The sequence below is a fragment of the Citrobacter telavivensis genome, assembly GCF_041807075.1.
In the GTDB taxonomy this organism is placed as follows: Bacteria; Pseudomonadota; Gammaproteobacteria; order Enterobacterales; family Enterobacteriaceae; genus Citrobacter_A; species Citrobacter_A telavivensis.
Genome location: NZ_JBGUBF010000003.1, coordinates 1 through 57,671 on the forward strand (window position 1 = coordinate 1; position 57,671 = coordinate 57,671).

The 57,671-nt window shown below is 51.9% G+C and carries 52 protein-coding genes and 1 pseudogene (1 of these 53 running past the window's edge); 30 read left to right on the plus strand and 23 right to left on the minus strand.

What is annotated here, in order from left to right; genetic code table 11:
* Window positions 1-372: 372 nt before the first annotated feature.
* Window positions 373-1,092 (plus strand): FadR/GntR family transcriptional regulator, encoded by a 720-nt coding sequence (locus ACERJC_RS14755; RefSeq protein ID WP_152400869.1) that lies wholly within the window; start codon window positions 373-375, stop codon window positions 1,090-1,092.
* Window positions 1,089-2,516, plus strand: a complete 1,428-nt coding sequence (gene mdtD, locus ACERJC_RS14760) for a multidrug transporter subunit MdtD (protein WP_373671976.1) — start codon at window positions 1,089-1,091, stop codon at window positions 2,514-2,516. The genes ACERJC_RS14755 and mdtD overlap by 4 nt, the downstream gene beginning before the upstream one ends.
* Here mdtD and rbsR read toward each other — a convergent pair.
* The 7 genes from rbsR to kup all read right to left on the minus strand — a co-directional run bounded on the left by rbsR (window position 2,482) and on the right by kup (window position 10,440).
* Entirely contained in the window at window positions 2,482-3,480 is a 999-nt protein-coding gene (rbsR, locus tag ACERJC_RS14765; RefSeq protein ID WP_373671977.1) for a ribose operon transcriptional repressor RbsR, read from the minus strand. The two genes, mdtD and rbsR, sit on opposite strands and share 35 nt — an antisense overlap.
* Before the next feature lie 3 nt (window positions 3,481-3,483).
* Window positions 3,484-4,413, minus strand: coding sequence for a ribokinase (gene rbsK / locus ACERJC_RS14770; protein WP_373672124.1), 930 nt, complete (start codon window positions 4,411-4,413; stop codon window positions 3,484-3,486).
* Between the two features lie 111 nt (window positions 4,414-4,524).
* On the minus strand, window positions 4,525-5,415 hold the full coding sequence (gene rbsB, locus ACERJC_RS14775) for a ribose ABC transporter substrate-binding protein RbsB (RefSeq protein ID WP_042998766.1): 891 nt from the start codon (window positions 5,413-5,415) through the stop codon (window positions 4,525-4,527).
* A 24-nt stretch (window positions 5,416-5,439) separates the two neighbouring features.
* A complete protein-coding gene (rbsC, locus tag ACERJC_RS14780; RefSeq protein ID WP_042998765.1) occupies window positions 5,440-6,405 on the minus strand; it encodes a ribose ABC transporter permease in 966 nt (321 codons plus the stop codon).
* A gap of 5 nt (window positions 6,406-6,410) precedes the next feature.
* Entirely contained in the window at window positions 6,411-7,916 is a 1,506-nt protein-coding gene (gene rbsA, locus ACERJC_RS14785; RefSeq protein WP_152406225.1) for a ribose ABC transporter ATP-binding protein RbsA, read from the minus strand.
* Window positions 7,917-7,923: 7 nt separating this feature from the next.
* Window positions 7,924-8,343 carry a D-ribose pyranase gene (rbsD, locus tag ACERJC_RS14790; RefSeq protein ID WP_152400862.1) on the minus strand — a complete coding sequence of 140 codons (420 nt, stop codon included), beginning with the start codon at window positions 8,341-8,343 and terminating at the stop codon, window positions 7,924-7,926.
* 228 nt (window positions 8,344-8,571) lie between these two features.
* Complete coding sequence (gene kup, locus ACERJC_RS14795) at window positions 8,572-10,440, minus strand: low affinity potassium transporter Kup (protein ID WP_152400861.1); 1,869 nt, start codon at window positions 10,438-10,440, stop codon at window positions 8,572-8,574.
* A gap of 220 nt (window positions 10,441-10,660) precedes the next feature.
* Between kup and ravA the strand changes: the two genes are divergently transcribed.
* On the plus strand, window positions 10,661-12,157 hold the full coding sequence (gene ravA, locus ACERJC_RS14800) for an ATPase RavA (RefSeq protein WP_152400859.1): 1,497 nt from the start codon (window positions 10,661-10,663) through the stop codon (window positions 12,155-12,157).
* Entirely contained in the window at window positions 12,151-13,602 is a 1,452-nt protein-coding gene (viaA, locus tag ACERJC_RS14805) for an ATPase RavA stimulator ViaA (RefSeq protein WP_373671978.1), read from the plus strand. The genes ravA and viaA overlap by 7 nt, the downstream gene beginning before the upstream one ends.
* Window positions 13,603-13,604: 2 nt before the next feature.
* On the opposite strand, the gene asnA is transcribed toward viaA, so the two are convergent.
* Entirely contained in the window at window positions 13,605-14,597 is a 993-nt protein-coding gene (gene asnA / locus ACERJC_RS14810) for an aspartate--ammonia ligase (RefSeq protein ID WP_178827102.1), read from the minus strand.
* 151 nt (window positions 14,598-14,748) lie between these two features.
* Here asnA and asnC point away from each other — a divergent pair, with 151 nt between their 5' ends.
* The 20 genes from asnC (at window position 14,749) to phoU (ending at window position 35,005) form a co-directional block, all read left to right on the plus strand.
* On the plus strand, window positions 14,749-15,207 hold the full coding sequence (gene asnC, locus ACERJC_RS14815; protein ID WP_152400853.1) for a transcriptional regulator AsnC: 459 nt from the start codon (window positions 14,749-14,751) through the stop codon (window positions 15,205-15,207).
* Window positions 15,208-15,439: 232 nt separating this feature from the next.
* The gene (mioC, locus tag ACERJC_RS14820) at window positions 15,440-15,883 is read left to right on the plus strand and encodes an FMN-binding protein MioC (protein ID WP_152400850.1); all 444 of its coding nucleotides are present in this window, start codon (window positions 15,440-15,442) and stop codon (window positions 15,881-15,883) included.
* Between the two features lie 379 nt (window positions 15,884-16,262).
* The gene (gene mnmG / locus ACERJC_RS14825) at window positions 16,263-18,152 is read left to right on the plus strand and encodes a tRNA uridine-5-carboxymethylaminomethyl(34) synthesis enzyme MnmG (protein WP_152400848.1); all 1,890 of its coding nucleotides are present in this window, start codon (window positions 16,263-16,265) and stop codon (window positions 18,150-18,152) included.
* Between the two features lie 64 nt (window positions 18,153-18,216).
* Window positions 18,217-18,840: a 16S rRNA (guanine(527)-N(7))-methyltransferase RsmG gene (gene rsmG, locus ACERJC_RS14830; RefSeq protein ID WP_286632049.1), complete on the plus strand. Its 624-nt coding sequence runs from the start codon at window positions 18,217-18,219 to the stop codon at window positions 18,838-18,840.
* 616 nt (window positions 18,841-19,456) lie between these two features.
* Window positions 19,457-19,837: a F0F1 ATP synthase subunit I gene (gene atpI / locus ACERJC_RS14835; RefSeq protein WP_152400844.1), complete on the plus strand. Its 381-nt coding sequence runs from the start codon at window positions 19,457-19,459 to the stop codon at window positions 19,835-19,837.
* Window positions 19,838-19,845: 8 nt separating this feature from the next.
* Window positions 19,846-20,661 (plus strand): F0F1 ATP synthase subunit A, encoded by an 816-nt coding sequence (atpB, locus tag ACERJC_RS14840; protein ID WP_152400842.1) that lies wholly within the window; start codon window positions 19,846-19,848, stop codon window positions 20,659-20,661.
* A 46-nt stretch (window positions 20,662-20,707) separates the two neighbouring features.
* Window positions 20,708-20,947 carry a F0F1 ATP synthase subunit C gene (gene atpE / locus ACERJC_RS14845; protein ID WP_000429386.1) on the plus strand — a complete coding sequence of 80 codons (240 nt, stop codon included), beginning with the start codon at window positions 20,708-20,710 and terminating at the stop codon, window positions 20,945-20,947.
* 59 nt (window positions 20,948-21,006) lie between these two features.
* Window positions 21,007-21,477, plus strand: a complete 471-nt coding sequence (gene atpF / locus ACERJC_RS14850; RefSeq protein WP_003827022.1) for a F0F1 ATP synthase subunit B — start codon at window positions 21,007-21,009, stop codon at window positions 21,475-21,477.
* A 14-nt stretch (window positions 21,478-21,491) separates the two neighbouring features.
* The gene (gene atpH, locus ACERJC_RS14855) at window positions 21,492-22,025 is read left to right on the plus strand and encodes a F0F1 ATP synthase subunit delta (protein ID WP_152400840.1); all 534 of its coding nucleotides are present in this window, start codon (window positions 21,492-21,494) and stop codon (window positions 22,023-22,025) included.
* Window positions 22,026-22,037: 12 nt separating this feature from the next.
* A complete protein-coding gene (atpA, locus tag ACERJC_RS14860) occupies window positions 22,038-23,579 on the plus strand; it encodes a F0F1 ATP synthase subunit alpha (RefSeq protein ID WP_042323559.1) in 1,542 nt (513 codons plus the stop codon).
* A gap of 50 nt (window positions 23,580-23,629) precedes the next feature.
* The gene (gene atpG, locus ACERJC_RS14865; RefSeq protein WP_005121458.1) at window positions 23,630-24,493 is read left to right on the plus strand and encodes a F0F1 ATP synthase subunit gamma; all 864 of its coding nucleotides are present in this window, start codon (window positions 23,630-23,632) and stop codon (window positions 24,491-24,493) included.
* Between the two features lie 26 nt (window positions 24,494-24,519).
* Complete coding sequence (gene atpD / locus ACERJC_RS14870; RefSeq protein WP_003023806.1) at window positions 24,520-25,902, plus strand: F0F1 ATP synthase subunit beta; 1,383 nt, start codon at window positions 24,520-24,522, stop codon at window positions 25,900-25,902.
* Between the two features lie 20 nt (window positions 25,903-25,922).
* Entirely contained in the window at window positions 25,923-26,342 is a 420-nt protein-coding gene (locus ACERJC_RS14875; RefSeq protein WP_003023809.1) for a F0F1 ATP synthase subunit epsilon, read from the plus strand.
* A 311-nt stretch (window positions 26,343-26,653) separates the two neighbouring features.
* The gene (gene glmU, locus ACERJC_RS14880) at window positions 26,654-28,024 is read left to right on the plus strand and encodes a bifunctional UDP-N-acetylglucosamine diphosphorylase/glucosamine-1-phosphate N-acetyltransferase GlmU (RefSeq protein WP_373671979.1); all 1,371 of its coding nucleotides are present in this window, start codon (window positions 26,654-26,656) and stop codon (window positions 28,022-28,024) included.
* A 228-nt stretch (window positions 28,025-28,252) separates the two neighbouring features.
* On the plus strand, window positions 28,253-30,082 hold the full coding sequence (gene glmS, locus ACERJC_RS14885; protein WP_373671980.1) for a glutamine--fructose-6-phosphate transaminase (isomerizing): 1,830 nt from the start codon (window positions 28,253-28,255) through the stop codon (window positions 30,080-30,082).
* A 317-nt stretch (window positions 30,083-30,399) separates the two neighbouring features.
* Entirely contained in the window at window positions 30,400-31,440 is a 1,041-nt protein-coding gene (gene pstS / locus ACERJC_RS14890; protein WP_152400835.1) for a phosphate ABC transporter substrate-binding protein PstS, read from the plus strand.
* Window positions 31,441-31,584: 144 nt separating this feature from the next.
* On the plus strand, window positions 31,585-32,544 hold the full coding sequence (gene pstC / locus ACERJC_RS14895) for a phosphate ABC transporter permease PstC (protein WP_042323550.1): 960 nt from the start codon (window positions 31,585-31,587) through the stop codon (window positions 32,542-32,544).
* Window positions 32,544-33,434: a phosphate ABC transporter permease PstA gene (gene pstA, locus ACERJC_RS14900; protein ID WP_373671981.1), complete on the plus strand. Its 891-nt coding sequence runs from the start codon at window positions 32,544-32,546 to the stop codon at window positions 33,432-33,434. The genes pstC and pstA overlap by 1 nt, the downstream gene beginning before the upstream one ends.
* 47 nt (window positions 33,435-33,481) lie before the next feature.
* Window positions 33,482-34,255: a phosphate ABC transporter ATP-binding protein PstB gene (pstB, locus tag ACERJC_RS14905; protein ID WP_042998747.1), complete on the plus strand. Its 774-nt coding sequence runs from the start codon at window positions 33,482-33,484 to the stop codon at window positions 34,253-34,255.
* 24 nt (window positions 34,256-34,279) lie between these two features.
* The gene (gene phoU, locus ACERJC_RS14910) at window positions 34,280-35,005 is read left to right on the plus strand and encodes a phosphate signaling complex protein PhoU (RefSeq protein ID WP_042998746.1); all 726 of its coding nucleotides are present in this window, start codon (window positions 34,280-34,282) and stop codon (window positions 35,003-35,005) included.
* A 90-nt stretch (window positions 35,006-35,095) separates the two neighbouring features.
* Here phoU and yieH read toward each other — a convergent pair whose 3' ends face one another.
* Window positions 35,096-35,761, minus strand: coding sequence for a 6-phosphogluconate phosphatase (yieH, locus tag ACERJC_RS14915; RefSeq protein ID WP_373671982.1), 666 nt, complete (start codon window positions 35,759-35,761; stop codon window positions 35,096-35,098).
* Between the two features lie 166 nt (window positions 35,762-35,927).
* On the opposite strand from yieH, the gene adeP reads away from it, so the two are divergent.
* The gene (adeP, locus tag ACERJC_RS14920) at window positions 35,928-37,265 is read left to right on the plus strand and encodes an adenine permease AdeP (protein WP_373671983.1); all 1,338 of its coding nucleotides are present in this window, start codon (window positions 35,928-35,930) and stop codon (window positions 37,263-37,265) included.
* 176 nt (window positions 37,266-37,441) lie between these two features.
* On the opposite strand, the gene ACERJC_RS14925 is transcribed toward adeP, so the two are convergent.
* From ACERJC_RS14925 to ACERJC_RS25530, 14 genes and pseudogenes are all read right to left on the minus strand, one after another.
* Entirely contained in the window at window positions 37,442-38,008 is a 567-nt protein-coding gene (locus ACERJC_RS14925; RefSeq protein ID WP_152400829.1) for an NADPH-dependent FMN reductase, read from the minus strand.
* A 10-nt stretch (window positions 38,009-38,018) separates the two neighbouring features.
* A complete protein-coding gene (locus ACERJC_RS14930) occupies window positions 38,019-38,768 on the minus strand; it encodes a 4'-phosphopantetheinyl transferase family protein (RefSeq protein ID WP_178828375.1) in 750 nt (249 codons plus the stop codon).
* 889 nt (window positions 38,769-39,657) lie between these two features.
* Entirely contained in the window at window positions 39,658-40,290 is a 633-nt protein-coding gene (locus ACERJC_RS14935; protein WP_373671984.1) for a helix-turn-helix domain-containing protein, read from the minus strand.
* A gap of 1,494 nt (window positions 40,291-41,784) precedes the next feature.
* Window positions 41,785-42,042 (minus strand): annotated as a pseudogene (locus ACERJC_RS14940) (multidrug transporter subunit MdtL); the annotation flags it as partial.
* Window positions 42,043-42,148: 106 nt separating this feature from the next.
* A complete protein-coding gene (gene tnaB / locus ACERJC_RS14945; protein WP_152400827.1) occupies window positions 42,149-43,399 on the minus strand; it encodes a low affinity tryptophan permease TnaB in 1,251 nt (416 codons plus the stop codon).
* A gap of 113 nt (window positions 43,400-43,512) precedes the next feature.
* Entirely contained in the window at window positions 43,513-44,928 is a 1,416-nt protein-coding gene (gene tnaA / locus ACERJC_RS14950; protein WP_373671985.1) for a tryptophanase, read from the minus strand.
* Between the two features lie 243 nt (window positions 44,929-45,171).
* On the minus strand, window positions 45,172-45,246 hold the full coding sequence (gene tnaC, locus ACERJC_RS14955) for a tryptophanase leader peptide (protein WP_152406224.1): 75 nt from the start codon (window positions 45,244-45,246) through the stop codon (window positions 45,172-45,174).
* 150 nt (window positions 45,247-45,396) lie between these two features.
* On the minus strand, window positions 45,397-46,326 hold the full coding sequence (locus tag ACERJC_RS14960) for a DUF7916 family protein (RefSeq protein ID WP_373671986.1): 930 nt from the start codon (window positions 46,324-46,326) through the stop codon (window positions 45,397-45,399).
* Window positions 46,327-46,393: 67 nt separating this feature from the next.
* Window positions 46,394-47,758, minus strand: a complete 1,365-nt coding sequence (mnmE, locus tag ACERJC_RS14965) for a tRNA uridine-5-carboxymethylaminomethyl(34) synthesis GTPase MnmE (protein ID WP_286632038.1) — start codon at window positions 47,756-47,758, stop codon at window positions 46,394-46,396.
* A 102-nt stretch (window positions 47,759-47,860) separates the two neighbouring features.
* On the minus strand, window positions 47,861-49,507 hold the full coding sequence (gene yidC, locus ACERJC_RS14970) for a membrane protein insertase YidC (protein WP_152400817.1): 1,647 nt from the start codon (window positions 49,505-49,507) through the stop codon (window positions 47,861-47,863).
* Window positions 49,508-49,509: 2 nt separating this feature from the next.
* Window positions 49,510-49,767, minus strand: coding sequence for a membrane protein insertion efficiency factor YidD (gene yidD / locus ACERJC_RS14975; protein ID WP_001307474.1), 258 nt, complete (start codon window positions 49,765-49,767; stop codon window positions 49,510-49,512).
* Complete coding sequence (rnpA, locus tag ACERJC_RS14980) at window positions 49,731-50,090, minus strand: ribonuclease P protein component (protein WP_042287256.1); 360 nt, start codon at window positions 50,088-50,090, stop codon at window positions 49,731-49,733. Before rnpA ends, yidD begins: the two co-directional genes overlap by 37 nt.
* A 16-nt stretch (window positions 50,091-50,106) precedes the next feature.
* Window positions 50,107-50,247 (minus strand): 50S ribosomal protein L34, encoded by a 141-nt coding sequence (gene rpmH, locus ACERJC_RS14985; protein WP_000831330.1) that lies wholly within the window; start codon window positions 50,245-50,247, stop codon window positions 50,107-50,109.
* Between the two features lie 228 nt (window positions 50,248-50,475).
* A complete protein-coding gene (locus tag ACERJC_RS25530; protein WP_419762346.1) occupies window positions 50,476-50,556 on the minus strand; it encodes a hypothetical protein in 81 nt (26 codons plus the stop codon).
* 298 nt (window positions 50,557-50,854) lie between these two features.
* Between ACERJC_RS25530 and dnaA the strand changes: the two genes are divergently transcribed.
* The 5 genes from dnaA to yidA all read left to right on the plus strand — a co-directional run.
* Entirely contained in the window at window positions 50,855-52,264 is a 1,410-nt protein-coding gene (gene dnaA / locus ACERJC_RS14990; protein WP_152400815.1) for a chromosomal replication initiator protein DnaA, read from the plus strand.
* Between the two features lie 4 nt (window positions 52,265-52,268).
* A complete protein-coding gene (dnaN, locus tag ACERJC_RS14995) occupies window positions 52,269-53,369 on the plus strand; it encodes a DNA polymerase III subunit beta (RefSeq protein WP_046492409.1) in 1,101 nt (366 codons plus the stop codon).
* Between the two features lie 129 nt (window positions 53,370-53,498).
* Window positions 53,499-54,572: a DNA replication/repair protein RecF gene (gene recF / locus ACERJC_RS15000; RefSeq protein ID WP_152400811.1), complete on the plus strand. Its 1,074-nt coding sequence runs from the start codon at window positions 53,499-53,501 to the stop codon at window positions 54,570-54,572.
* Between the two features lie 28 nt (window positions 54,573-54,600).
* Window positions 54,601-57,015 carry a DNA topoisomerase (ATP-hydrolyzing) subunit B gene (gyrB, locus tag ACERJC_RS15005; RefSeq protein ID WP_152400808.1) on the plus strand — a complete coding sequence of 805 codons (2,415 nt, stop codon included), beginning with the start codon at window positions 54,601-54,603 and terminating at the stop codon, window positions 57,013-57,015.
* A 212-nt stretch (window positions 57,016-57,227) separates the two neighbouring features.
* Window positions 57,228-57,671, plus strand: partial view of a sugar-phosphatase gene (gene yidA, locus ACERJC_RS15010; RefSeq protein WP_152400806.1) — the 5' portion only. Its footprint extends 369 nt past the window's final position; 444 of the gene's 813 nt are visible here — the first part of the coding sequence; the start codon lies at window positions 57,228-57,230; the stop codon falls past the right edge of the window.

Consider the following 57,671-nt stretch of genomic DNA (forward strand, 5'->3'; position numbering starts at 1 on the left):
GCCCACACAGATTGTCTGATAAATTGTTAAAGAGCAGTGCCGCTTCGCTTTTTCTCAGCGGCGCGGGGTGTGCATAATACGCTTTCCCGCTTCAGAGTCAAGCATTTATTTCGCTTTTCTCTGTGGGCGTTCATCTCTGAACCCCGCTGACCCGGCGGCTTGCGTGCCGTTGTTCCGTGTCAGTGGAGGCGCATTATAGGGAGTTATTTCAGGCTGACAAGGGGAAATTTAAAATAATTTTCCGAGTGCGTAATATTTATCCAAAACGGGTATTAACGTGCCATAAAATAAGCGTTTTGCTGTTTTTGCAACCGCAATCACACTTCCTGGTGGCATACTAATGAGTAAGAAAAAGATAAAGGACAAAGCGTAATGTCTTTAAGCGCACAGCAGCTGGCTGCACAAAAAAACCTTTCCTATGTTCTGGCTGAGAAGCTCGCGCAGCAGATCCTCAAAGGTGAATATGCCCCTGGCACTATTCTCCCTGGCGAAATAGAACTGGGCGAACAGTTTGGTGTAAGCCGGACCGCCGTTCGGGAAGCAGTCAAAACATTAACTGCCAAAGGGATGGTGTTGCCGCGCCCTCGTATTGGCACCCGCGTGATGCCACAGGCAAACTGGAACTTCCTCGATCAGGAATTACTCACCTGGTGGATGACCGAAGAAAATTTTCAGCAGGTTATCGAACACTTTCTGGTGATGCGTATCAGCCTGGAGCCTCAGGCGTGCTCGCTGGCAGCGACAATTGGCACAGCGGAGCAAAAAGCACACCTGAATACATTAATGGAAGAGATGGTCGCGCTGAAAAAGAACTTTAAACGCGAACGCTGGATTGAAGTGGATATGGCCTGGCATGAGCATATTTACGAAATGAGCGCGAACCCGTTCTTAACCTCTTTTGCTTCGTTGTTTCATTCTGTCTACCACACCTACTTTAATTCAATTACTTATAACACCGTTGTGAAGCTGGATTTGCATCAGGCCATTGTCGACGCCATTGCACAAAGCGACGGCGACGGTGCGTTTAAGGCTTGTCAGGCTCTGCTGATAGCCCCGAATGAACGTCCAGAAAACGACCAGGATTGTGCATGACCAACAAAAAAGCACGCAGTATGGCTGGATTGCCGTGGATAGCGGCAATGGCCTTCTTCATGCAAGCACTGGACGCCACCATCCTTAATACCGCTTTACCCGCCATCGCCCAGAGCCTCAATCGCTCCCCCCTGGCAATGCAGTCTGCGATTATCAGTTACACCCTGACGGTTGCTATGTTGATCCCGGTGAGTGGATGGCTGGCCGATCGCTTTGGCACCCGACGTGTATTCATGGTTGCCGTCAGCCTGTTTACGCTCGGTTCCCTCACCTGCGCACTTTCGAGTACGCTACCGGAGCTGGTCCTTTTTCGCGTGATTCAGGGGATTGGTGGCGCAATGATGATGCCGGTTGCACGCCTGGCATTATTAAGAGCTTACCCGCGCAGCGAACTGCTGCCGGTGCTGAACTTTGTGACTATGCCTGGACTGGTCGGCCCCATCCTGGGTCCGGTACTGGGTGGCGTTCTGGTTACCTGGGCCAGCTGGCACTGGATTTTCCTGATCAATATTCCGATAGGCGTCGCCGGCATTCTGTATGCGCGCAAATATATGCCGAACTTCACTACCCCACGGCGCAAATTTGATATGACCGGCTTCTTTCTTTTTGGTCTGAGCCTGGTCCTCTTTTCCAGCGGGATGGAGTTGTTTGGCGAGAAAATTGTCGCCACCTGGATAGCGCTGACCATTATTCTGTTGAGCATTCTGTTACTGCTGGCTTATGTTCGTCACGCGCGACGCCACCCGACTCCGCTGATATCGCTGTCATTGTTTAAGACGCGCACCTTCTCTGTCGGTATTTCCGGCAACCTTGCTACCCGTCTTGGGACGGGATGTGTGCCGTTCCTGATGCCGCTGATGTTACAGGTGGGATTTGGCTTCCCGGCGCTGATTGCCGGTTGCATGATGGCGCCCACCGCACTGGGCTCAATACTGGCGAAATCGATGGTAACGCAAGTGCTGCGCCGTCTGGGTTATCGAACCACACTGGTGGGCATCACTGTCTTCATTGGGCTAATGATCGCGCAGTTCTCTCTGCAATCCCCCGCCATGCCCGTCTGGCTGTTGATTCTACCGTTGTTCATTCTGGGGATGGCGATGTCAACGCAATTCACCGCGATGAACACGATTACGCTGGCCGATCTGACTGATGACAACGCCAGCAGCGGCAACAGCGTACTGGCTGTTACGCAGCAGTTGTCCATCAGTTTAGGGGTGGCAATCAGCGCAGCGGTACTACGCATCTATGAAGGGATGGAGGGAACCAATACGGTCGAACAGTTCCACTACACCTTTATTACGATGGGCGCGATTACTGTCGTGTCAGCCCTGATGTTCATGTTGCTGAGAGCCAAAGATGGTCGCAACCTGATCAAAGAGCGACACAAGCCTACACAGAGCCCCGCGCCATCAGAACAGGAGTAAGTTGCAGACGCTGCTGTTGCAGGGCGGGTTGCGCCATACGATGAATCAGCACATCGATGGCCAATTCCCCCAGTTCATCTTTTGGTTGATGAATGGTGGTAAGCGGCGGCGTCATGTAACGCGCCAGTTCTATGTCGTCGTAGCCAATCACCGCCATATCCTGCGGAATTCGCAATCCGGCCTGATACAACGCCTGATAAGCACCTACCGCCATCGCATCGTTGCCGGCAAAAACAGCGTGCGGACGAGGTTGATGAGAAAGCAGTTTCTGCATGGCCTCAAACCCACCGCCAAATTCAAAATCACCGGTAATTTCGTAACCGTCCGGGATAACCAGCCCGGCGCGCTTCATCGCAGCGCGATACCCTTCCAGACGCAACCGCGCTGGGGTTTTATCAAGCGGCCCGGTAATACAGGCGATGCGAGTAAAGCCTTTATCAATAAGATGCTGCGTAGCCAGGTCGCCACCGAGTAACGAGTTATCCTGAATAAGATCGCTATCCCCTTCACCATCAAAAGGCGACCAGTCCATCATAACGGTAGGGATTGAGGGGTAGCGCTGCATGATTTCACGCGACGGCTGGTGTGTTTCGGTACAGAGCAACAGTAAGCCGTCCACCCGCTTTTGCATCAGGGTTTCCAGATTACGGTTCATGCGCTGCTCATCGCCTTCGGTATTGCATAACACCAGGCTATAGCCGCGCTCAAAACAACTGCGCTCAACGCCACGTACCAGTTCGGAGTAAAAAGGGTTGGTACTCGCCGTGATCAGCATGCCGATGGTACGCGTCTGATTCAGCTTCAGGCTACGCGCCAGCGCAGAAGGCGCGTAATTTAATGACTTGATCGCTGCATTAACTTTTTCAGTTATCGCTTCACTGACAAAGCGATCCTTATTAATGACGTGCGAAACGGTCGAGGTGGAAACGCCCGCCAGGCGGGCAACATCCTTCATGGTAGCCAAGCGTTACCTCTGCTGACCTAAAAACGCCTCAATTTCATCACGCCACGGCACGGAAGGCTGCGCGCCTTTACGGGTCACGGCAATCGCCGCAGCGGCATGGGCAAAGCGAATCGCGTCAGACAGCGGCTTTTCTTCCAGCAGAGCGGTGATCAGCGCGCCGTTGAAGGTATCGCCCGCAGCGATAGTATCGACAGCGTCAACTTTAAATCCAGGAACCCGGCGGCCTTCGCCATTCACACTGGCCCAGACGCCCCGGCTCCCTAACGTAATCAGAACGGTATGAATGCCTTTCTCGTGCAGGACCTGGGCTGCTTTCGCCGCGTCTTCATCGTTTTCGACACGGATCCCCGTCAGCTTTTCCGCTTCAGTTTCGTTCGGGGTGATGATATCCACCAGCGCCAGCAGTTCGTCAGATAACTCACGTGCCGGAGCCGGATTCAGCGCCACAATCGTGTTGTTTTGCTTTGCGATTTTCGCGGCCGTCAGCACGCTTTCGATCGGCGACTCCAGTTGCATCAACAAGGCGGATGCCTGAGCAATACGCTCGCGCTGCGCCTCGACTAACGCAGGGGAAAGCGCCGCATTAGCGCCAGCATGGATACCAATAACGTTTTCACCGTCGCCATTCACAAAAATCAGCGCCACGCCGGTGGAATCACCGCTGATGACGCTGACCGGTTCGACATCAATGTTGTCACTAATAAGCTGTTTGCGGATGTTACGTCCAACATCGTCATCGCCCGTGCAGGCAATGAACGCAATATTCGCCCCACTGCGACCCGCAGCCACCGCCTGATTCGCGCCTTTACCGCCAAAAGCCACCTGATAGTGGTTTCCGGTGACGGTTTCACCTGGCGTCGGGAATGTTTTAAGGTTCAGGATATGGTCGGCATTAATACTGCCAAGAACGACAAGATTGCCTGCGGTTTTCATGTTCGGGGTGTCCATCTGAGGGAGCCACCGGTATTACCCGGTGGCGTATGCCACACTTTCTTTTCTTTATATTTAGTCCCTCAGGCAACGCGCGGTCGCCTGAATCGCCAGTTACTGCTTGATGACCAGCTTCAGGTCAACAGGGTACTTGGCCTGAACTTTCTCGCCTTTCAGTACCTTATCTGCCGTCTCAACGCCTTTCGCGCCGATCTGGTCCGGTAACTGTGCGATAGTCGCAGCCAGTTTGCCATCATTTACCGCTTTTTCGCCATCAGGCGTACCGTCAAATCCGACCACCATCACATCAGATTTACCTGCTGTTTGCAGAGCACGCAGCGCACCCAGTGCCATTTCATCGTTCTGTGCAAAGACAGCCTGCACGTCCGGATGCGCAGTCAGCAGGTTCTGCATCACGTTCAGACCTTTAGTACGGTCGAAGTCTGCTGGCTGGCTGGCCAGGACGTTAAATTTGTGTGCCGCAACGGCCTGCTGGAAACCTTCACCACGCTCACGCGCCGCTGAAGTCCCGGCAATACCTTGCAGTTCAATAACTTTCGCACCTTCACCCGCTTTTTTGGCGATGTAATCACCGGCGATTTTCCCACCCAGTACGTTATCAGACGCGATGTGGCTAACGACGTCGCCTTTGGTTGCCTGACGGTCAAGGGTGATGACCGGGATATTGGCCTGGTTCGCCATTTTCACAGCGTTACCCACCGCGTCGGAATCTGTCGGGTTGATCAGCAGAATTTTGGTACCACGTACGGTTAAATCCTGAACGTTCGCCAACTCTTTCGCCGGGTTGTTCTGGGAGTCCAGTACCACCAGGTTGTAACCCAGTTTATCAGCTTCTTTCTGCGCCCCATCTTTCAGCGAGACGAAGAACGGGTTGTTAAGCGTAGAGACCACCAGCGCAATGGTATCTTTCGCCATTGCGTTCGCGCTCACGGTGGCGCTTAGCGCAACAGCAGAAACCAGGGTAGCCAGTTTTTTCATGTTCATATTTAAGATGTCCTGTAGTCGTTGTTACTGCTTTTTGTTGTCTACCAGCACCGCCAGCAAAATCACCACCGCTTTGACGATCATCTGGTAATAGGAGGAAACACCTAACAAATTCAAACCATTATTGAGGAAACCCAGAATTAATGCGCCGATCAAGGTCCCAACAATACGTCCTTTGCCGCCCGCCAGACTGGTCCCACCCAGCACAACGGCCGCGATGGCATCCAGCTCATAGCCTGTACCGGCAGTCGGCTGGGCAGAGGAGAGACGCGCCACTTCAATGATACCGGCCAGCGACGCCAGCAGCCCACACAGTGAATAGACGATAATCTTGATTTTACTGACGCTGATACCGGACAGACGCGTTGCCGCTTCGTTACCGCCCAGCGCATAGATATAGCGACCCAGACGAGTGTGGTGCAACATGTACCATGCCGCCAGGAAAACAATCCCCATGATCCAGACTGGCGTCGGCACACCCAGCGGACGGCCGATGCCGAACCAGCCAAACAGATCGGCGTTATCGGTAAAGCCCGTGTTAACCGGACTCCCGTTGGTGTACACCATCGTCACGCCGCGCAGCAGCAGCATCATGACCAGCGTGGCGATAAACGCCTGCACACGGCCTTTCGCCACAATCACGCCCGTTACTGCGCCTACAGCGGCACCTAATGCCAGGGCTGCTGCAACGGCCACCAGCGCGTTAACTTCAATCCCTACAATTGAAGCCGCAACCGCGCCGGTGAGCGCCAGCAGGGAACCGACTGACAGATCGATACCCGACGTCAGAATAACCAGCGTCATCCCCACCGCCATAATGGCGTTCACGGATGTCTGCTGAAGAATGTTGAACAGGTTATTGACGGTAAAAAAGTTAGGGCTCAACGTCGAGACAATCGCGATCAGCACCAGCAGGGCGATGAGAGACTTTTGCTCCATCAACCACGCTTTGGTGAAATAACGGCGACCAGAAACAGCCTGGGTAGTCATCTTTTTTACTCCTGATTCACGCGATTAAGCTTGCCCACAGCGGCAGCCATCAGAACTTCCTGGGTGGCCTGCTCGCGAGTGAATTCACCGCCGAGATGCCCTTCATGCATGACGATAATTCGATCGCTCATGCCTAATACTTCTGGCATCTCAGATGAGACCAGAATGATACTCAGGCCGTCGGCCTTAAACTGGTTAATTAACTGATAAATTTCTTTCTTGGCCCCAACGTCCACACCGCGGGTGGGTTCATCAAGGATCAGCACCTTAGGACGGGTCATCAGGCCACGGGCAATCGCCACTTTCTGCTGGTTGCCCCCGGACAGCAAACCAATAGCCTGTTCCATCGACGGGGTTTTCACATTGAACAGGCGAATAAAATCGCTCACCGCCTGCTGCTCATCTTTATGCTTAAGGCTACCGCCGCTGCGGCTGAAATAGCGCAGCGCGGTCAGCGACATATTCTCTTTCACCGACATGCCGAGCACTAAACCGTCGCGCTTGCGGTCTTCAGAGATATAGACAATGCCGTTTGCCAGTCCGTCCTGCGGGGAACGCGCAACCACTTCATGTCCATCGAGCGTGACATACCCGCTGGTACGCGGCAGTGCACCATACAGAACTTTCATTAGTTCGGTACGTCCGGCCCCCATCAGACCAGAAATCCCTAAGATTTCACCTTTACGCAGGGTAAAAGAGACATCGTTCACGCCTGGTCCGCACAGGTTATCGACCTTCAGGCGGACTTCACCCGGTGCTTTATCCAGGCGCGGATACTGTTCTTCGAGCTTACGGCCCACCATCATCTCAATCAGCGAATCTTCGGTCAGTGAGGCCACTTCACGTTCGGCAATAAACTGTCCGTCCCGGAAAACGGTCACGTCATCGCAAATCTCGAAGATCTCTTTCATTCGGTGAGAAATATAGACAATACCGCGTCCCTGCGACTTCAGTTCGCGGATCACGCGGAACAGGGATTCGGTTTCGGTGTCGGTGAGCGCATCCGTTGGCTCATCCATAATGATGACTTTCGACTCAAAGCTCAGCACTTTGGCGATTTCGACCATCTGCTGGTCGCCAATCGACAATTCACCCACCAGACGGTCGCTCTTAAAGCGCAGGTTGAGTTTAGCTAACAGAAGGTCCGCTTCGGCATACATCTTCTTCCAGTCTATTTTGCCGAAGCGGTTAACGAATTCGCGGCCGAGGAAAATATTCTCCGCAATGGTAAGTTGCGGGATCAGGTTAAGTTCCTGATGGATGATGCCGATCCCCGCTTCCTGGGATGATTTAGGACCGTTAAAGGTCGTTTCTTTCCCCAGCCACAACAGTGAACCGGCATCGCGAGTATAAATGCCCGTCAGCACCTTCATCATGGTGGATTTGCCGGCACCGTTTTCCCCCACCAGCGCCATCACGCGACCGGGGTAAACATTGAGTGCGGCGCCGGATAGCGCTTTCACGCCAGGGAACGCTTTATCGATCCCTTTGAGTTGCAGTAATGCGTCCATGACGGCCTCAGAAAGTGACGCCAGCACAGAGAATGATATTCGCATACGGGGAACACTCCCCGCTGCGAATTACCGCCTGACTGTCTGCGGTTTGTTTTTTAAATTGTTCATGCGTGGTGTAACGAATTTCTATGGTGTTTCCCTGGTGTTGTTGCAGTTGCTCAATGTGGCTGAGCAACGTTTCGTGGAGTTGCGGATTATGTTGTTTAATTTCCGTTGCGAGAATGGCCGATTCAACCTGCATTTCACGGGTCACCACATCCAGTACCTGCATAAAAGAAGGTACGCCCTGGGTTAATGCCATATCGATACGTGTTGTACTGTGTGGGATGGGTAAACCTGCATCACACACCACCAGCGTATCGGTATGCCCCAGACGGGAGATAACCGATGAAATCTCTGAATTGAGTACTGTGCCTTTCTTCATTTTCTTGCTCCACTAGCGAAACGTTTCGCTGGTGTTTAGTGTAGTCTGAGATGTGAGCAAATAACCATCATGACGTAACAGATTTGTGATCGCCGTCGAAACGTTTCGCTAAGTGAAATAGAGTGGCATGTGGAGAGGTTTTTTGCCGGGTGGCGCAGCGCTTACCCGGCCTACCATTTTCGTAGGCCCGTGAAAGCGCAGCGCCGCCGGGCGAAGGTGTTGCAGATATTAAATCTCGACCTGTGTCCCCAGTTCAATCACGCGGTTAGGCGGGATTTCAAACTGATCGGGCGCGCGCAGGGCGTTACGCTGGAGAAGAAGATAGAGTTTGCCACGCAAACGTAAATACCAGGGACGCTTGCCGACGATTAACGACTCGTGCGACATAAAGAACGACGTCTCCATCATCCGGCAGCTCAACCCTTCCAGACCGCAGCGGTGGAAGACCTCTTCAACATTCGGCGTTTCACGCCAGCCGTAGCTGGCAACGACGCGCCAGAAAGTCGGCGACAACTGCTCAATCTGCACACGACGGACGTTATGCACGTACGGCGCATCTTCAGTACGCAGCGTCAGCAGGATAACCCGCTCATGCAACACCTTGTTGTGCTTGAGGTTATGCATCAGGGCAAAGGGGATCACGTTCAGCGCGCGAGACATATACACCGCAGTACCCGGTACGCGTACCGGCGGAGATTTCTCCAGCGAGGCGATCATCGCCTCCAGAGAGTTACCGTGCTCGTGCATACGGCGCAACAGGCGGAAACGTTCGCTCTTCCAGGTGGTCATGATGGTGAACATCACCAGCCCCAGCGACAGCGGCAGCCAACCGCCTGACAGCAGTTTATCGAGGTTTGCCGAGAACAGCGGAATGTCGATACACAGGAACGCGACGAGGATCAGCGCCACGAAATACTTATTCCAGTGCCAGTTTTTACGCGCCACGGTTGTCGAGAGAATCGAAGTCAGTACCATCGTACCGGTTACGGCGATCCCGTACGCTGCCGCCAGGTTACTGGAGTGCTCGAAGCTGACAATCACTATCACCACCGCGATATAGAGCATCCAGTTGACGAACGGAATATAGATCTGCCCGGACTCCATTTCTGACGTATGAATGATGCGCATGGGCGACAGATATCCCAGACGAACCGCCTGACGCGTCAGCGAGAAGACGCCTGAAATTACCGCCTGTGAAGCGATCACCGTCGCCAGTGCCGCAACGATCAGCAGGGGAATCAATGCCCAGTCCGGCGCCAACAAGAAGAACGGGTTTTTTATCGCTTCCGGATGCTTTAACAGCAGCGCCCCCTGGCCAAAGTAGTTGAGCACCAGCGATGGCAGGACCACCGTAAACCATGCCAGGCGAATAGGGAACTTACCGAAATGCCCCATATCGGCATACAACGCTTCAACGCCGGTAATCGACAGCACCACTGCGCCAAGCGCGATAAAGGAGACGGTCTTGTATTCAAGGAAAAAATGCACCGCCCACATCGGGTTCAACGCCTGCAGCACTTCCGGATTGGCAATAATACTGCGTAGGCCAAGTACAGCCAGAATCAAAAACCAGGCCAGCATAATGGGCGCAAACAACTTCCCCACCATCCCGGTACCGTGCTTCTGAATCATAAACAGCAGCGTCAGGACGATAATCGACAGCGGGACAATCCAGGTATCCAGTTGTGGCGCGATGATCTCCAGACCTTCAATGGCCGACATCACCGAGATGGCCGGGGTGATCACCACCTCGCCATAAAAGAAGCTGCCGCCAATTAAACCCATGATGACCAGCATAGAGGTCATTCGTGCGGAGGTATTACGTCCCGCCAGCGACATCAGCGTCAGGATCCCCCCTTCACCAGCGTTATCTGCACGCATGACGAAAGTCAGATACTTAATGGAAACCACAAAGATGAGTAGCCAGAAAATCAGCGACAAAAAACCAAAAACGGCATCGCGTTCAACGCCAAAACCAAACTGACCGGACAAACATTCACGAAGTGTATAAAGTGGGCTGGTACCAATATCACCGTAGACAACCCCAATGGCTGCGAGGGTTACCGCAGACAATGATTGCTTATTATCAGTGCTCATAGACTAGTCTTTCATATATAAAGAAATGTGTGCGTAGTCCCTTGGCCCACAAAAAGCGCACAGTATGCACGATTCAAAGCAAAATCGTACCCCTAAATGAGTCCAGATTAACCTGGCTCAAAGAAAAATAAACAGCCTCTTGGACAAGTTCAGCCTCTGAGCTGAAACGGCTATACTCGCTGTTAACGCAGTACATTTAATGAAAGGACGCCACTCTATTATGGCTCACCCACATTTATTAGCGGAAAGAATTTCCCGCCTGAGCAATGCGCTGGAAAAAGGTCTCTATGAGCGCAGTCACGCCATCCGGCTTTGCCTGCTGGCCGCCCTGAGCGGCGAAAGTGTTTTCCTGCTTGGCCCTCCGGGGATAGCCAAAAGCTTAATCGCCCGCCGGCTGAAGTTTGCCTTCCAGAATGCGCGCGCCTTTGAATATCTGATGACGCGTTTCTCCACGCCGGAAGAGGTTTTTGGCCCGCTCTCTATTCAGGCGCTAAAAGATGAAGGTCGTTACGAACGCTTAACCGCAGGCTACCTTCCTGAAGCAGAAATCGTTTTTCTCGATGAGATCTGGAAAGCCGGTCCGGCAATCCTCAATACCTTGCTGACCGCCATTAACGAACGTCATTTTCGCAACGGCGCGCACGAAGAGAAAATCCCTATGCGTCTGCTGGTGGCGGCCTCCAACGAACTGCCGGAAGCAGACAGCAGCCTGGAAGCGCTGTACGACCGTATGCTGATCCGCCTGTGGTTGGACAAAGTGCAGGATAAAGCCAACTTTCGCTCCCTGCTGATCGGCCAACATAACGAAAGCGAAAACCCGGTTCCCGCCTCGCTACAGGTGAGCGATGAAGAGTATTACCGGTGGCAGAAGGACATTGGCGCCATTACGCTGCCCGATCATGTTTTTGAGCTGATTTTTACACTGCGCCAGCAACTGGATAATCTGCCGAATGCGCCCTACGTCTCAGACCGCCGCTGGAAAAAAGCCATTCGTCTGTTACAGGCCAGCGCTTTCTTTAGCGGACGCGACGCTGTCGCCCCTATTGATCTCATCCTGCTGAAGGATTGCCTGTGGTATGACGCCCAGAGCCTGAACCTGATGCAACAGCAGCTCGAAATATTGATGACCGGGCACGCCTGGCAACAGCAGGCAATGCTGACGCGCCTCGGCGGTATCGTTCAGCGACGCATTCAGTTGCAGCAGCAGCAAAGCGATAAAACCGCTTTTACGGTGCTGCGTCAGGGGGGCATGTTCAGTCGCCGTCCGCATTACGATTTGCCAGCCGAGGTTACCGCAGCAAACCTGACGCTGCTCCTGCAAAAACCGCTGAAACTGCACGATATGGAAGTGATCCATATCGCTTTTGAACGCAGTGCGCTGGAGCAATGGCTGGCGAAAGGGGGCGAGATCCGCGGCAAACTCAACGGGATCGGATTTGCCCAGACGTTGAATATGGAAGTCGATAGCGCCCAGCATCTGGTGGTACGTGATGTCAGTTTACAGGGCACGCGACTGGCACTTCCTGGTTCATCGGAAGAGGCCATGCCAGGCGAGATTAAGCAGCAACTGGAAGAGCTGGAAAACGACTGGCGTCAGCAGCATACCCGCTTTAGCGAGCAACAAAAGTGCCTGTTTATTCATAGCGACTGGTTAGGTCGTATCGAGGCCAGCCTTCAGGATGTGGGTGAGCAGATCCGCCAGGCGCAACAATGCTGACACTGGATACGCTCAATGTCATGTTAGCCGTCAGTGAAGAGGGGATGATCGAAGAGATGATCCTCGCGCTGCTGGCCTCGCCACAGCTGGCGGTTTTTTTTGAAAAATTCCCCCGCCTGAAAGCGGCAATCACCGACGATCTACCGCGCTGGCGCGAAGCGCTACGCAGTCGGTTAAAGGACGCGCGCGTTCCGCCGGAGCTGACGGAAGAGGTGATGTGTTATCAGCAAAGCCAGCTCCTCTCCACCCCGCAGTTCATCGTCCAGCTACCGCAAATACTGACACTTTTGCACCGCCTGCACTCACCGTATGGCGGACAGGCACAGCAACTGGTGGACAGTAACGCCATATTCACTCCCGCCCTGCACACGCTCTTTTTGCAGCGCTGGCGCTTAAGTCTGGTGGTGCAGGCCACCACGCTCAATCAACAGTTGCTTGAAGAAGAACGTGAGCAACTGCTCAGTGAAGTTCAGGAACGAATGACCCTGAGCGGTCAACTGGATCCGGTTCTGGCGGAAAACGAGACCGCTGCAGGTCGGCTGTGGGATATGAGCGCAGGCCAGCTCAGACGGGGTGATTATCAGTTGATCGTGAAGTACGGTGATTTCCTGAGCGAACAGCCGGAGCTGATGCGGCTGGCTGAGCAACTGGGCCGCTCCAGAGAAGCTAAATCCGTCCCGCGAAAAGATGCACCGATGGAGACCTTTCGCACGCTGGTGCGCGAGCCTGCAACGGTACCCGAGCAGGTTGACGGTATACAGCAGAGTGACGATATTTTACGTCTGTTGCCGCCGGAACTGGCCACGCTCGGCATAACGGAACTGGAGTATGAGTTCTACCGGCGGCTGGTGGAAAAGCAGTTGCTCACTTATCGTCTACACGGTGAAGCCTGGCGCGAGAAGGTAACCGAGAGACCTGTGATTCATCAGGATTTCGACGAACAGCCACGCGGACCGTTCATTGTGTGTGTAGACACCTCCGGTTCGATGGGCGGCTTTAATGAACAGTGCGCGAAGGCCTTTTGCCTGGCCTTAATGCGCATCGCCCTTGCCGATAACCGTCGCTGCTTCATTATGTTGTTTTCCACGGAAGTGGTGCGCTACGAGCTTTCCGGTCCGCAAGGTATTGAGCAAGCTATCCGCTTTCTGAGCCAACGATTTCGCGGCGGTACGGACATCGCCAGCTGTTTTCGCGCCATTATTGAACGCATGCAGGGACGGGAATGGTTTGATGCTGATGCGGTGGTGATTTCAGATTTTATCGCCCAGCGCTTGCCTGACGACGTGGTAAGTAAAGTCGGGGAGTTACAGCGTGTCCATCAGCATCGCTTTCATGCGGTGGCAATGTCAGCACATGGCAAACCCGGCATCATGCGCATTTTCGATCATATCTGGCGCTTTGATACCGGGATGCGAAGCCGCCTGCTCAGACGCTGGCGGCGATAAGATTACAGCAAAGAGGCAACGCTTTCACGAACCTGTGCGGGCCATACGCCGCACTGAACCTGGCCAATGTGCGGCAGTTGCAGCAGCAGCATGGTTAAACGCGACTGGCCAATGCCACCGCCAATAGTCTGCGGCATTTCACCACGCAGCAGCGCCTGGTGCCATTCCAGACTCAGGCGATCTTCATCACCGGTCAGCCGAAGTTGATGTTTCAGCGCATCGGCATCGACACGGATCCCCATGGAAGAAAGCTCGAACGCATCTTCCAGCACCGGGTTCCAGACCAGGATGTCGCCGTTCAGACCGGCATACCCCAGTTCGGATGCAGAACTCCAGTCATCATAGTCCGGCGCACGAACGTCATGGCGGTGACCGTCGCTGAGCTTGCCGCCAATCCCCACCAGGAAGACCGCACCTAACTCTTTGGCGATCGCACGTTCACGACCTTTTGCATCAAGACCCGGATAACGGCTCAGTAATTCCTGGCTGTGAACAAAGTGGATCTGCTCTGGCAGGAACGGTGCCAGACCAAATTCTTTGCTTACCGCCGCTTCGGTCGCTTTAATTCCCGCCCAGATAGCCTCTACCGTGCTTTTCAGAGTGGAGAATTGACGCTCGCCGTCGCCCATCACGCGTTCCCAGTCCCACTGATCGACATAGACCGAGTGGAGCGGAGAGAGACGATCTTCATCCGGGCGCAGGGCTTTCATGTGCGTGTAGAGCCCTTCGCCCGCGCTGAAGTCGTGTTGTCCCAGAGTTTGACGTTTCCATTTAGCCAGTGAATGAACGACTTCAAACTGGGCATCTGGCAGCGCTTTCACTTTCACCTGCACCGCTTTTTCACAGCCCGACAAGTTATCCTGCGTGCCATCCCCTACACGGCTAAGGATCGGTGCCTGGACTTCAATCAGACCCAGACGCTCCTCCAGTTGACGAGAGAAGTGAGATTTCACGAAGCTAATTTGGCGTTGTTTGGCAATGTAAGCGGTTTTCATTTTTATTACTCCTGCGTCCTGTTGCCTATGATTAAGCAACAGAATGGGGGCAATATTCAATAATCAACAAACAAAAAGCCGCATTCGATTTTGATTCGTTAAAATAAACCGCTAAAATAGAGTGAATCATTAATACACATAAGAAAAACCTATGGAAAATTATCAGATCGACAATCTGGACCGCGGCATTCTGGATGCCTTAATGGAAAATGCCCGTACCGCCTACGCCGAACTGGCGAAACAGTTTGGCGTCAGTCCGGGGACCATTCACGTCCGTGTAGAAAAAATGAAGCAGGCGGGGATCATTACCGGCGCGCGTATTGATGTCAGTCCGAAGCAACTTGGTTACGACGTCGGCTGCTTTATCGGCATCATCCTCAAAAGCGCCAAAGACTACCCTTCGGCGCTGGCCAGACTGGAGAGTCTGGATGAAGTCACCGAGGCGTACTACACCACCGGCCACTACAGCATCTTTATCAAGGTCATGTGCCGGTCGATCGATGCGCTCCAGCATGTACTTATCAACAAGATCCAAACAATTGATGAAATTCAGTCCACCGAGACGTTGATCGTCCTGCAAAACCCTATCATGCGTACCATCAGGCCGTGATCGCCAATTTTAATCCCACATTTTTCCACAGGTAGATCCCAGCTCGTTCACAGCGTACAATGCAGCCTCGTAAGCCTATCCCAGTAGGCGTAGTTGTTGAAATCAGTTTGGTTGCGGCCAGCGCACAGAAACCGGAGCGTACTACAGTACGTGAGGATTTCGAGCACTGCCCGGAGCCAAAATGACGAATAAAATAGCCTAATGGGATAGGCTTTTAAAAGGATGGGCTCGTATGGCTGACATTACTCTTATTAGCGGCAGCACCCTCGGCGGCGCTGAATATGTTGCAGAACACCTGGCTGAAAAGCTGGAAGATGCCGGTTTTTCAACCGAAACACTGCACGGTCCGCTGTTAGACTCCCTGTCTGCAACGGGGATCTGGCTGGTCATTAGCTCCACGCACGGCGCGGGGGACATTCCGGATAACCTTGTTCCTTTATATGAAGATCTTCAGTCGCAAAAACCGGATCTGTCGCAGGTTCGTTTTGGCGCGATCGGTATCGGCAGTCGTGAATATGATACCTTCTGTGGCGCTATCGAGAAGATCGAAGCTGAACTGAAGCTTTCAGGCGCCAAACAGATTGGCGAAACGCTGAAGATCAACATCCTTGAACACGATATTCCGGAAGATCCGGCAGAAGCCTGGCTGGGATCCTGGATTAATTTACTCAAATAAGTGTAAAGATCGTGCGATTAAGTGTGGATAACTCTGTCAGGAACCTTGGATTAACCGGTAGTTATCCAAAGAATAACCGTTGTTCAGTTTTTGAGTTGTGTATAACCCTTCATTTTGATCCCAGCTTATACGGACCAGGATCACCGATCATTCACAGCTAATGATCCTTACCAACGTATTGATCTTAATGCCCGGATCCGGCTTATCCACAGCGAGTGGCGATCCTAATAAGAGATCACAATAGAACAGATCTCTAAATAAAAAGATCTTCTTTTTAATACCCAGGATCCCGGGGTCTTTCTCAAGCCGACAAAGTTGAGTAGAATCCACCGCCCGGGCTTCAATCCATTTTCACACCGCGTTATGCGAGGCAATTACCATGTTTTATCAGGATCCTTTTGACGTCATCATCATTGGCGGGGGTCATGCAGGCACTGAGGCCGCGATGGCCGCAGCGCGTATGGGTCAACAAACCCTGCTTTTGACACACAATATCGACACGTTGGGGCAGATGAGCTGCAACCCGGCGATTGGCGGTATTGGGAAGGGACACCTGGTAAAAGAAGTGGATGCGCTCGGCGGGCTGATGGCAAAAGCGATCGACCAGGCGGGGATCCAGTTTAGGATACTAAACGCGAGCAAAGGGCCCGCGGTCCGCGCCACCCGTGCTCAGGCGGATCGTGTGCTGTATCGCCAGGCGGTGCGTACCGCGCTGGAGAACCAACCGAACCTGATGATTTTCCAGCAGGCGGTTGAAGATCTTATCGTCGAAAACGATCGTGTCGTTGGCGCCGTGACCCAGATGGGGCTGAAGTTCCGCGCCAAAGCCGTGGTGCTGACCGTCGGGACATTCCTCGACGGCAAAATTCATATTGGTCTGGATAACTACAGCGGTGGCCGTGCTGGCGATCCGCCGTCCATTCCACTCTCTCGCCGCCTGCGAGAACTGCCGCTGCGCGTAAGCCGTCTTAAAACCGGCACGCCGCCACGTATCGATGCGCGCACGATTAATTTCAGCGTGCTGGCGCAGCAACATGGCGATAACCCGATGCCGGTCTTCTCGTTCATGGGCAATGCAGCCCAACACCCACAGCAGGTGCCGTGCTATATCACGCACACCAATGAGAAAACCCATGACGTGATCCGCAATAACCTCGATCGTAGCCCGATGTATGCTGGCGTGATCGAAGGGATCGGCCCGCGTTACTGCCCATCGATCGAAGACAAAGTGATGCGCTTTGCCGACAGGAACCAGCACCAGATCTTCCTGGAGCCGGAAGGGCTAACCTCTAACGAAATTTACCCGAACGGGATCTCCACCAGCCTGCCTTTCGACGTGCAGATGCAGATTGTCCGTTCCATGGAAGGGATGGAGAACGCGAAAATCGTCCGTCCGGGTTATGCCATTGAGTACGACTTTTTCGATCCGCGTGACCTGAAGCCGACGCTGGAAAGCAAATTCATCCAGGGCCTGTTCTTTGCCGGACAAATTAACGGCACGACGGGCTACGAAGAGGCCGCTGCGCAGGGACTGCTTGCAGGGCTCAACGCTGCACGCCTGTCCGCAGACAAAGAGGGCTGGGCACCGGCGCGTTCTCAGGCCTATCTCGGCGTACTGGTCGACGACTTGTGCACGCTGGGAACCAAAGAGCCGTACCGCATGTTCACCTCGCGCGCTGAATACCGTCTGATGCTGCGTGAAGACAACGCCGATCTGCGTCTGACCGAAATGGGTCGTGAACTGGGGCTGGTGGATGACGCCCGCTGGGCTCGCTTCAACGAGAAGCTGGAGAACATCGAACGTGAACGTCAGCGTCTGAAATCCACCTGGGTGACGCCTGCGGCGGAATCAGCCAACGAAGTGAACGCTCACCTTACCGCGCCGCTGTCTCGTGAAGCCAGTGGTGAAGATCTGCTGCGACGTCCGGAAATGACCTATGCACAGCTTACGACCCTGACCCCGTTTGCACCCGCACTGGAAGACGTGCAGGCCGCTGAGCAGGTAGAAATCCAGGTGAAGTACGAAGGTTATATCGCACGTCAGCAGGATGAGATCGAAAAACAGCTGCGCAATGAAAACACGCTGCTGCCTGCGACGCTGGATTACCGTCAGGTGTCCGGCCTGTCGAACGAAGTGATTGCCAAGCTGAACGATCACAAGCCGGTTTCGATCGGTCAGGCATCGCGTATCTCCGGCGTTACGCCTGCGGCCATCTCCATTCTGCTGGTGTGGCTGAAAAAACAGGGTATGCTGCGCCGCAGCGCTTAATGTGTTGAATATTGCCCGGTAGCGTTTCGCTTACCGGGCTAATTATGTAGAACAGGTAATCACCGTGCTCAACAAACTCTCTCGCCTGCTGGCAGACGCCGGCATTTCACTTACCGATCACCAGAAAAATCAGCTGATTGCGTATGTTGAGATGCTGCACAAATGGAACAAAGCGTACAACCTGACTTCGGTGCGGGATCCCAACGAGATGCTGGTTCGTCACATCCTCGACAGCATTATCGTTGCGCCGCATTTGCAGGGGGAGCGTTTTATTGATGTCGGTACCGGACCGGGATTGCCAGGAATACCGTTGTCCATTGTGCGTCCACAAGCGCATTTCACCCTGCTCGACAGTCTCGGTAAACGCGTGCGTTTCCTGCGTCAGGTCCAGCATGAGCTGAAACTGGATAACATCACGCCGGTACAGAGCCGGGTTGAAGAATTTCCCGCCGAACCGCCGTTTGATGGTGTGATCAGCCGGGCGTTCGCGTCACTCAATGATATGGTGAGCTGGTGTCATCACCTGCCAGACGAGAAAGGCCGTTTTTATGCGCTGAAAGGTCAGTTGCCGGAAGATGAAATTGCGTCGCTGCCTGCTGCGTTTTGCGTTGAGGCTGTCATTAAACTCCAGGTACCGCATCTGGAAGGTGAACGCCATTTGGTGGTGATTAAGCCAAACAAAATTTAATATTTATCAAAAAAAATAGAAAAAAATCGGACTTTTTGTTGTTAAAACACTGAGACATTTTTGCTGATATAAGTCGTTACACTTAACGCCACGTTCACTGTCTATTATCAACAGAGCAACGTGGCGTTTTTGGCTAAAGACAAAATTAGTCAACACTGAAAATATCAGGCTGCTAAAAATCCAGGTAGAGAACCACTCCCCGGTGTTGAATTTTTATTAAAAATGTCAATGGTTGGTTTTTGAGATGTAATCAGTCGTTTTTAAAAGAGTGAGTGATTTTAGGCTTAAATATCAGAAAGTTGAAAAGGCATCATTTGCCAAGTAAATAAATACCGTCGGGGCGAATATGCTCAATGTGTGATCTGAAGCACGCTTTAACGCCAGTGTTTACGCGCCATTTGCAGTTTTGCATGATCGTTCACAGTTTGGCTAAAAGTCATAAATGTGGGCCAGGGAAAAATATTTAAACATTTATTCACCTTTTAGCTACTTATTGTTTGAAATCACGAGGGCGCACCGTATAATTTGACCGCTTTTTGATGCTTGACTCTAAGCCTTAAAGAACGTTTTATACGACACGCGGCATACCTCGAAGGGAGCAGGAGTTAAAAACGTGATGTCTGTGTCGCTCTTGAGTCGAAACGTTGCTCGTAAGCTTCTGTTCATTCAGTTTCTGGCGGTAGTAGCAAGTGGATTGCTGTTCAGCCTCAAAGACCTCTTCTGGGGCACTTCCGCAATATGCGGCGGTATGGCAGTCTTTCTGCCTAACGTGTTGTTTATGATATTTGCCTGGCGTCACCAGGCGCATACACCTGCTAAAGGCCGAGTGGCCTGGACATTCGCCTTCGGCGAAGCCTTCAAGGTGTTAGCGATGCTGATGTTGCTGGTGGTGGCGCTGGCGGTTTTCAAGGCGGTATTTTTGCCGCTAATAGTTACGTGGGTTTTGGTGCTGGTGGTTCAGATACTGGCGCCGGCTGTAATTAACAACAAAGGGTAAAAGGCATCATGGCTTCAGAAAATATGACGCCGCAGGATTACATAGGACACCACCTGAACAACCTTCAGCTGGACCTGCGTACATTCTCGCTGGTAGATCCGTATAACCCCCCAGCCACCTTCTGGACGATCAATATTGACTCCATGTTTTTCTCGGTGGTGCTGGGTCTGTTGTTCCTGCTTATGTTCCGCAGCGTGGCCAAAAAGGCGACCAGCGGCGTACCAGGTAAGTTTCAGACCGCGATTGAGCTGGTAATCGGCTTTGTGCATGGTAGCGTGAAAGACATGTACCATGGCAAAAGCAAGCTGATTGCACCGCTGGCCCTGACTATCTTCGTCTGGGTATTCCTGATGAACCTGATGGACTTACTGCCAATCGACTTGCTGCCGTACATCGGCGAGCATATCTTCGGTCTGCCTGCACTGCGTGTGGTTCCGTCTGCTGACGTGAACATTACCCTGTCCATGGCGCTCGGCGTATTTATCCTCATTCTGTTCTACAGCATCAAAATGAAAGGCATCGGTGGCTTCACGAAAGAGTTGACGCTGCAGCCGTTCAATCACTGGGCGTTCATCCCTGTCAACTTAATCCTTGAAGGGGTAAGTCTGCTATCTAAACCGGTTTCTCTCGGTCTGCGACTGTTCGGCAACATGTATGCCGGTGAGCTGATTTTCATTCTGATTGCTGGTCTGTTGCCGTGGTGGTCACAGTGGATCCTGAATGTGCCCTGGGCCATTTTCCACATCCTGATTATTACGCTGCAAGCCTTCATCTTCATGGTTCTGACGATTGTCTATCTGTCGATGGCGTCTGAAGAGCATTAATTTACCAACACTACTACGTTTTAACTGAAACAAACTGGAGACTGTCATGGAAAACCTGAATATGGATCTGCTGTACATGGCTGCCGCTGTGATGATGGGTCTGGCGGCAATCGGTGCTGCGATCGGTATCGGCATCCTCGGGGGTAAATTCCTGGAAGGCGCAGCGCGTCAACCTGATCTGATTCCTCTGCTGCGTACTCAGTTCTTTATCGTTATGGGTCTGGTGGATGCTATCCCGATGATCGCTGTAGGTCTGGGTCTGTACGTGATGTTCGCTGTCGCGTAGTAAGCGTTGCTTGAATTAAGAGCAATATCAGAACGTTAACTAAATAGAGGCATTGTGCTGTGAATCTTAACGCAACAATCCTCGGCCAGGCCATCGCGTTTGTCCTGTTTGTTCTGTTCTGCATGAAGTATGTATGGCCGCCGTTAATGGCTGCCATCGAGAAGCGTCAAAAAGAAATTGCTGACGGTCTCGCTTCTGCTGAACGCGCACACAAGGATCTTGACCTTGCAAAGGCCAGCGCGACCGACCAGCTGAAAAAAGCGAAGGCGGAAGCTCAGGTAATCATCGAGCAGGCGAACAAACGTCGCGCTCAGATCCTGGACGAAGCCAAAACGGAAGCAGAGCAGGAACGTACTAAAATCGTGGCCCAGGCGCAGGCGGAAATTGATGCCGAGCGTAAACGTGCCCGTGAAGAGCTGCGTAAGCAAGTTGCTATCCTGGCTGTTGCTGGCGCCGAGAAGATCATCGAACGTTCCGTGGATGAAGCTGCTAACAGCGACATCGTGGATAAACTTGTCGCTGAACTGTAAGGAGGGAGGGGCTGATGTCTGAATTTATTACGGTAGCTCGCCCCTACGCCAAAGCAGCTTTTGACTTTGCCGTTGAACACCAATGTGTAGAGCGCTGGCAGGACATGCTGGCGTTTGCCGCTGAGGTGACTAAGAACGAACAAATGGCAGAGCTTCTCTCTGGCGCGCTGGCGCCGGAAACGCTCGCTAAGTCGTTTATCGCAGTTTGCGGTGAGCAACTGGACGAAAACGGTCAGAACCTGATTAAGGTGATGGCTGAAAATAACCGTCTGAACGCGCTCCCGGATGTTCTTGAGCAGTTTATTCACCTGCGTGCCGCGAGTGAGTCTATCTCTGAGGTAGAAGTCACGTCCGCGAACGAACTGAGTGAAGAACAGCTTGCGAAGATTAGTGCTGCGATGGAAAAACGTCTGTCACGCAAAGTTAAGCTGAATTGCAAAATCGATAAGTCTGTAATGGCGGGCGTAATCATCCGTGCGGGTGATATGGTCATTGATGGCAGCGTACGCGGCCGTCTTGAACGCCTTGCAGACGTCTTGCAGTCTTAAGGGGACTGGAGCATGCAACTGAATTCCACCGAAATCAGCGAACTGATCAAGCAGCGCATTGCTCAGTTCAATGTTGTGAGTGAAGCTCACAACGAAGGTACTATTGTTTCTGTAAGTGACGGTGTTATCCGCATTCACGGCCTGGCCGATTGTATGCAGGGTGAGATGATTTCCCTGCCGGGTAACCGTTACGCTATCGCACTGAACCTGGAGCGCGACTCCGTGGGTGCAGTGGTGATGGGTCCATACGCTGACCTCGCCGAAGGCATGAAGGTTAAGTGTACTGGGCGTATTCTGGAAGTTCCGGTTGGCCGTGGCCTGCTGGGTCGTGTGGTGAACACGCTGGGTTCTCCGATTGACGGTAAAGGTCCGGTTGATAACGATGGCTTCTCGCCAATCGAAGTTATCGCACCGGGCGTAATCGAACGTCAGTCCGTCGATCAGCCGGTGCAGACCGGTTATAAATCCGTTGATGCCATGATCCCAATCGGTCGTGGTCAGCGTGAGTTGATCATCGGTGACCGTCAGACCGGTAAAACCGCGATGGCAATCGATGCCATCATCAACCAGCGTGACTCCGGCATCAAATGTGTGTACGTGGCTATCGGCCAGAAAGCGTCCACTATTTCTAACGTGGTTCGTAAGCTGGAAGAACACGGTGCACTTGCCAACACCATCGTTGTAGTGGCGACCGCGTCTGAATCTGCTGCACTGCAATACCTGGCGCCGTATGCCGGTTGTGCAATGGGCGAATACTTCCGTGACCGCGGTGAAGATGCTCTGATCGTTTATGATGACCTGTCTAAACAGGCTGTTGCTTACCGTCAGGTTTCCCTGCTGCTCCGTCGTCCGCCAGGACGTGAAGCCTTCCCGGGTGACGTATTTTACCTCCACTCCCGTCTGCTGGAGCGCGCATCCCGCGTTAACGCGGAATACGTTGAGAAATTCACCAATGGTGAAGTGAAAGGTAAAACCGGCTCCCTGACCGCTCTGCCGATTATCGAAACCCAGGCGGGTGACGTTTCTGCGTTCGTTCCGACCAACGTAATTTCTATTACCGATGGTCAGATCTTCCTGGAAACCAACCTGTTCAACTCCGGTATTCGTCCGGCAGTTAACCCGGGTATCTCCGTATCTCGTGTAGGTGGCGCAGCGCAGACCAAGATCATCAAGAAACTGTCCGGTGGTATTCGTACCGCGCTGGCACAGTATCGTGAACTGGCAGCGTTTTCTCAGTTCGCTTCCGACCTGGATGAAGCTACTCGTAAGCAGCTGAGCCACGGTCAGAAAGTAACTGAACTGCTGAAGCAGAAACAGTATGCCCCAATGTCTGTTGCACAACAGGGCGTGGTGCTGTTTGCGGCTGAACGCGGTTACCTCGAAGATGTGGAACTGGCGAAAATCGGTAGCTTCGAAGCCGCTCTGCTGGCTTACGTCGACCGTGATCACGCTCCGCTGATGCAAGAGATTAACCAGTCCGGTGGCTATAACGACGAAATCGAAGGCAAGCTGAAAGCTATCCTCGATTCCTTCAAAGCAACCCAGTCCTGGTAACGTCTGGCGGCTTGTCTTAGGACAGGCCGCAAGGCATTGAGGAGAAGCTCATGGCCGGCGCAAAAGAGATACGTAGTAAGATCGCAAGCGTCCAGAACACGCAGAAGATCACTAAAGCGATGGAGATGGTCGCCGCTTCCAAAATGCGTAAATCGCAGGATCGCATGGCGGCCAGCCGTCCTTATGCAGAGACCATGCGCAAAGTGATTGGTCACCTTGCGAATGGTAATCTGGAATATAAGCACCCGTACCTGGAAGAACGCGACGTTAAACGCGTGGGCTACCTGGTGGTGTCGACTGACCGTGGTCTGTGCGGTGGCTTGAACATTAACCTGTTCAAAAAGCTGCTGGCGGATATGAAAACATGGTCCGATAAAGGCGTTCAGTGCGATATCGCAATGATCGGCTCTAAGGGCGTGTCTTTCTTTAATTCCGTTGGTGGTAACGTGGTTGCTCAGGTAACCGGTATGGGGGATAACCCTTCCCTGTCCGAACTGATCGGTCCGGTTAAAGTGATGCTGCAGGCCTACGATGAAGGTCGTCTGGACAGACTGTACGTTGTCAGCAACAAATTTATCAACACCATGTCTCAGGTTCCGACTCTCACTCAACTGCTGCCATTACCGGCATCAGAAGATGAAGAGTTAAAACAAAAAGCCTGGGATTACCTGTATGAACCCGATCCGAAACCGCTGCTGGATACCCTGCTGCGTCGTTACGTTGAGTCTCAGGTTTATCAGGGCGTGGTAGAAAACCTGGCCAGCGAGCAGGCCGCACGTATGGTGGCGATGAAAGCCGCGACCGACAATGGCGGCAGCCTGATTAAAGAGCTGCAGTTGGTATACAACAAAGCTCGTCAGGCCAGCATTACTCAGGAACTCACCGAAATCGTCGGTGGTGCATCCGCGGTATAACCAGGTTAATTCGTAGAGGATTCAAGATGGCTACTGGAAAAATTGTCCAGGTAATCGGCGCCGTGGTTGACGTCGAATTCCCTCAGGATGCCGTACCGCGCGTGTACGATGCTCTTGAGGTTATGAATGGTAAAGAGAGTCTGGTGCTGGAAGTTCAGCAGCAGCTCGGCGGCGGTATCGTACGTACCATCGCAATGGGTTCTTCCGACGGTCTGCGTCGTGGTCTGGAAGTGAAAGACCTCGAACACCCGATCGAAGTCCCGGTAGGTAAAGCAACCCTGGGTCGTATCATGAACGTCCTGGGTCACCCGATCGACATGAAAGGCGATATCGGTGAAGAAGAGCGTTGGGCTATCCACCGCGCAGCGCCGTCCTATGAAGAGCTGTCCAGCTCTCAGGAGCTGCTGGAAACCGGTATCAAAGTTATCGACTTGATGTGTCCGTTTGCGAAGGGCGGTAAAGTCGGTCTGTTCGGTGGTGCGGGTGTAGGTAAAACTGTAAACATGATGGAGCTCATCCGTAACATCGCGATCGAGCACTCCGGTTACTCTGTGTTTGCGGGCGTAGGTGAACGTACTCGTGAGGGTAACGACTTCTACCACGAAATGACCGACTCCAACGTTCTGGATAAAGTATCCCTGGTATATGGCCAGATGAACGAGCCGCCGGGAAACCGTCTGCGCGTTGCGCTGACCGGTCTGACCATGGCAGAGAAATTCCGTGACGAAGGTCGTGACGTACTGCTGTTTGTCGATAACATCTATCGTTACACCCTGGCCGGTACGGAAGTTTCCGCACTGCTGGGCCGTATGCCATCAGCGGTAGGTTACCAGCCGACCCTGGCGGAAGAGATGGGTGTTCTGCAGGAACGTATCACCTCTACCAAAACCGGTTCTATTACCTCCGTTCAGGCGGTATATGTACCTGCGGATGACTTGACTGACCCGTCACCAGCCACCACCTTTGCTCACTTAGATGCAACCGTGGTACTGAGCCGTCAGATCGCGTCTCTGGGTATCTACCCGGCCGTTGACCCGCTGGATTCCACCAGCCGTCAGCTGGATCCACTGGTGGTTGGCCAGGAACACTACGACACCGCGCGTGGCGTACAGTCCCTGCTGCAACGTTATCAGGAACTGAAAGACATCATCGCCATCCTGGGTATGGATGAACTGTCTGAAGAAGACAAACTGGTGGTAGCACGTGCGCGTAAGATCCAGCGCTTCCTGTCCCAGCCGTTCTTCGTTGCGGAAGTATTCACCGGTTCTCCGGGTAAATACGTTTCCCTGAAAGACACCATCCGTGGCTTTAAAGGCATCATGGAAGGCGAGTATGACCACCTGCCAGAGCAGGCGTTCTACATGGTTGGTTCTATCGACGAAGCCGTAGAAAAAGCCAAAAAACTTTAACGCCTTAATCGGAGGGTGATATGGCAATGACTTACCACCTGGACGTCGTCAGCGCAGAGCAACAAATGTTCTCTGGTCTGGTCGAGAAAATCCAGGTAACGGGTAGTGAAGGTGAACTGGGGATTTTCCCTGGGCATGCCCCACTGCTCACCGCCATTAAGCCTGGTATGATCCGCATCGTTAAACAGTTCGGTCATGAAGAGTTTATCTACCTGTCTGGCGGCATTCTCGAAGTGCAACCTGGCAGCGTGACCGTACTGGCTGATACCGCGATTCGCGGGCAGGATCTCGATGAAGCGAGAGCCCTGGAAGCGAAACGTAAGGCTGAAGAGCATATTAAGAGCTCTCATGGTGACGTGGATTACGCTCAGGCATCTGCGGAACTGGCCAAAGCGATCGCGAAACTGCGCGTTATCGAGTTGACCAAAAAAGCGATGTAACACCGGGTTGAAAAACAAAAACCAGTCTGATTTCAGGCTGGTTTTTTTTTGCCTGCTATTTTTGTACTGTTGCGTCATCTTTCTTTATGGATCAAAAAAAGAGCAAAAACATTGGCCTGGCGTGTTAATCACGGTATCAGGTGACTTTTCAGAAGACAAAAGCCGCAGCAATGGACGAAAATGTCTCTATCTCCGTTGGGGAAAACTCGCGATTGTGCGTTTTATCCTCTGCCCATTTCACGATGAAAAAAATGTAGTATTTTCAACGTGAAACGGTATAAATTCGTTCTCAAATTACAGTCAGGACGCGTATGTTGAATAAAGCGATGAGCGTAGTGATCCTTGCCGCAGGCAAAGGCACACGTATGTATTCCGATCTACCAAAAGTACTGCATACCCTTGCCGGGAAATCGATGGTTCAGCATGTCATTGATGTTGCTAATGAATTAGGTTCATCACAGGTGCACCTCGTTTACGGCCACGGTGGCGAACTGCTTAAAAAAAGCCTGAAAGAAGACAACCTGAACTGGGTGTTGCAGGCGGAGCAGTTGGGCACAGGCCACGCTATGCAGCAGGCAGCGCCTTTCTTTGGCGATGATGAAGACATTTTAATGCTCTACGGCGACGTCCCGCTGATCTCGATTGAAACCTTACAGCGCCTGCGCGATGCCAAACCCCAGGGGGGGATTGGTCTGCTCACGGTTAAGCTGGACGATCCGAGCGGCTATGGTCGTATCACGCGTGAAAACGGCAAAGTGACCGGTATCATTGAGCATAAAGATGCCAGCGATGAACAGCGTCAGATCCAGGAAATCAATACCGGGATACTGATTGCAAACGGCGCTGACATGAAGCGCTGGCTGTCTAAACTGACCAATAACAATGCGCAGGGTGAATACTACATCACCGATATCATTGCGCTGGCTTATCAGGAAGGTCGTGAAATCGCGGCAGTTCACCCCGATCGTCTGAGTGAAGTTGAAGGTGTAAACAACCGTCTGCAACTTTCCCGTCTGGAACGCGTTTATCAGTCCGAGCAAGCGGAAAAACTGCTGCTGGCGGGCGTGATGCTGCGCGATCCGGCGCGTTTTGACCTGCGCGGTACGCTCGCTCACGGGCGAGATGTCGAAATTGATACTAACGTTATCATCGAAGGTCACGTCACGCTTGGCCATCGCGTGAAGATTGGGACGGGTTGCGTCATTAAAAACAGCGTCATTGGCGATGACTGTGAAATCAGTCCGTACAGCGTGGTGGAAGATGCCCATCTGGACGCGGCATGCACTATTGGGCCGTTCGCTCGTTTGCGTCCTGGTGCACAGCTGATGGAAGGTGCTCACGTGGGCAACTTCGTTGAGATGAAGAAAGCGCGTCTTGGTAAAGGCTCGAAAGCCGGTCACCTGACCTATCTGGGCGATGCGGAAATTGGCGATAACGTGAATATTGGCGCAGGTACGATCACCTGCAATTACGATGGCGCGAACAAGTTTAAAACCATCATTGGCGACGATGTGTTTGTCGGATCCGATACCCAACTGGTGGCACCGGTGACCGTGGGTAATGGGGTGACCATTGCAGCGGGGACCACCGTCACCCGTGACGTCGCTGATAATGAACTGGTCATCAGCCGTGTGCCACAGGTGCATAAGCAGGGCTGGAAGCGTCCGGTGAAGAAAAAGTAACAACCCGGCGGGTGCGCTTCGTTTACCCGCCCTACGTTTTTGTAGGCCTGATAAGGCGTAGCCGCCATCAGGCTAACTCGGCTGAGGAGGTAAACATATACCTCCCGCCCAAAAGCAGTACCTATAAAAATAACCCCATTCTCTACAAGGCTCGGGGCGCCCGAAAAAACGGGCATACAGGTCGAAAGACAACGACAGGCATAATGCCTTGATTCGGAATAAAAAAATATGTGTGGAATTGTTGGCGCTATCGCGCAACGTGATGTAGCTGAAATCCTTCTTGAAGGTTTACGTCGTCTGGAATACCGCGGTTACGACTCTGCTGGTCTGGCCGTGGTGGACGCAGAAGGGCATATGACCCGTCTGCGTCGTCTGGGTAAAGTACAGATGCTGTCTCAGGCTGCGGAAGAACATCCGCTGCACGGCGGCACCGGTATTGCTCACACCCGTTGGGCTACGCATGGCGAACCTTCGGAAGCAAACGCGCATCCGCATGTTTCTGGACACATTGTGGTGGTGCATAACGGCATCATCGAAAACCATGAACCGCTGCGTGAAGAACTGAAAGCGCGCGGCTATACCTTCGTTTCAGAAACAGACACCGAAGTGATTGCTCACTTAGTGCACTGGGAACTGGAACAGGGCGGTACGCTGCGTGATGCCGTGCTGCGCACCATCCCGCAACTGCGCGGTGCGTACGGTACGGTTATCATGGATACCCGTCATCCGGATACGTTGCTGGCTGCGCGTTCGGGTAGTCCGCTGGTTATCGGTCTGGGTATGGGCGAGAACTTTATCGCCTCCGATCAGCTGGCACTGCTGCCGGTAACCCGTCGCTTTATCTTCCTTGAAGAAGGCGATATTGCGGAAGTGACCCGTCGTTCTGTCGCGATTTTTGATAAAACTGGCGCGGACGTGAAACGTCAGGACATCGAATCTAATCTGCAATATGACGCAGGTGATAAAGGTATCTATCGCCACTACATGCAGAAAGAGATCTACGAGCAGCCGAACGCGATTAAAAACACCCTGACCGGGCGCATTAGCCACGGCGAAGTGGATTTAAGCGAACTTGGACCAAAGGCCAACGAGCTGTTGTCTCAGGTTGAGCATATCCAGATCATCGCGTGTGGGACGTCCTATAACTCCGGGATGGTTTCTCGCTACTGGTTTGAATCGCTGGCCGGTATTCCGTGCGACGTCGAAATCGCCTCAGAATTCCGTTACCGCAAATCAGCAGTACGCCGTAACAGCCTGATGATCACCCTGTCTCAGTCTGGCGAAACGGCAGATACGCTGGCTGGCCTGCGTTTGTCGAAAGAGCTGGGCTATCTGGGCTCGCTCGCCATCTGTAACGTTCCGGGGTCTTCTCTGGTGCGTGAATCAGATCTGGCGATGATGACCAACGCCGGCACGGAAATCGGCGTGGCGTCAACGAAAGCGTTTACCACTCAGTTGACCGTTCTGCTGATGCTGGTGGCGAAACTGGCGCACCTGAAAGGTCTGGATGCGTCCATTGAGCATGACATCGTTCATGGTCTGCAGGCGCTGCCGAGCCGTATCGAGCAAATGCTTTCTCAGGACAAGCGCATTGAAGCGTTGGCTGAAGATTTCTCTGACAAGCACCACGCTCTGTTCCTGGGCCGTGGCGATCAGTATCCGATCGCGCTGGAAGGCGCGTTGAAGCTGAAAGAGATCTCCTACATTCACGCAGAAGCCTATGCGGCAGGTGAACTGAAACACGGCCCACTGGCGCTGATTGATGCCGATATGCCGGTTATCGTTGTTGCCCCGAACAACGAACTGCTGGAAAAACTGAAGTCCAACATCGAAGAAGTGCGCGCCCGTGGTGGTCAGCTGTATGTCTTCGCCGATCAGGACGCCGGTTTTGCCAGCAGCGACAATATGCACATCATTGAGATGCCGCATGTGGAAGAGGTGATTGCACCGATCTTCTACACCGTTCCGCTACAGCTGCTGGCCTATCACGTGGCGCTGATTAAAGGCACCGACGTAGATCAGCCGCGTAACCTGGCTAAATCGGTTACCGTCGAGTAAAACGTTCATGCCCTGCGAAAGCGGGGCATTTTTTTGCTTCTGCGCTGTTTTTAATCAATTCTCCTGCCGTTTTAATGTGACAAATCGTCATCTTCAGCTACTTTTTTCAGTGTCACAGAAATAAAATTTTCCTGAAAAGCTATTGTCATATTGTTAGTTAACTTTATGATAAATAGTAAAAAAATGATTTATATTTAACTGAAATTTTCATTGTCACAAAACTGTCATATTTCGTACATTTAACTGTCACCTGTTTGTCCTATTTTGCTCATCGTAGCCACTTAACAATGATTTACGAAAATCTTGCAGGAGACATTATGAAAGTTATGCGTACCACTGTCGCAACTGTTGTCGCCGCGACCTTATCTATGAGCGCTTTCTCTGCGTTAGCAGCAGCAAGTCTGACAGGTGCAGGTGCAACTTTTCCTGCGCCGGTGTATGCCAAATGGGCTGATACTTATCAGAAAGAGACCGGTAGTAAAGTCAACTACCAGGGTATCGGCTCCTCCGGTGGTGTTAAACAAATTACAGCGAATACCGTTGATTTCGGTGCCTCTGATGCGCCGCTGTCTGACGAAAAACTGAATCAGGAAGGCCTGTTCCAGTTCCCGACCGTTATTGGCGGCGTGGTACTGGCGGTGAACATCCCGGGTCTGAAGTCTGGCGAACTGGTGCTGGATGGTAAAACGCTGGGTGACATCTACCTGGGTAAAATCAAGAAGTGGGATGATGAAGCCATCACCAAACTGAACCCGGGCGTGAAATTGCCTTCTCAGAACATCGCCGTCGTGCGTCGTGCTGATGGTTCCGGTACCTCCTTCGTCTTCACCAGCTATCTGGCAAAAGTCAACGAAGAGTGGAAGACCAAAGTGGGCGCAGGCTCTACCGTTAACTGGCCGACAGGCCTCGGCGGTAAAGGTAACGACGGTATCGCCGCGTTCGTACAGCGTCTGCCAGGCTCCATCGGTTACGTTGAATACGCTTACGCTAAGCAGAACAACCTGGCGTATACCAAGCTGATTTCAGCTGATGGCAAACCGGTTAGCCCGACCGAAGAGAACTTCGCCAACGCCGCGAAAGGTGCTGACTGGAGCAAATCCTTCGCGCAGGATCTGACGAACCAGAAAGGTGACGGTGCGTGGCCAATTACTTCCACCACTTTCATCCTGGTTCACAAAGAGCAGAAGAAACCTGAGCAGGGTGCTGAAGTGCTGAAATTCTTCGACTGGGCATACAAAAATGGCGGCAAACAGGCTAATGACCTGGATTACGCCAGCCTGCCGGACAGCGTGGTTGAGCAGATCCGTGCGGCATGGAAGACCAATGTGAAAGACAGCAGCGGTAAAGCGCTGTACTAACAGAATATCTTTGACGAATTGGCGGATGGCGCTACGCTTATCCGCCCTACAGTTGTGAATGTAGGCCCGCTTTGTAGGCCGGATAAGCGTAGCGCCATCCGGCTGGGGCAACTTCGTAAACGCGTTTAATGGAAAGAGTGATTTATGGCTGCAACCAAGCCTGCTTTTAACCCGCCGGGTAAAAAGGGTGACAAAATCTTCAGCGCGCTGGTAAAACTGGCTGCGCTGATTGTGCTATTGATGTTGGGTGGCATTATTGTCTCTCTGATCATCTCCTCCTGGCCCAGCATTGAGAAATTTGGTTTCTCATTCCTCTGGACGAAAGACTGGGACGCGCCAAACGACATCTACGGTGCGCTGGTACCGATCTACGGTACGCTGGTCACCTCCTTTATCGCACTGCTGATCGCCGTTCCGGTGAGCTTCGGTATTGCCCTGTTTTTGACGGAACTTGCGCCTGGCTGGCTGCGTCGCCCGCTGGGCATCGCAATTGAACTGCTGGCGGCTATCCCGAGTATCGTATACGGCATGTGGGGCCTGTTTATCTTTGCGCCGTTGTTTGCGACTTATTTCCAGGAACCGGTCGGGAATATCCTTTCCAACATTCCGTTTGTTGGCGCGCTGTTCTCCGGCCCGGCGTTTGGTATCGGTATTCTGGCGGCAGGGGTGATCCTCGCCATCATGATAATTCCCTACATTGCAGCGGTAATGCGTGATGTGTTCGAACAAACGCCGGTGATGATGAAAGAGTCTGCCTACGGTATCGGCTGCACCACCTGGGAGGTTATCTGGCGCATCGTACTGCCGTTCACCAAAAATGGGGTGATTGGCGGCATCATGCTGGGGCTGGGTCGTGCTCTGGGTGAAACGATGGCGGTCACCTTTATCATCGGTAACACTTACCAGCTCGACAGCGCGTCGCTGTATATGCCTGGTAACAGCATTACCTCGGCGCTGGCGAATGAATTTGCGGAAGCGGAATCCGGTCTGCACGTTGCGGCATTGATGGAGCTGGGGCTGATTCTGTTTGTGATTACCTTCATCGTGCTGGCAGCGTCTAAGTTTATGATTTTGCGCCTTGCGAAGAACGAGGGGGCACGCTAATGGCTACGCTTGAAATGCAAACCACCGCAGCGCTGGCGGAATCCCGCCGCAAAATGCAGGCGCGTCGCCGGATGAAAAACCGTATCGCGCTGACGCTCTCAATGGCGACGATGGCGTTTGGCCTGTTCTGGCTCGTCTGGATCCTGATGTCCACCATTACCCGCGGTATCGACGGAATGTCGCTGGCGCTGTTCACCGAAATGACGCCGCCGCCGAACACGGCGGGTGGCGGTCTGGCGAATGCCCTGGCGGGCAGTGGTTTGTTGATCCTCTGGGCGACCGTATTTGGTACGCCGTTGGGCATCATGGCCGGGATTTATCTGGCGGAATATGGTCGTAAATCGTGGCTGGCGGAAGTGATTCGTTTCATCAACGATATTCTGCTTTCCGCCCCGTCTATTGTGGTTGGTCTGTTCGTGTACACCATCGTGGTGGCGCAGATGGAGCACTTCTCCGGCTGGGCGGGCGTAATCGCGCTGGCGCTGCTGCAGGTGCCTATCGTGATTCGAACCACCGAGAACATGTTGAAACTGGTGCCGGACAGCCTGCGTGAAGCGGCTTATGCGCTGGGGACGCCGAAGTGGAAAATGATCTCCGCGATTACGTTGAAAGCGTCTGTTTCCGGGATTATGACCGGTATCCTGCTGGCGATTGCGCGTATCGCGGGTGAAACCGCCCCGCTGCTGTTTACTGCGCTCTCCAACCAGTTCTGGAGTACCGACATGATGCAGCCGATCGCCAACCTGCCGGTCACCATCTTTAAATTTGCGATGAGCCCGTTTGCTGAATGGCAGCAACTGGCGTGGGCCGGGGTGCTGATCATTACGCTGTGCGTACTGCTGCTGAACATTCTGGCACGCGTTATTTTCGCCAAGAGTAAACACGGTTAATTATTTGCGGCGTGGCGGATGCGACGCCGAATGAGGAATAGATTGAAATGAGTATGGTTGATACTGCTCCGGGTAAGATTCAGGTTCGTGATTTGAACTTCTACTACGGCAAATTCCATGCCCTGAAGAACATCAACCTGGATATCGCGAAGAATCAGGTGACGGCGTTTATCGGGCCCTCTGGCTGCGGTAAATCGACGCTGCTGCGTACGTTCAACAAGATGTTTGAACTGTATCCGGAACAGCGTGCGGAAGGTGAAATTCTGCTGGATGGTGACAATATCCTCACCAACACCCAGGATATCGCTCTGCTGCGTGCCAAAGTGGGGATGGTGTTCCAGAAGCCGACGCCGTTCCCGATGTCTATCTACGACAACATCGCTTTTGGCGTGCGTCTGTTTGAGAAGCTGTCCCGTGCGGATATGGATGAGCGCGTGCAGTGGGCGTTGACCAAGGCCGCATTGTGGAACGAAACCAAAGATAAATTGCACCAGAGCGGGTACTCTCTCTCCGGTGGTCAGCAGCAGCGTCTGTGCATCGCGCGGGGTATCGCCATTCGCCCGGAAGTGTTGCTGCTGGATGAGCCATGTTCAGCGCTGGATCCTATCTCAACGGGTCGTATCGAAGAGCTGATTACTGAGCTGAAACAGGATTACACCGTGGTGATCGTGACCCACAACATGCAGCAGGCTGCGCGTTGTTCCGACCATACGGCGTTTATGTACCTGGGCGAGTTGATTGAGTTCAGCAACACGGACGACCTGTTCACCAAGCCCGCGAAGAAACAAACCGAAGATTACATTACTGGCCGCTACGGTTGATATGCCCGGGCATCTGGAGAAATGATGGACAATTTAAACCTTAATAAACACATTTCCGGTCAGTTCAACGCCGAACTGGAAAGCATCCGCACTCAGGTAATGACGATGGGCGGCATGGTTGAGCAGCAGCTTTCTGATGCTATTACCGCGATGCACAATCAGGACAGCGAGCTGGCGAAACGCGTTGTTGATGGCGATAAGCACGTCAACATGATGGAAGTGGCGATCGATGAAGCCTGTGTTCGCATCATCGCCAAGCGTCAGCCCACGGCGAGCGACCTGCGTCTGGTGATGGCTATCATCAAAACCATCGCCGAGCTGGAGCGTATTGGCGACGTGGCGGATAAAATTTGTCGTACTGCGCTGGAGAAATTCTCCCAGCAGCACCAGCCGCTGTTGGTGAGCCTGGAGTCACTGGGTCGTCATACCATACAGATGCTGCACGACGTGCTGGATGCGTTTGCGCGTATGGATCTGGACGAAGCGGTTCGTATCTACCGTGAAGACAAGAAAGTTGACCAGGAATACGAAGGGATCGTACGTCAACTGATGACCTATATGATGGAAGATTCGCGTACGATTCCCAGCGTGCTGACCGCGTTGTTCTGCGCACGCTCTATCGAGCGTATTGGCGACCGCTGCCAGAATATCTGCGAATACATCTTTTACTTCGTGAAGGGTCAGGATTTCCGCCACGTGGGCGGCGATGAGCTGGATAAGCTGCTGGCGGGTAAAGATCCGAAAGAGTGATTTTTTTGGCGGGTGGCGCTTCGCTTACCCGCCCTACAAAACCATGGATCCTGTAGGCCGGATAAGCGCGAACGCCATCCGGCTTTTTTATTATCGCGTAATATTCCACCCGCGCGCCTTCCACAACGCTGGCAACTGTTCCAGGCTGGTAAAGGTTGTCACTTTCGGATGAACGATCGGTTTGTTATGCGGATCGGCGCAGAAGTAGAACACTTCCATTCCTGCATCAATTCCTGACTGTGCACCCGCAGAAGAGTCGTCTACCAGAATGCAGTTCTGTGCGTTGACGTTCATGGCTTTTGCCGCATGGAACATCAGCGCCGGATCGGGCTTCCAGCGTTGAATATCGTAACCGCTGTACAGCTTGTCCGGGAAATGGTGCAGCATGCCCAGTTTACCCAGCGAGTGCTGCATTTTGCTGACCGGACCGTTAGAGACCACGCACATCGGCACCGTCATACTGTCCAGCAGTGTATTCGCACCAGGGATCACTTCCAGCTCTGAGTCGAACAGGCGTGCGACCTCGGCGCGGTAGACGGGTTCTAAGTCGGCTTTTGCCAACGTCACCCCATGTTCCTCATTTATGATATCAATGATTTCGTAGAGTTTTACGCCCTTAAAGCGTTTAAAAGTTTCTTCGAGATCGAGGGTGATACCGAATTCCTGGAACATTGCGACATACGCGCGGGAACAGATCACTTCACTGTCGACCAGCGTACCGTCACAGTCGAAAAATACCGCTTCAATTCCGGACATGCCTTTCCCTTTTCACTAGTTTAACGTTTACGTACTGCCTGATTGTGCAACGCAATCGTTGCCGTATAAGCAAATGCAATGAAAAAAACATCTCACAATCACCCCCTATTGTCGCATTTTGGTATAGGATAGCGACGAATTTTCCCTCCTTGTTTGGAAATTGATAATGAGTCAACAACACACAACCCAGACGTCTGGTCAGGGGATGCTGGAACGCGTGTTTAAACTGCGCGAACATGGCACGACGGCACGGACCGAAGTGATAGCCGGTTTTACCACCTTCCTGACGATGGTTTACATCGTTTTTGTTAACCCGCAAATTCTGGGCGTGGCTGGCATGGACACCAGCGCCGTCTTTGTGACCACCTGTCTGATTGCCGCGTTTGGCAGCATTCTGATGGGTCTGTTTGCTAATCTGCCGGTGGCGCTGGCGCCCGCGATGGGGCTGAATGCGTTCTTTGCCTTCGTTGTGGTCGGCGCGATGGGTCTGTCGTGGCAGGTCGGTATGGGGGCGATTTTCTGGGGCGCCGTCGGTCTGCTGCTGCTGACTATCTTCCGCGTGCGTTACTGGATGATTGCCAATATCCCGGTCAGTCTGCGTGTGGGTATTACCAGCGGTATCGGTTTATTCATCGGCATGATGGGTCTGAAAAACGCAGGCGTGATCGTCGCGAATCCTGAAACGCTGGTGAGCATCGGTAATCTGACCTCCCACAGCGTACTGTTGGGCGTGCTCGGTTTCTTTATCATCGCTATCCTGGCGTCACGTAACATTCACGCTGCCGTGCTGGTGTCTATCATCGTCACCACGCTGTTGGGCTGGATGCTGGGTGATGTGCACTATAACGGTATTGTCTCTGCGCCGCCGAGCGTCTCGTCGGTGATTGGGCATGTCGATCTGGCAGGCTCGTTTAACATCGGTCTGGCTGGGGTGATTTTCTCCTTCATGCTGGTTAACCTGTTTGACTCCTCCGGGACACTGATCGGCGTGACTGACAAAGCCGGTCTGGCGGATGAAAAAGGGAAATTCCCGCGCATGAAACAGGCGCTGTTTGTTGATAGCGTCTCCTCCGTGACCGGGGCATTTATCGGTACCTCTTCCGTCACCGCTTATATCGAGTCCTCTTCCGGCGTTTCTGTCGGTGGGCGCACCGGCCTGACCGCTGTGATCGTGGGTCTGCTGTTCCTGTTGGTTATCTTCCTGTCGCCGCTGGCGGGGATGGTGCCGGGCTATGCGGCTGCAGGTGCGCTGATTTACGTTGGTGTGTTAATGACCTCCAGCCTGGCGCGCGTGAAGTGGGAAGACCTTACTGAATCCGTGCCGGCGTTTATCACTGCCGTGATGATGCCATTCAGCTTCTCAATTACCGAAGGGATCGCGCTGGGCTTTATCTCTTACTGTGTGATGAAAATCGGTACCGGTCGTCTGCGCGATCTGAGCCCGTGCGTGGTGGTTGTGGCGCTGTTGTTTGTGCTGAAGATTGTGTTTATCGACGCACACTAACTTCTTGCCGTTGCCGGATGACGCTGCGCTTATCCGGCCTACAAATTGCGATCGTAGGTCGAATGGTTTTACGCTTTCACGCGCGGGATGTCGTTTGTGGTGTCAGGTGGCGCTTCGCTTACCTGACCTACAGAAGAGTGTCGGCCCGGTAAGCGCTAGCGCCACCGGGCTTTTTATTAGGCTTTAACCCGCTGGATATAGTCGCCAAACGCGGTGAGCTGGCCAGTCAGATGGTCCAGGGTACTCTGATCGATCACTTCACCCGTCTGCGGGTCCACTTTGTTCTGAATCACTCCGCCCATAAATTCAGGCTTGTTCATCACCATCGCATCCAGGAAGACCAGAATCTGGCGCAGGTGATACTGGCAGCGTGCACCGCCAATCGCCCCCATTGAACTGGTCTGGATAAGCACCGGTTTGCCGGAAAGCGGTTGATCGGGCAGGCGCGACAGCCAGTCGATGGCATTTTTCAGGCCACCCGGCACCGAGTAGTTATATTCAGGAGTGACGATAACCACGCCATCGGCATTGCGAATTTGTTCAGCCAGTGCTTCGACGCTTGCCGGAAAACCTTCTTCCTGTTGCACGTCGGCATCGTAAAGTGGGATATCACCGATAGACGGTAACGCACTCACTTCCATCCCCGCCGGGGCTATTTTCGGCAGCGTACGGGCAACCATACCGTTAAATGAACCTTTGCGCAGGCTTCCCAGTAACGTAACAACATTCAACGTTTCAGACATGGTAACTCCATCAGTTATGCGTATAAGACGTTGCAGCAGATAATTGCGCGAATCGCATCAGACGACCCGTTGGCGCATTCGCACGGGTCTGGATATCAGGCAGGCTTTTCCAGCCCTGCTTACCATCAAACTCCCAAAGCTGAAGTTTATCAATGCCTGGTGTAACCGCAACCGACCACACCAGCAGGTCTTCGGCATCACAGATGGCTTCAATCTGGGTAACATGTGCACATTTCAGACGCCCGGCACCCGGTAGTAGCTGCAGCTCGCGCGGATCGTCATTGCGGACGTCCCCCGTCAGTTTCAGGACGCTCTGACGCAAGGTGATCATCTGTGCACGCGCTTCGTCCGGATCGTTTTGCTTGCTGATCCACAGATTTTCAATGCTGGAAAAGGCCGGAACCTCAACAGAATGGGGGCTGATAAATCCTCGGGTAGCGCGCTGGAGTTCCATATCCAGTCCACATTCCCCTTCGGTTGTCAGCGTCACGCCGACCATATTGCCAGCATAGGCGATGGAAAAACTCGGCAAATTTTTATCGCGAAACGCCGGCTTACCTTTGGCTTTGTATACGATTTCCGGTAACTCGAGCGTGCCATACAGCATAAACATCAGCTCGGCGAGAAGGCCTCGGGATGCCAGAAAACGGGTCTGGCGATGTGTTGGCAGTCTTCGTGCTTCATGATGGCAGGATGACGGGAGACGCATAGAAATCAGGTGTCCCTCCGTCAGGATCCCTCTGGCAAAATGGGTCGCCATTTTTCTCTCCATGATTAATGGTCGTTGATAATGACGAGAGTAACATTTACTCGGTTTATAGACAGAGTAAATCGCCAAAAAGTACGACTGAATCAGCCTCCCTTACGCGCATTTACATTTCCTGGTGCATATTGGCTGTTTTTGCGTCAGGACCGGTCGTGATACAGGGCGTTGATGTTCTCTCTTAACCAGATGAATTTCGGGCTATGGCTGCTGCGGTTGTGCCAGCGTTGGGGGAAAGGTATCAACCGTTTTTCCAGCACGCGGCATTGAATGGCAGAGATCGGGCGACAAGGGGGCTGGTGGAGTTGGTTATGGTGATGACAATAGGCGCTTTGCTAATGTCTCCGATATGACTTTGACGTCCATCAGTCACCTGGAAATGATAACGATCTGGCTGTATTTTTCTCATGGTGAGATTTAAAATCCCTGACCGTATCGTATGACAAAGTGCTCTGTCTAACATGCCACAGCGAGTTAAATCGAAAGGCCATCGGTAAATATATCGAAGTCTGGCATTATCCGGATGAGTGAAAAGAATAGCGGTTTAATGGTTCAGTTCTTTCCTACGTCACTGATGAGAGTTTCTCGGAAATCGACCTTGGGTTATCGTAGACAATCAGCGCCTTGAATTCGTTCAGGACAAACGCGACATTAATCATTCACAATGAATTCTCGCGGCGATGTTCCTTCGATGCGGCGGAGAAAACTAACAGAGAATAAATCTCAGCGTTTGCTGGGCTGCGACGATATGCGCGATGCGTTGAAGATATTGCCCTTTCGCTCTGAGGCATTTTAGGTTAAATAAATCCAGTGATATTGGATACAAAAATAATGAATGGCTAATCTCATTTCTGGCTGGAAACAAAAAACCTCATTGTATGGTGAACTATTTGTGCTGAGCCTCTATGTCAATTGCAATCAGTATGCCTTTTTTAATGGATATTAAATCGCGGTCTCTGAATTTTTTTAACTCTTCCATTACGGCACTTTTGGATACTTTTGTTCGTTCACAAATATAGGAGCAAACATTTATTTTACAACGCTCAGTCTCAGGGAGATTATTTATTTGAATAAGATACAGCCATACAATTTCACTCGTTTTTCTTTCTGACATTAACCGGTCTCGGTAAAGTGCAACACTTAACTGAAATGCTAATATTGTTGAAACTGCAGCCCAGTGTTCAGGCTTGTCATTTAACGCTTGTAATACATTATCTCGTGGCACAAACCAAAGTTTACTTTTGAATCTGCGATAAGTGGCTATCTTCAACCCAGTTATGACTTCACTAAGACAAAAAACATTCGGTGCCGGAACTTGCCATATTATGTAATCATCTTCTATACTGGAAAGTTGCACGATACCTTCGGTATGAAGTATAACGCCAATTTCCGGTGTGATGATCTGATGACTCCTGAGAGGCTGTGCCCAGGGCATTAGCAAAGAAATCAACTCGACTATCTCTTCTTTAGGCTTAAAGATCGGCATGTTAATTGCTGGTGTAATAAGCGTTTTTTCCATTATATCCTCCAGGAAAATCATTGATATGTTATTGTAAACGCAATCATTGCATTTATAAACCCCGGTTAAACACTATTCTCGTTTTAAAAGTAATGTCGCCGCAAGGGGGTAACAAAAATACCTTTTGCATTTGTCATCCCGACGTTGATAAGAGTGTTTAGCTGGACTTGAGTTCCTTGTATTAACAATTGGATACCAAAATTTTATGCAGAACCCGTAACCGTACTATCTTCCATAATCCGCTTGTTTTGTTGTCAACACCATCCGTCAGGAATAAAAAATTATGCAAAAATCAAATTAAAATTGTAAGTTATTACCTTTTTCTGAAGACTACTGAGAGTACATGCATAATATTTAACCAAAAAAAGCTTTCTTTGCCAGAAGACCGGTTGGATGTATCTATTTTAGTGGCCTGGATAGATTTTTTTCTGATTATTATCAGTTTGAAATAATTGAGGGTTAAAGTAAATGGTTTATATCACCGCTTCAGATATATAAACGTCACCACCAATAATCTTAATCGGTGTGGTTAAGGATGGAAGTGTGCACAGAAACAGCCATCAAGTGAAAGAAAATATCACTGATCCTATAATATTTTTTATACAAGCCATATTACGTGTGAAAAATCCATGGCTGGAATAAAAATCACATCATGATTGGGAAGGAGAATGGCTATATATTCTCAATAAAAGTAGTTAACCAAACCTACTTGAATTCTGTGTAAGAGTATAGGGGTACTAGATATATACAAGATCTGCAAACAGAAAATGACGACTAAGTTTAATAATTAGTTGAGGTGATTAGATGTGGCTCTGGTTATTATTTGGTGTACTGCTTTTGATTATTCATTTGTAAATCAATAATTGCCGTCAATAAAATAGGGGTTATATTGAAAATGGAAACGGCAAATAGATATATTAGTCAAGTCTTATAGTGATTTTTGATATGTAACCCCCAATAATCAAGTAATTCTATGCTGATATACGAACTGGGGTATTCAGAATCCTTTTCACCATAATAAGGTATGCATGGATATACCTCTGGAGCTGTTTCCTTAAAAAACTCATGGATGTCACTTTCTGAAAAGCAAGAAAAATCATATGTTTCCAGAAACCATTTTTTATAATCTAAAAAGGAGTACAAGATAATAAATTTTTTCACAATGACACCATCCAGATAATGTGGGTGAATGATTAAGGTATAATATATACTGATATGAAATTGAAAACATATTAAGTTTATCCATTTTTGGAACAAAAACAGGAGAGATTTACTTTTGCAGAGGGTAATGAGGCTTGTAATTAATTGGAGAAAAAGACATGCATGATATGTGATGACTCCTTAAATACATTATTCATCTGAAATTAATGTTTTTTTTCATTTGTACATATCCACTCATATGTTGCGGATTTTCTGTTCCAACTCTGGAGTTCCATTACTCCTCGTGTTTAACATTGCACTCTTGTAACAGAAGCTGCAGCCAAAGCATCAAATTTCGCCGCTTGCAAAGCCCATCACTTCACTTAACAACACAAAGGAAGTATTCACCAGAGTGAGGATCTCCGACATTCTGAGAGCCGTTACGGCCAGTCAGCTAAGGAAAAAGCGGTTTATTGAAGAACAGGCTTTGCCACCGAAAGCGCAGCATGAGCGGATGTGAACCGGTGTCAGTACCGGAACGATACAGGTGATGCCGTTTAGCAATAACAGTACTTTTGCTCTCAGGCGATCGTTTGGCGTGGCGCTAAGGATACGGGGAGATACAGGAGAAGGCGAATTGCTGTTTGGACAACAGCAATTTCCTGAAAGGACATGCCGCCTTGAATGAGGCGGCATGTCAGCCTGGAGATACAGCGAGTTAACTGAATCGGGGTAAGAGGTGGAAGACGTTGCCAAACCAGCAAACAATGACTGCTACGCCGAACAGGATAACGATGGTTGGAATGATGAGGCCGCCCCAGACGGTAAACATTTTATTGGGAAATTTCTTGCGGGCTTTCAGAGCCAGTACCGCAGGGATGATCACCGCCCATATCGTTGCGCACAGCCCTGCGCCGCCGATGCCATAGATAAAACCGTTCGGGAAGATTAAGTATAAAAGCGCCGGGGGCAGGAAGGTTAACAAGACTGTTTTAAAACGACCTACCGATGAGTTATCGAATTTGAACAGATCCGCAAGATAGTCAAATAGCCCCAAAGTCACGCCAAAAAAGGAGCTGGCAACGGCCAGGTTTGAAAAAACCAGCAGACAAAATTCGATGATTCCGCTTTGTCTGGTACCGAGGAATGACTTCACTAATGAGTCAACATTACCGCCTGAGGCGATGATCTCACTGAAGCTTTCCCGTGAAATGTTACCCATGGTGCAATACAACCAGAACAGATAAATCACCAACGCCAGCAAAGAACCAAAGACAATGCTTTTTATTAATTTATCTTTTCTCTTGCCATAGCAGATGATCAGGCTGGGAATGTTTCCGTGAAAGCCAAATGATGCCAGACATACCGGTAGCGCCATAAAAATATAGGGGAAATAGGAGGCGTCGTTTTGGGCCTGGCCTGCCGTATCCCGCAATATAGAAAAATCGACCTGGAAGAAAAACGATCCAAAAACGATAATAAAAGAGATGATTTTAATTCCCAGGAACAGGGAGGTGATTCGGCTGGCTGCCAGTGAACTGATCCACAGCACGCTGGCGACAAAAATGGCGGTGCAGATCCCGACAATTCTGGGGTTAACGCGATATCCCATATTCATTGAGATCGTTTCACTAATAATGGCACCATTTGCAGATATATAGGCGTAAGTGAGAATATAGAGAACAAAGGCGACTGTAAATCCACTCACAATGTTCCATTTATTGCCAATAAGATCTTTGGTGATAGTGTTAAAACTGGATCCAACGGGGTAATTTAAATTTGCCTCTAATAACAAGAGTCCAGAATGTAACATTGAAAACCAGGCGATGATTAAGATAAACGCCCCCCAAAAAAACCATGCACCCGACAAATCAACGGGGAGAGCAAACATCCCCCCGCCAATCACCGTGCCGGCTATAACCATAATTCCCCAAAAGGAGGAATGTTTAGCGTTCGAATTTTCTTCCATGATGCCTCATTAATTATAGTGAGCCTATAACATTTTAATTATGCAACAATGTAAAGGAAGTGGATTTATCGCTGGGGTGGTTATTATCGTATAACCACCCATAATATTTATAATTAAACTTCTTTCAGTTTAGCGGTGAAGTGACGTAATACTTTAGGTTCGTAAGTGAAGGTTAGCCCTTTAATGTTCACTGCATTTTCTTTGACATGCTCAAAGGCTTCGATAATGAAGTCCATATGAGACTGGGTATATGTCGCCCTGGGGATAGTTAAACGCAGGAGCTCAGCCGGACAAGGTAGCTGCTTACCAGTTTTAGGATCTCTGCCTAATAAGAATGACCCGATTTCAACGGCCCGAATACCGGCCACTCTATAAAGTTCGCAAGCGAGAGCCTGAGCCGGGAACTGTTCTGCCGGAATGTGCGGCAATAATTTACCCGCATCCACAAATGCCGCATGTCCGCCAGCCTGTTGGCAGGTGACACCAATCGCTTCGAGGCCATCGACCAAATATTGTACCTGTGCGATACGATAGGCCAGCCAGTCCTGATTCATGCCATCAACCAGGCCCACCGCAAGGCGCTCCATTGCCCCACCTTCCAGGCCACCGTACGTCGGGAAGCCTTCCTGTACGACGCACAGGGTTCTGCACTCGGTATAAACGTCAAAATAGCGGTCGTCTTTAACGCACAGTAAGCCACCCATCGGCACCATCGCATCTTTTTTCGCGGACATTGCCAGCATATCGGCATATTTGTAAGTCTCGCGGGTAATTTCTTCGATGCTCCAGTCCCGGTATTCTGCTTCGCGTTTCTGGATAAAATACGCATTCTCGGCAAAACGTGCGGAGTCCATCACCACCGGAATATCATATTTTTTAGCGATATTATACATGGCTTTCAGGTTGGCTAATGAAACCGGTTGCCCACCCGCAGAGTTACTTGTAATGGTCGCCACAATATACGGTACGTTGTTTGCGCCAACTTCCTGAATGCCGCGCTCTAATCCATCGAGATCAAAATTTCCCTTAAAGTCGTAACGAACGCCGGTATCAAAAGCCTCTTTGATATACACATTGCGTACGGTGCAGCCGTTGATTTGACTGTGTCCCTGGGTGGTGTCGAAGAAGTAGTTGGAGAATGCCACCATTTTACTTCTGTCTAACCCTTTTTCCTGCTCACGCTTTTTGATTAATACTGGAATATAAATTTGTTCTGCACCGCGGCCCTGGTGCGTTGGAATAGTATATTGATAGCCGAAAATGTTTTTCACTGCTTCAGACAGCGCATAATAACTGCGACTGCCGCTGTAAGCTTCATCTCCACGCAACATTGCAGCTTGCATATTCTGTGTCACTGCGCCAGTACCACTATCGGTTAGCAGGTCAATAAAGACATCTTCACTATCCAACAGAAAAGGGTTCATTCCTGATTTAATGATTGCGTTATCCCGATGATCTCTGGTTGTACGTTTTACCGGTTCAATAACGCGAATGCGGAAGGGTTCTGGTAAATGTTTAAAGTTATCCATGATATAATCCTTTAATTTATTTGACGGTATTGAATCAATACGTCCACATACGGGCATATATATGCCCGGCACAATTCATTCCACATTTATTTCAGCCATGACTGTCTTTTCGTTTTAAAAAACGAACAGGCATACGTGGCGTTGCGATATGCAACCACAATGAGGAATTGAGCTATGTTTGAAATGTGCCAAATGAACAGACTACGAATAGCCTATGCTCTGGCAAAATAAAGGCAGGGAAACTTAAGGGTGGTGATTGACAATTTTATTGTCAACATTAAACCATTTTGAAATGATGTATGAACTTAAGATAATCATGATGAGTTATCCTCTTTAGACACAAGGCTACATTATGGGAATGAAAATATTTGTCTATGAGAGAATAATTTAACTGTGATAAAAATCACAGTTAAATTAAATTTGAATTAATTAAGGATCATTCAATAAAATCCTAATTACAATATTATGTTAACGATTCACCGAACGCGCGATACGCGTATAGGTATGCCTGACGCCGCGAATCGCCACGCTATAGGCCAGGATATTTTCTGGTAATGCCATCCCCATATAGCCGGTATCGCCAATATGGTGGAGGTCCGCTCCTGCCATTTTACTCATCAGGGCTATCTGGCGAATCGTACTGACGTCTGCGCCCTCCTGAGAGGTGCCGATTGCCGTCATTGCCAGCGCACCGTGCGCGTGCGCACACGCGATCAGCGACTCTACCTTTTGCTGGCTCATGCCGGGCACGGTTCCCGGAGCCGGTATGAGCACAATATCTGCGCCTTGCTCCGCAAATGCGGCGACGTCACTTTCGCTGATAATCGCGCTGCCGCTCTCCCGGACAATGCCTGCGCCGTGCATTTTACCGGTGATGATAATGGCCTTATCGCCAACGGCTTCACGGATCGTTTTCACGGCTTTTCCCAGAGAGTGATTGCTGACGCCGTTGTTAGGGTTTCCCGTCAGCACCAGAATCTTCGCCCCCATCTCGACCAGTTTGCGGGCATTCTCTGCGGTTGCGGCACGGCCTGGCTTCATCTTCCAGATGTCATCATGCGCAATGGCAAACTCAGGGTCGACGGCCTCCAGGTTGACGCCAATGATGCGACCGGTCAGGCGCTGCAGTTCATGCAACGTCTGATCCGGTGCAGTACCGGCAGGCATTCCCTGGATCAACGGTGCTTCGCTATCGAACATGTTAATCAGCAGAATGTCCGCCCCCTGCGACGCGGCAAGTTCGGCATTGGTGACGTTATTGAGCAGCGGTTGGGTAATGGCGATAGTTTCACTGACCAGAATACGCCCTTCACTGGCGCGGATTGCATACAGCAGCGCGGCTTTATCCATGCACGCGAAATCTGACGCCGTGCAGTCAAGTAAACGTTTATGTTCCATAAAAAGGGATCCTCTTATAAAACGATAACGCCCCGAATTAACCGTCGATTAATTCGGGGCTACGGGATTACTTACCGATGCAGAAGCTGGAGAAAATCCGTCCCAGCAGATCGTCGGAGGTAAACTCGCCGGTTATCTCACTTAAGCTTTGCTGCGCCAGACGTAGCTCTTCAGCCAGTAGTTCACCCGCCCACGCGCCTAACAGTTGAGCTTTGCCCTGCTGGAGATGCTCAGCGGCTTCTGCCAGCGCCTGCAGGTGACGACGACGGGCCAGGAAACCGCCTTCCATATTAGTATCGAAACCCATGCTCTGCTTGAGATGGTTACGCAGCACGTCCACGCCTTCACCGGTACGTGCCGAAAGGCGAACCAGTGAGTGACCATTCACCTCGCTGATACCCAGCGGCTCGCCGGTGATATCCGCTTTGTTACGCACCACGGTAATCGGCAGTTTTGACGGCAAACGGGCGATGAAGTCCGGCCAGATATCAGTCGGGTCAACGGCATCCGTGGTGGTACCATCCACCATGAACAGCACGCGATCCGCCTGCTCAATTTCCTGCCAGGCCCGCTCAATACCGATACGTTCGACTTCGTCGCTGGCCTCTCGCAGACCGGCGGTGTCGATAATGTGCAGTGGCATGCCGTCGATATGGATGTGTTCACGCAGCACGTCGCGCGTGGTACCGGCGATGTCGGTAACAATGGCGGCTTCACGGCCCGCCAGCGCGTTCAGAAGGCTCGATTTTCCGGCGTTAGGGCGTCCGGCAATAACCACCTTCATTCCTTCACGCAGTAGGCTCCCCTGACGCGCTTCAGCGCGGACGGCATCGAGGTCGGCAATCACGCCATTCAACTGCGCTTCGATTTTGCCATCGGACAGGAAGTCTATCTCTTCATCCGGAAAGTCGATGGCCGCTTCAACATAGATGCGCAGGTGAGTGAGTGTTTCCACCAGATGGTTAACGCGGGCGGAAAACGCCCCCTGTAACGAGTTCAACGCCGAGCGCGCGGCCTGCTCAGAGCTGGCGTCAATCAGGTCGGCAATTGCCTCCGCCTGGGCTAAGTCGAGCTTATCATTGAGAAACGCGCGTTCAGAGAACTCGCCGGGTCGGGCAATACGCAGACCCGGCAGCGTCAGAATACGTTTTAACAGCAGGTCGAGAATGACCGGCCCACCGTGTCCCTGCAACTCCAGTACGTCTTCGCCGGTAAACGAGTTAGGGCCGGGAAACCACAGGGCGATCCCCTGGTCCAGCGCGGTACCGTCGGCATCTTTAAACGGCAGATAGTCGGCGTAACGAGGTTTGGGCAGCTTGCCCAGAACGGCTTCGGCTACCTCACGCGCCTTCAGGCCGGAGATACGCAGAATACCAACACCACCGCGTCCCGGTGGGGTTGCCTGGGCGACGATAGTGTCGTTATGGCTCATGATAGTTCTCTTCGTAAATGTAAAAAAGGCGGTCTGATGACCGCCCTTTTTTTACTGTTCCTTCCGCCGGGTGGCGCTTCGCTTACCCGGCCTACAACCGAATCAGGATTTTTTCTTCTCGCGGCTATGCAGACCACGTTTTTCCAGACCACGGTAAATCAGCTGCTGCTGAATAATGGTCACCAGGTTGCTGACGATGTAGTACAGCACCAGACCTGACGGGAACCACAGGAAGAACACGGTGAAGATGACCGGCATAAAGGTCATGATCTTCTGCTGCATCGGGTCGGTCACGGTGGTCGGCGACATCTTCTGGATGAAGAACATCGTTACACCCATCAGGATCGGCAGGATGTAGTACGGGTCCTGTGCAGATAAGTCATGGATCCACAAGGCAAACGGCGCATGACGCAGTTCCACGGAGCCCATCAGCATGTAGTACAACGCCAGGAAGATAGGCATCTGGATGATCAGCGGGAAGCAGCCACCCAGTGGGTTAACCTTCTCAGCCTTGTACAGGGCCATCATTTCCTGGCTCTGACGCTGTTTGTCATCGCCCAGACGCTCGCGCATTGCCTGAATCTTCGGCTGCAGCATACGCATCTTCGCCATGGAGGTGTACTGCGCTTTGGTCAGCGGGTACATGATGCCACGAACGATAAAGGTGATGATGATAATGGAGAAGCCCCAGTTACCGACGAAGCTATGGATCCATTTCAGCAGTTTGAACAGCGGCTGAGAGATGAACCACAACCAACCGTAATCTACGGTCAGATCCAGGTGCGGTGCAACGGCCGCCATTTTATCCTGAATTTCCGGGCCAACCCACAGGGTGCTGGTCATCGCGCCAGACTGGCCTGGCTGAACCAGTACCGGCTGAGATTTATAGCCGATAGCGGCAATGCCGTTGCCCAGGTTCGCGGTGTAGAAGTTGTTGGTACCGTCGTTACGTGGCACCCATGCCGTTGCAAAATACTGTTGCAGCATCGCGACCCAACCGTCTTTCGCATTGACGTTCAGGTTTTCGTTATCCGCGATGGTGTCAAATTTGTATTTTTCATATTTCTCATCTGGCGTGGAGTACGCTGCGCCACGGAAAGTATGCAGTGCGAAGTTGCTGCTTCCGGTGTCGCGATGAGACGGCAGATTGATGGATTGCTTCAGTTGACCAAAGGTGGCGATCTCCAGCGGTTTCTCGCTGGCGTTCTGCACGCTGTAGTTCACGTTAACCGCATAGTCACCACGTTTGAGGACAAACGTTTTGGTAAAGGTATTACCCGCGGCATCCGTATAGGTCATCGGGATCTGCAGCTCGTTCTGACCATCAGCCAGTACAAAGGCGTCTTTTTCGACGTTGTACAGCGGACGTGGGCCGTTAGCCGGGTTATCCGGGCCGTCACGACCTGTCAGACCGCTCTGAGCCTGATAGATAAACTGCGGCGTAGTTTCCAGCAGTTGGAACGGTTCGCTGGAACCGAGTTCTTTCGGGTAAGCTGGCAGCAGGGCCTGTTCCACATCACCACCACGGGTGTTGATGGTCAGATCAAGCACGTCAGTCTTAACCGTAATCAGTTTCCCCTGGCCACTGGCCGGTACGCCCTGGTCGGCGGCGCTACCCGCTGCGGTGGTCGTTGTCTGCGTGGTCTGTTGGGTCTGAGGTTGAGGATTTTTATCCTGCTCCCAGGCTTGCCAGATCATGAAAGACACGAACAGCAAAGCGATGACTAAAAGATTGCGTTGCGAATCCATCGTTAGTGTTCTCTGGTATCAAATGGTCCGGGCGGGACGGGATCGTCACCACCAGGGTGTAAAGGGTGGCATTTTAATACGCGTTTCACCGTCAACCAACTGCCTTTTATCACTCCAAACCTGCGCAATGCCTCAATTCCGTAGCTTGAACACGTTGGAGTGAAACGGCAATGCGGCCCAAGCAGCGGACTGATCAGGCGTTGATAGACCCGGATTAGGGCTATCAGGACCCGCGAGCCAGGCGACAGTGGCGGCGCCATAATTTTTCCAACGCTTCCGAGAGAGCACGGTTATCGAGGTCAGCAACCCCTTTTTTCGCCACCACCACGAAGTCCATTGCTGGCAACTCGTGTTGACGCAGACGAAAGCTTTCACGCGTCAGACGTTTAATCCGATTGCGTTCATGAGCGCGTCGAACGTTTTTCTTGGCGACGGTAAGACCGATACGGGGATGCCCCAGCGAATTCAGGCGGCCGAGGATGGTGATTTGCGGCGTGCCAGCCCGTTGTGGCTGCTGGAAGACGAATGTGAAATGATTGGGAGTTAACAAACGTAACTCCCTGGGAAATGCGAGCTTAACCACTCAGGGGTTAGCTTTATTACTTGGAAACGGTCAGACGAGCGCGGCCTTTAGCACGACGACGTGCCAGAACCTGACGACCATTTTTAGTAGCCATACGAGCACGGAAGCCGTGAGAACGGTTGCGCTTCAGTACAGACGGTTGAAAAGTGCGTTTCATGGCGATTTCTACCTAAACTTGAATAAATTCATGACTTTTACGGATGCCCGAATGAGTTTCGAATGACGGACGCCGAAGTCGTGGGTGATTAAAGAGGCCGGATTGTAATAATTGTACACTCCGGAGTCAATTCTCTTTGCTTAAATCCCTGCCTTTTTCCGCACCTTTTCGCGTGAAAATCAGGCAGCGTTGACACCGTGTTACGGGCATCGCGCGACGGGGGAAAGATTATACGGCCTGATGAACAAAGCGCAAGGATCGCTCGGGATCTTTATGAGATCGTTTTAGCAGTATAGCGTCTTTACTCATTAATTTTTCCAATATGCGGGCGAAATCGTGCAGCACTTCTCCAGGATCGTTTACACTTATCCGGTCCTGTGAAGGCCTGTGGATAAATCAGGAAGAATCTGTGAGAAACAGAAGATCTCTTGCTCAGTTTACGCTATGATCCGCGGTCCCGATCGTTTCAAAGGATCCTGATCGGGTTAAAATTGCAGATAGCAATTCGCACGTCACCCTTTGCATAGGGTCTAGTCGACGTGCGTCAACAATCAATGAATGTTTCAGCCTTTGTCATTTATCGACTTTTGTTCGAGTGGAGTCCGCCGTGTCACTTTCGCTTTGGCAGCAGTGTCTTGCCCGATTGCAGGATGAGTTACCAGCCACAGAATTCAGTATGTGGATACGCCCTTTGCAGGCGGAACTGAGCGATAACACGCTGGCTTTGTATGCGCCAAACCGTTTTGTGCTCGATTGGGTAAGAGACAAGTACCTTAACAATATCAATGGGCTGCTGAATAACTTCTGCGGTGCAGATGCTCCGCAGCTGCGTTTTGAGGTCGGGACGAAACCCGTCAGTCAGACGCTGAGGACGCCCGTGCACAACAATGTTTCCGCACCGGCTCAGGTGACGCATCAGGTGCAGCCACAGCGCGCAGCGCCTGTTTCGACGCGTTCGGGCTGGGACAATGTGCCCGCGCCAGCAGAACCGACCTATCGCTCTAACGTCAACGTCAAACACACGTTTGATAATTTCGTTGAAGGTAAATCTAACCAGCTGGCACGCGCTGCGGCGCGTCAGGTGGCGGACAACCCAGGCGGCGCCTATAACCCGCTGTTCCTTTACGGCGGCACCGGTCTGGGTAAAACCCACCTGTTGCACGCGGTAGGGAACGGCATTATGGCGCGCAAGCCCAATGCCAAAGTGGTGTATATGCACTCCGAGCGCTTTGTACAGGACATGGTAAAAGCCCTGCAAAACAACGCGATCGAAGAGTTTAAACGCTATTACCGTTCCGTCGACGCCCTGCTCATCGATGACATCCAGTTCTTTGCCAATAAAGAACGATCCCAGGAAGAGTTTTTCCACACCTTTAACGCCCTTCTCGAAGGCAATCAGCAGATCATTTTGACCTCGGATCGCTATCCAAAAGAGATCAACGGTGTTGAGGATCGTCTGAAATCCCGCTTCGGCTGGGGGCTGACGGTAGCGATCGAACCGCCAGAACTGGAAACCCGTGTGGCGATCCTGATGAAAAAAGCCGACGAGAACGACATTCGTCTGCCGGGGGAAGTGGCCTTCTTTATTGCCAAGCGGCTACGCTCTAACGTGCGTGAGCTGGAAGGGGCGCTGAACCGAGTGATTGCCAACGCTAACTTTACCGGTCGGGCGATTACTATCGACTTCGTTCGCGAAGCGCTGCGCGATCTGCTGGCGTTGCAGGAAAAACTGGTCACTATCGACAATATTCAGAAGACGGTGGCGGAGTATTACAAAATCAAAATTGCGGATTTGCTGTCCAAGCGTCGTTCTCGCTCGGTAGCGCGTCCGCGTCAGATGGCCATGGCACTGGCGAAAGAACTCACTAACCACAGTCTGCCGGAAATTGGCGATGCGTTTGGTGGGCGCGACCACACTACGGTGCTTCATGCCTGCCGTAAGATTGAGCAGTTGCGTGAAGAAAGCCATGATATTAAAGAAGATTTCTCAAACTTAATCAGAACATTATCTTCGTGACGCTATGAAATTTACCGTTGAACGTGAACATTTATTAAAGCCGCTTCAGCAGGTCAGTGGCCCGCTGGGTGGTCGTCCTACACTGCCTATTCTCGGCAACCTGTTGCTGCAGGTAGCTGACGGTGCGCTTTCGCTGACGGGTACCGATCTTGAAATGGAAATGGTGGCCCGCGTTGCGTTGATTCAGCCGCATGAGCCTGGCGCAACCACTGTCCCGGCGCGGAAGTTCTTTGATATCTGCCGTGGCCTGCCGGAAGGCGCAGAAATTGCTGTCCAACTGGAAGGCGATCGCATGCTGGTGCGTTCAGGTCGCAGCCGTTTTTCGCTTTCCACGCTGCCTGCCGCCGACTTCCCAAATCTGGATGACTGGCAGAGTGAGGTAGAATTTACCCTGCCGCAGGCAACGATGAAGCGCCTGATTGAAGCTACCCAGTTCTCTATGGCGCATCAGGACGTGCGTTACTACTTAAATGGCATGCTGTTTGAGACCGAGGGCGAAGAGTTGCGTACCGTGGCGACCGATGGTCACCGCCTGGCGGTCTGCTCTATGCCTGTTGGCCAATCGCTGCCCAGCCATTCGGTGATTGTGCCGCGTAAAGGTGTGATTGAACTGATGCGTATGCTCGACGGTGGCGATAACCCGCTGCGCGTGCAGATTGGCAGCAACAATATCCGCGCGCACGTTGGCGACTTTATCTTTACGTCTAAGCTGGTGGACGGTCGCTTCCCGGATTACCGTCGCGTTCTGCCGAAAAATCCGGATAAACATCTGGAAGCCGGCTGCGATATCCTCAAGCAGGCTTTTGCCCGCGCGGCGATCCTCTCGAACGAGAAATTCCGCGGCGTGCGTCTGTATGTGAGCGAAAATCAGCTCAAAATCACCGCGAATAACCCGGAGCAGGAAGAAGCCGAAGAGATTCTGGACGTCACCTATCCGGGAACCGAAATGGAGATCGGCTTTAACGTCAGCTACGTGCTGGATGTTCTGAATGCGCTGAAGTGCGAAAACGTGCGCATCATGTTGACCGACTCTGTTTCCAGCGTACAGATTGAAGATGCGGCATCACAAAGCGCGGCTTATGTTGTTATGCCAATGCGCTTGTAGTATTTGAAAGGGGCTGGTTTACTTGCCATTTCATCTCCCGGCAGTGCTCAAAATGCTCACGTACTTCGCGTACGCTCCGCTTTTTGCGCACTGACGGCAGACGCGCCCCTTGAATGATGATGAGCTGATATGTCGCTATCCCGACTTCTAATCAAAGATTTCCGCAATATCGAAAATGCGGATCTCGCGTTATCTCCCGGCTTTAATTTCCTGGTTGGCGCTAACGGCAGCGGTAAAACCAGCGTTCTGGAAGCTATCTATACGCTCGGCCACGGTCGTGCGTTTCGCAGTTTGCAGATTGGTCGCGTCATTCGCCACGAACAGGAGTCGTTCGTGCTTCACGGGCGGTTGCAGGGCGAAGAGCGGGAAACATCGATTGGGTTAACGAAAGATAAGCTGGGTGACAGCAAAGTGCGCATTGACGGTACCGATGGTCACAAGGTGGCGGAACTGGCGCTATTGATGCCGATGCAACTGATTACCCCCGAGGGGTTTACTTTACTCAACGGCGGCCCCAAATACAGAAGAGCATTCCTCGATTGGGGATGCTTTCACAATGAAGCCGGATTTTTCACCGCCTGGAGCAACCTTAAGCGCTTGCTCAGGCAGCGCAATGCGGCGCTGCGCCAGGTGAGTCGTTACGAGCAACTGCGTCCGTGGGATAAAGAACTGATCCCACTGGCGGAACAAATCAGCACCTGGCGCGCGGAGTACAGCGCCGGTATCGCGCAGGATATGGCGGATACCTGCCAGCAGTTTCTTCCTGAATTTTCTCTCTCCTTCTCTTTCCAGCGCGGCTGGGAGAAAGAGACGGATTATGCCGAGGTGCTGGAACGCGGTTTTGAACGCGACCGCATGTTGACCTACACCGCGCATGGCCCGCATAAAGCGGATTTCCGCATACGCGCCGACGGTGCGCCGGTGGAAGATACCTTATCGCGTGGGCAGTTAAAGCTGCTAATGTGCGCCTTACGTCTGGCGCAAGGGGAGTTCCTCACCCGTGAGAGCGGGCGGCGGTGTCTCTACCTGATAGATGATTTTGCCTCTGAACTTGATGATGCGCGTCGTGGACTGCTGGCCAGTCGATTAAAAGCGACACAATCTCAGGTCTTTGTCAGCGCAATCAGTGCTGAACACGTTCTGGACATGTCGGACAAAAATTCGAAGATGTTCACCGTGGAAAAGGGTAAAATAACGGATTAACCCAAGTTTAAATGAGCGAGAAACGTTGATGTCGAATTCTTATGACTCCTCCAGTATCAAAGTCCTGAAAGGACTGGATGCGGTGCGTAAGCGCCCGGGTATGTATATCGGCGATACGGATGACGGCACCGGTTTGCACCACATGGTATTCGAGGTGGTAGATAACGCTATCGACGAAGCGCTCGCGGGTCACTGTAAAGATATTATTGTCACCATCCATGCCGACAACTCTGTCTCCGTACAGGATGATGGACGCGGTATCCCGACCGGTATTCACCCGGAAGAGGGCGTATCGGCGGCGGAAGTGATCATGACCGTTCTGCACGCAGGCGGTAAATTCGACGATAACTCCTATAAAGTGTCCGGCGGTCTGCACGGTGTGGGTGTCTCCGTAGTGAACGCCCTGTCGCAGAAACTGGAACTGGTTATCCAGCGAGATAACAAAATCCACCGTCAGATCTACGAGCACGGCGTCCCGCAGGCACCGCTGGCGGTGACCGGCGATACCGATAAAACCGGTACGATGGTGCGTTTCTGGCCGAGCTATGAAACCTTTACTAACGTCATTGAGTTCGAATACGAGATTCTGGCGAAGCGTCTGCGCGAGCTGTCGTTCCTGAACTCTGGCGTCTCCATTCGCCTGAAAGACAAGCGCGATGGTAAAGAAGACCATTTCCATTATGAAGGCGGCATCAAGGCGTTCGTTGAGTATCTGAACAAGAACAAAACGCCGATCCACCCGAATATCTTCTATTTCTCCACCGAAAAAGACGGTATCGGCGTGGAAGTCGCGCTGCAGTGGAACGACGGTTTCCAGGAAAACATCTACTGCTTTACCAACAACATTCCTCAGCGTGACGGCGGTACGCACCTTGCTGGCTTCCGTGCGGCGATGACCCGTACCCTGAACGCCTACATGGACAAAGAAGGCTACAGCAAAAAGGCGAAAGTCAGCGCCACCGGTGATGACGCCCGTGAAGGTCTGATTGCCGTGGTGTCTGTGAAGGTGCCGGATCCGAAATTCTCCTCCCAGACCAAAGATAAGCTGGTCTCCTCTGAGGTGAAAACGGCGGTAGAACAGCAGATGAACGAACTGCTGAGCGAATACCTGCTGGAAAACCCTTCCGACGCCAAAATCGTGGTCGGCAAAATTATCGATGCGGCCCGTGCCCGTGAAGCGGCTCGTCGCGCGCGTGAAATGACGCGTCGTAAAGGGGCGCTGGATCTGGCGGGTCTGCCGGGTAAGCTGGCGGACTGTCAGGAACGCGACCCGGCGCTGTCTGAATTGTACCTTGTGGAAGGGGACTCCGCGGGCGGCTCTGCAAAACAGGGGCGTAACCGTAAGAACCAGGCGATTCTGCCGCTGAAGGGTAAAATCCTCAACGTAGAGAAAGCGCGCTTCGACAAGATGCTCTCTTCCCAGGAAGTGGCGACGCTTATCACCGCGCTCGGTTGTGGTATTGGTCGTGACGAGTACAACCCGGATAAATTGCGCTATCACAGCATCATCATCATGACCGATGCGGACGTCGATGGCTCGCACATCCGTACGCTGCTGTTGACATTCTTCTATCGTCAGATGCCGGAAATTGTGGAACGCGGCCACGTGTACATTGCCCAGCCACCGCTGTACAAGGTGAAAAAAGGCAAACAGGAACAGTACATTAAAGACGATGAAGCGATGGACCAGTACCAGATCTCCATCGCGCTGGATGGCGCAACGCTGCACATCAACGCCAGCGCGCCGGCACTGTCTGGTGAAGCGTTAGAAAAACTGGTTTCTGAGTACAACACTACGCAGAAAATGATTGGTCGTATGGAGCGTCGCTTCCCGAAAGCGCTGCTGAAAGAGCTGGTTTATCAGCCGACGCTGACCGAAGCCAACCTGGCTGACGAGCAGACAGTGACCCGTTGGGTGAACACGCTGATTACTGAGCTGAACGAGAAAGAACAGCACGGTAGCCAGTGGAAGTTCGATATCCAGCACAATACGGAACAGAATCTGTTTGAACCGATCGTTCGCGTGCGTACCCATGGTGTGGACACCGATTACGCGCTGGATCATGAGTTTGTGACCGGTGCGGAATACCGTCGTATTTGCACACTCGGCGAGAAACTGCGTGGCCTGATCGAAGACGATGCGTTTATTGAACGTGGCGAACGTCGTCAGCCGGTTACCAGCTTCGAGCAGGCGCTGGACTGGCTGGTGAAAGAGTCACGTCGCGGCCTTGCGATCCAGCGTTATAAAGGTCTGGGCGAGATGAACCCGGATCAGCTGTGGGAAACCACCATGGATCCGGAAAGTCGTCGTATGCTGCGCGTTACCGTGAAGGATGCGATTGCTGCCGACCAGTTGTTCACCACGTTGATGGGCGACGCCGTTGAACCGCGTCGTGCCTTCATCGAAGAGAACGCCCTGAAAGCGGCAAATATCGATATTTAATCCATGCCTGTAGGCCGGATGGCGGTTTTACGCCGCCATCCGGCAAGATTCTGCGTTATGCCTGATGGCGCGTTGCTTATCAGGCCGACAATCTATCGTCAAAAGGGGAATCCTGATTCCCTTTCCTATCCCCCTTTATCCCCGACTCTTTTACTGTTTTTTGAGCGGAATCGCGTTAGCATGAGTCAGGACTCATTTAATGCGGGGAATTCATGGCTATCAAACTCATTGCTATCGATATGGATGGCACTCTTCTGCTGCCCGATCACACCATTTCACCCGCGGTTAAACGTGCGATTGCCGCCGCCCGTGAAAAAGGGGTCAACGTGGTGCTGACCACCGGTCGTCCGTATGCTGGCGTGCACAGCTATCTGAAAGAACTGCATATGGAGCAGCCCGGCGATTACTGTATCACCTACAACGGTGCGCTGGTGCAGAAGGCTGGCGATGGCAGTACCGTTGCGCAAACTGCGCTGAGCTATGACGACTACCGCTACCTGGAAAAACTCTCCCGCGAGGTGGGTTCGCACTTTCACGCGCTGGATCGTACCACGCTGTATACTGCGAACCGCGATATCAGCTACTACACCGTGCATGAATCCTATGTCGCGACCATTCCTCTGGTGTTCTGTGAAGCGGAGAAAATGGATCCGCAA

Bases quoted from the DNA above. Each gene is read 5' to 3' on its own strand.
- ACERJC_RS14755 (WP_152400869.1), top strand. From the start codon at position 373: ATGTCTTTAAGCGCACAGCAGCTGGCTGCACAAAAAAACCTTTCCTAT.
- mdtD (WP_373671976.1), top strand. From the start codon at position 1,089: ATGACCAACAAAAAAGCACGCAGTATGGCTGGATTGCCGTGGATAGCG.
- rbsK (WP_373672124.1), bottom strand. From the start codon at position 4,413: ATGAAAACCGCAGGCAATCTTGTCGTTCTTGGCAGTATTAATGCCGAC.
- rbsB (WP_042998766.1), bottom strand. From the start codon at position 5,415: ATGAACATGAAAAAACTGGCTACCCTGGTTTCTGCTGTTGCGCTAAGC.
- rbsC (WP_042998765.1), bottom strand. From the start codon at position 6,405: ATGACTACCCAGGCTGTTTCTGGTCGCCGTTATTTCACCAAAGCGTGG.
- rbsA (WP_152406225.1), bottom strand. From the start codon at position 7,916: ATGGACGCATTACTGCAACTCAAAGGGATCGATAAAGCGTTCCCTGGC.
- rbsD (WP_152400862.1), bottom strand. From the start codon at position 8,343: ATGAAGAAAGGCACAGTACTCAATTCAGAGATTTCATCGGTTATCTCC.
- kup (WP_152400861.1), bottom strand. From the start codon at position 10,440: ATGAGCACTGATAATAAGCAATCATTGTCTGCGGTAACCCTCGCAGCC.
- ravA (WP_152400859.1), top strand. From the start codon at position 10,661: ATGGCTCACCCACATTTATTAGCGGAAAGAATTTCCCGCCTGAGCAAT.
- viaA (WP_373671978.1), top strand. From the start codon at position 12,151: ATGCTGACACTGGATACGCTCAATGTCATGTTAGCCGTCAGTGAAGAG.
- asnA (WP_178827102.1), bottom strand. From the start codon at position 14,597: ATGAAAACCGCTTACATTGCCAAACAACGCCAAATTAGCTTCGTGAAA.
- asnC (WP_152400853.1), top strand. From the start codon at position 14,749: ATGGAAAATTATCAGATCGACAATCTGGACCGCGGCATTCTGGATGCC.
- mioC (WP_152400850.1), top strand. From the start codon at position 15,440: ATGGCTGACATTACTCTTATTAGCGGCAGCACCCTCGGCGGCGCTGAA.
- mnmG (WP_152400848.1), top strand. From the start codon at position 16,263: ATGTTTTATCAGGATCCTTTTGACGTCATCATCATTGGCGGGGGTCAT.
- atpI (WP_152400844.1), top strand. From the start codon at position 19,457: ATGTCTGTGTCGCTCTTGAGTCGAAACGTTGCTCGTAAGCTTCTGTTC.
- atpB (WP_152400842.1), top strand. From the start codon at position 19,846: ATGGCTTCAGAAAATATGACGCCGCAGGATTACATAGGACACCACCTG.
- atpE (WP_000429386.1), top strand. From the start codon at position 20,708: ATGGAAAACCTGAATATGGATCTGCTGTACATGGCTGCCGCTGTGATG.
- atpH (WP_152400840.1), top strand. From the start codon at position 21,492: ATGTCTGAATTTATTACGGTAGCTCGCCCCTACGCCAAAGCAGCTTTT.
- atpA (WP_042323559.1), top strand. From the start codon at position 22,038: ATGCAACTGAATTCCACCGAAATCAGCGAACTGATCAAGCAGCGCATT.
- atpG (WP_005121458.1), top strand. From the start codon at position 23,630: ATGGCCGGCGCAAAAGAGATACGTAGTAAGATCGCAAGCGTCCAGAAC.
- atpD (WP_003023806.1), top strand. From the start codon at position 24,520: ATGGCTACTGGAAAAATTGTCCAGGTAATCGGCGCCGTGGTTGACGTC.
- ACERJC_RS14875 (WP_003023809.1), top strand. From the start codon at position 25,923: ATGGCAATGACTTACCACCTGGACGTCGTCAGCGCAGAGCAACAAATG.
- glmU (WP_373671979.1), top strand. From the start codon at position 26,654: ATGTTGAATAAAGCGATGAGCGTAGTGATCCTTGCCGCAGGCAAAGGC.
- glmS (WP_373671980.1), top strand. From the start codon at position 28,253: ATGTGTGGAATTGTTGGCGCTATCGCGCAACGTGATGTAGCTGAAATC.
- pstS (WP_152400835.1), top strand. From the start codon at position 30,400: ATGAAAGTTATGCGTACCACTGTCGCAACTGTTGTCGCCGCGACCTTA.
- pstC (WP_042323550.1), top strand. From the start codon at position 31,585: ATGGCTGCAACCAAGCCTGCTTTTAACCCGCCGGGTAAAAAGGGTGAC.
- pstA (WP_373671981.1), top strand. From the start codon at position 32,544: ATGGCTACGCTTGAAATGCAAACCACCGCAGCGCTGGCGGAATCCCGC.
- pstB (WP_042998747.1), top strand. From the start codon at position 33,482: ATGAGTATGGTTGATACTGCTCCGGGTAAGATTCAGGTTCGTGATTTG.
- phoU (WP_042998746.1), top strand. From the start codon at position 34,280: ATGGACAATTTAAACCTTAATAAACACATTTCCGGTCAGTTCAACGCC.
- yieH (WP_373671982.1), bottom strand. From the start codon at position 35,761: ATGTCCGGAATTGAAGCGGTATTTTTCGACTGTGACGGTACGCTGGTC.
- adeP (WP_373671983.1), top strand. From the start codon at position 35,928: ATGAGTCAACAACACACAACCCAGACGTCTGGTCAGGGGATGCTGGAA.
- ACERJC_RS14925 (WP_152400829.1), bottom strand. From the start codon at position 38,008: ATGTCTGAAACGTTGAATGTTGTTACGTTACTGGGAAGCCTGCGCAAA.
- ACERJC_RS14930 (WP_178828375.1), bottom strand. From the start codon at position 38,768: ATGGCGACCCATTTTGCCAGAGGGATCCTGACGGAGGGACACCTGATT.
- ACERJC_RS14935 (WP_373671984.1), bottom strand. From the start codon at position 40,290: ATGGAAAAAACGCTTATTACACCAGCAATTAACATGCCGATCTTTAAG.
- tnaB (WP_152400827.1), bottom strand. From the start codon at position 43,399: ATGGAAGAAAATTCGAACGCTAAACATTCCTCCTTTTGGGGAATTATG.
- tnaA (WP_373671985.1), bottom strand. From the start codon at position 44,928: ATGGATAACTTTAAACATTTACCAGAACCCTTCCGCATTCGCGTTATT.
- ACERJC_RS14960 (WP_373671986.1), bottom strand. From the start codon at position 46,326: ATGGAACATAAACGTTTACTTGACTGCACGGCGTCAGATTTCGCGTGC.
- mnmE (WP_286632038.1), bottom strand. From the start codon at position 47,758: ATGAGCCATAACGACACTATCGTCGCCCAGGCAACCCCACCGGGACGC.
- yidC (WP_152400817.1), bottom strand. From the start codon at position 49,507: ATGGATTCGCAACGCAATCTTTTAGTCATCGCTTTGCTGTTCGTGTCT.
- yidD (WP_001307474.1), bottom strand. From the start codon at position 49,767: ATGGCGCCGCCACTGTCGCCTGGCTCGCGGGTCCTGATAGCCCTAATC.
- rpmH (WP_000831330.1), bottom strand. From the start codon at position 50,247: ATGAAACGCACTTTTCAACCGTCTGTACTGAAGCGCAACCGTTCTCAC.
- ACERJC_RS25530 (WP_419762346.1), bottom strand. From the start codon at position 50,556: ATGAGTAAAGACGCTATACTGCTAAAACGATCTCATAAAGATCCCGAG.
- dnaN (WP_046492409.1), top strand. From the start codon at position 52,269: ATGAAATTTACCGTTGAACGTGAACATTTATTAAAGCCGCTTCAGCAG.
- recF (WP_152400811.1), top strand. From the start codon at position 53,499: ATGTCGCTATCCCGACTTCTAATCAAAGATTTCCGCAATATCGAAAAT.
- gyrB (WP_152400808.1), top strand. From the start codon at position 54,601: ATGTCGAATTCTTATGACTCCTCCAGTATCAAAGTCCTGAAAGGACTG.